Raw genomic sequence first — 56530 nt, 5'->3', positions numbered from 1 at the left:
AGGAGGAATAGGTGTTCAGCATGCCGGAGGTATAATCGTAACCCTCGACTTCGTCGGCAATCGATTGCGCGGTTTTTTCGGCAGATATCGTCAGGACGCCGTTTGCAACGTTGAACGGATTGACCTCCGACGTGCCGGCATAAGAGGGATTGATGTACCATTGCGCCTCGCCATTCGTCGTCAGCGAGCTTCCCTTTTCGGGTGCCCACCAATATTTGGCGTCCCAGGTGCCCTGATCGCCGTTGCGCAGGGACAGCGCGTCGAATTCATCGGCAAAGGTCTGGGTGAGAGACGATCGATCGAGGCTGAGTTCGAACTGGTCGGCCTGAAGATCGTCTATGGTTGTTCCCGCAAGAACGATGGCCTCGCCATTCGAAAAATTGAGCCACAGGTCGCTGCCCTGCTGCGTGGCGTTGCCGGCCAGCTGATCGAAGGATGTGATGCCGTAACCATTCAGCCGGATCGTGTCATTGGCGCTGAAATCCATGATGAGATCTGTGCCGTTGCCGCTCGTAAAAACGAAAGTGTCGGCCCCGCCGCCACCGATCAGCACGTCGTTGCCGGCCCCGCCATCGATCGTCTGGCTGCCTGATCCGCCGGTGATGATATTGTCGAGTGAATTGCCGAAGGCATAACGACCGTCACCCGTTACCCTGAGATTCTCGAAATTGTCGGGCAGGGTGTAGCTCATCCAGGTATCGATGGTGTCGATGCCCTCCCCGGCGTTTTCGACGGCGCGATTGATACCAGAATAGAGATAATAGATATCGTCGCCCGTGCCGCCCGCCATCGTCACGTTGACGGCGCTGTCACCCCACATGGAATCATTGCCGGCGGTGCCGGCGAGCTGCGGGCCGGAGCCCGTGGCGGAGAAAAATCCGGTGGAACTGCCGCTGTAATAGAGTGTGTCTCCAAGCGCATTCACTACTGTCCGGGCCATGAACCGTCTCCTGTCCGTTAGCGTTGGTATCCTCACTCCTCCTGCTGCACACCCTAACAGGGCAAAAAGCCTCCTGTTAGGCCGAAATATGAGGGGTATGTTCCCTTACGGTTGCATTCTGCTGTTGGCCGGGCGCGTTGTCATCGGCCGGTTCCGCCTGTTATATGTCGGGTTTTGAACCATCGGCGCGCTCTTGCTGCACCCCTGCGGGTGATGGCAAGATTGGGGCGGATTGCAGATGTCCGGGCGGCATCTGAGGAATGGAGTATCAGGATTGAGCGTAGCCTTTACCAAGGAAGACAGCGCGGAAACCGCAGCCGAAACCGTTCTGCCGGATCGGGTAATCTCGCCTCATCCCAATCTGGTAACGCAGTCCGGACTTAAGGCGCTGGAAGAGCAGTTGCGGCTGGCGCGGGAGGCCTGTGAGGCGGCCAATGCCATTGAAGACATCAATGAAAGACGGCGTATTTCCGCCAACCCGCTACGGGATCTGCGATATTTCTCCGAGCGGGTCCGCACCGCGCAACTGATGCCTGATCCGCCAGCGGACGGCGTCGTCGCCTTCGGCAGTCTGGTGACGTTCAGCCGCGATGACGGACGAACGCAACGGTTCCGGATCGTCGGCGAAGATGAGGCCGACCCGGCTGCCGGAACGATGTCCTATGTCTCCCCGGTTGCAAGGGTGCTGATGGGAAAAATGGCTGGTGATCTGGTCAGCTTGGCCGGCAGGGAGATCGAAATCATCGAAGTCGCCTGATACCCAGGCCGGACTGGGTAAACCAGGCCCTCAAAAATAAGAGCCTCTTTATTGCTATCAGCCGTTAGACAATAAGGAGTTCAGGCCCGGATTGCCGATGACGCGTCCTTCTTCTCGGTGGCGAGCGCCATCTGCGGTTCCAAGCATCCGCATCACTGTGTTCTTCAGGAAGAGCCTGAAGTCCAGATCTATGGCGGCGTAGGCGAGGGCAAGCCCCACATGGGCCATGAAGACAGGATTGAAATTCAGCTCTTCGAACTGATAGCCGATTATGATCCCGATCGCCGAATAGACGAAAAAGCCGATCTTGCGTTTTCGGAAAACTGCATAAAACAGCGCAAAGGCGCTCATCATGCAAAATCCCAGGCCGGAAGCGTAGGCAGTGGCCATAAAGCCGTTATGGGGCGTGCCGATCTTTGCGATACGCGCAAGCTCTTCGTATCGAGCGGTAAATCCGATGCCCAACGGATGCAGGAACATGACCTGAAAACCGCCGGTGATCGTCTCCCACCGCTCATGCAAGTTGTTGCTGCTATTGCTGTCTTCGAGAAAACGTTTTGAAAATACCTCCCCCGCAAAGTCGAAAGCGCCGAGCGGCAGAACCGCGGCAATGACAAGGGCGCATAAAGCAAAGCCGAAATAGGTGCTGAGCAGCATTTTGACCGAAAAATTCCGGACGTAGAAATAAAGCCCGATGGCGAGTACGGCAAACACACCCGAGCGGTTGAGTGTGAGCGTAAAGCTCGCCAGATATATCAGCAGAAACACGGCAAACAGCGCGGGCCGTCTTTGGCGTTCGGCGAGATAGGCAGCGGCGGCTCCGGCAAGCGCGAAGGCTGGTCCAGCCGTGTTTCCCACAGGCCAGATACCGCCTGCCTTCTCGACGCGCAAAAGCAGCGGCGTTATTTCACCTTTTGCCGCGAGTTCCAGAACGCCCGCTTCATCGAACATGAAGGACAATCCGACGGAGGCAAGCTGGTCATGAATGACGATGTCAAGGAAAAGCAGGATTGTCACGGCTATGAAGCCCGCAAACATGCCCCAGCAGAACAGCTCGAGAAGGTTCTCCTTGAACAGCATATAGGCAAAGAACAGAAAATAGACCGCATAAAAATAGGTCATCGCCGTCGTATAAAATTCGCCATCGCCACGCGCATCTGCAAACAGCGCCGTGAGGGCAAACAGGACCGTCAGCGGCAGGAGGTAAAACAGGACGATCGACGGCGTCAGACAGCGAATGTAAAGCAGCGCAATGACGGGCAGCGTCATCAGCACCAGCATGTCGGTAATGTTGAGGAAACGCAGGCCGATATTGCTGGTCACCACATTGCACTGAATGAAGAAACCGATGGAAAAAACGAATATCGCGAGAAAGACGCCGGGAATATTGATTGTTTTCGAGGGATAAAGCGGCATTGCCAAAACAAAACCCGGTAGAGCGGGCAGGCGCGATGCCGCATGATTTTTTCGTCTCTTCATTCGCGGCCTTTATCTTTTGTAGGCGGATTTCGATGGTCCCAAGGGGAGAGCGTTACCGCGCGGCAATAAATATAATATGGCGTGCATTAGTGGGCTCGATGACGCCGCCACGCAAGATAATTTTATATTAGACAAGATTGCCTTTCGGCAAATCCCCCTCGACCGCGATAATGCGCTGAATGTGAACTGGCTCATTCGAGGCGGGCGCGCTGGCGCCGAATGCGGGAAGGATGCGCAGATAAAAATTATATCCTGCCGGGCTGATATCTGGGTCTATGGCGATCCCGTTGGCGATCGCCCACATCCAGCCGCTGTTCCCGGAGATGTTGGCTCCTCCGAATTGCAATGCAGAGCAGGTGATTGTTCTGGTTGCGCCGCCGCTTTTAACAACCAAAGTGACGTAGGGGAGACGTTGCTTCTCGCTGTTTCTGTAAAGGACGGCGAATGAGATCGTCCTGCCGATCATCGCTGCGGCCTCCGCATTGCGGAAATAGCGTGAGAGCCCGCCGATCTGGCTGCCACTTGCATAGAGCGCGACGCTGCTCGCAAAGGACGGGGAGAAGATGATTTCGGTGGATTTGATGGCGGAACCCGGCGCAATCAGGCCCCAGCCCGTCGGAGCGGAGCCCGACCAGTCGGTAAAATCACCATTCCCTATGAGATTGGCGGCAGGCAGCTTCGGCCAGCAGGGTGTCTGAAAACCGCTGTCGGATGCCGAAGCGCGGTAGGAATCGAACAGGGTTCGGGCAATGAGCCGCGAACCCGCATCGTTCGGATGGATATTGTCCCGATAAAGGGCGGCATCCTTGCCCTTCGCCAGAAATGCCGCGTGCGTATCCACCAGTGTAAGGTTCGGATGTGCTCGGGCCAAATCGAGGATTGCCTGATAGACCTTGTCGTAACCCGTCCCATCACGCCACGGGTTCTGCGTGGTGATGAGCTGTGGTGCGCCCGGCCATTGCCATTCGGTCATGCCAAGGGGGCCGAGCAGGCTGGAGCGTCCGGAGCTCAAAATGCCGCCGGGCACCTCGAAGGTCTGCATATTATGGCCCTGGTGCAGGATGCAGATATCCGGACGGGGGATATCGAGCGCCGCGGAGCGTTGTTCCGCGAGCATGTAACCCGCCATGCCGCCCGGCAGCGTCGCGAGATAGAGCCTCAGCGTCGCTCTCTTGCCGGCACGTAGCGTGACTGGTTCCGCATAGGCTTTTGGGCCGGTGGCGGCGTTCGTTTCCCATTCCGCCCAGCGGTGTAACACCACCGTCGTGTTGTGCAGTTCGCCGAGCATCATCGCAAATTGCTGAAATGGTCCGGCTTCGGCATGAGCGGTGCTGTCGCCGTTCACGAACAGCGTGGCATTCTGACCCGCTGTCAGCCGGGCGCGCAGGACAGAGAACGCCGTCAAGGAAAGACCGATGGCGCCCATGGTGGGAGGATGGATGCCGAGCGTCACGCCGATCATGCTGCCACCTCTTCCGTTCGTGCCATATATATGCATATGTTGTATCCGAGCGCGGTCATCGTTCGTTCTCCTGGTCTGGCCTCATGATAATTCCGCCATGAGGCACGGGGAAAAATGCCGGGAGAGAAATGGCGATCAGCGCATAAAAACAAACGTCATGAATTTTTCTTGCATTTCGTTTGAAGTCTAAAAATAGAATATTTGTATTTTACTTTTGCTTTTTTTGAATTTTATTACGAATAAAGGTTCTGATGCTGGTATTTTTATCTAGCAACGTGCATTTCTCTGCAATCTCCAACGAAGATATCCCTGTCGCTATCTGGCAGGATGGTTCTTTTCGCAGGGGTGCTGTTCATGCCCGCAATCGAGGCCAGGCGCATCGTGGCTTCTCTCACCCGGCAGGGGGGACGCCATGACGTCCGCTCTTTTTGTCAGCCATACCGGAGAGAAGGGCGGCGCCGAACTTTTTCTGGCTGATCTCGTCAAGGCTGGGCCGCATTCCTGGCGCGCTTGTTTTCTCAGTGGTGGTGCGGCTGCAGATGATCTGGCTGACGCCGGGCGGCCTCCGGTCATGTTGTCCGCCGGAGAAAAAATGCTGTCGATCCGCCGCAACGCATCTTTCGGTGCCCTGTTGCGCGGAGCGGCTGATGTGGTGGCGGTCGCCTGGCAGTTGAGCCGGGAGGCGAGGCATTATGATGTGATCTGTGCCAACTCGCAAAAGGCGCTTTTTGTCTGTGCGCTGGCCGCGAAGCTCAGTCGTCGCCCGCTCGTCTGGATTTTGCACGATATCGTCACCGATCCGGCTTTCAGCGCCACCAACCGCCGGGCTTCGCTGGCATTTGCGCGCCTTTTCGCCAGGCTGGTGGCTGTCAATTCCGAAGAGACGGGCCGGGCTTTCATCGAGGCCGGCGGTGAGGCGGATAAGGTTCGTATCGTTTACAACGGCTTCGATCCCGTCAAGGCAAGGGTTTACGAACCGGGCGAGGCCGCGCGGCTGCGAGCGGAACTGGGCCTTGGTCCGCAACCGCTTGTCGGCCTTTTTGGCCGGCTGAGCGAATGGAAGGGACAACATGTATTCCTGGAGGCGATTGCCGCGATGGAGGGCGTGCAGGCGGTGATCGTTGGTGGCGCACTTTTCGGGCAGGAGGCTTATGAGGCCCGCATCCGCGAACAGGCGTCCCGTCTTGGTCTCGATGGCCGTGTCCGCTTCCTCGGTTTCCGCTCGGATGTGCCGGAACTGATGGCGGCGATGGATGCGGTTGCTCATACCTCGATTGTTGCCGAGCCCTTCGGCCGGGTGGTTGTCGAGGCCATGATGTGCGGCCGTCCGGTTGTCGCCACGCGCGGCGGCGGGGTTACCGAAATCATCAGGGACGGCGAAACGGGTCTTCTCGTGCCGCCGGGAGAGCCATCGGCGCTGGCCGCGGCGCTCGGCCGCATCCTGTCCGATCCGGCTCTGGCGGAAGGGCTGGCGCAAAAGGGGCGGGAGGATGTGAGCCAGCGTTTCTCGCTGGAAGAAACCTGCCGGTCCGTTTCCGCGCTGCTGACGGAGGCGGCGCGAGGTTTCGCCCGGTGATCGACAGGAAAAGGCAATGCCGGCAGGCGGAAGGGTCAGGATGCGCATTCTCGTAAACATGCCGAGCCAATATGGCGGCAAGGCTTCCGGTGTCGCCCGCGTCACCTTCAGCCTGCTGGAGCGGCTGCTGGAGCAGACAGGCGACGATTATATTCTGCGCTCTCCGTGGACGCGGGCGCAACTGCCGGAAAGCCTGCAGGGTAGCCGATTGCAGCTTATCGAGACTCCGCGGCCCCGCATCATGGTTTTTGACGTGGTGCGTCAGGCTACAATGCTGCCCGCGCTTTGCCGCCGGCATGGCATTGATGTGCTCTTTAATGCCGATCCTTTCGGAAGTCCCCTCGGCGGCAAACGGCGTCTCACCCTTGTTCACGATCTTTATTTTAAAACCATTCCCGAACAGATCGGCTGGCGCGCGACCCTGACGACCGATTTCATCTTCAAGCTGATGATGGCCGGTTCGGATCAGGTCATCTGCGTATCCGACGCGACGCGGAAGGATCTGGTGCGTTTTTATCCTGCCGCTGCCAATAAGAGCCTTACCATTCATTCCGACAGCACGCTGAATGTCGATCCCGAGACTTTTGGCGCAGTGTCGCCTGTTGACGGACGCTACATATTGGCGGTCGGAAACGCGACTTCCAATAAGAACTTTTCCCTCCTTGGCAAAGCCTTCGCCATACTCGGTAAAAAATGGCCGGATCTGCGTGTCGTGCATGTCGGCCACGACGAGGCGGAGGAAATCACCGGCGCGCTGGATGATCCGGAATTGAAAACCCGGCTGATCCGGCTTTCCGGGATAGATGACCGACAGCTGGCCGAACTTTACCGCCATGCCGCCTGCCTTTGTGTACCCTCTACCTATGAAGGGTTCTGCCTGCCGGTGCTGGAGGCGCAGCAGCTGGGATGCCCGGTCGTCTGCTCCAACCGTTCCGCAACGCCAGAGATCGCCGGCCGTGGCGCCCTGACTTTTGATCCGGCGGACACTCAAAGCCTTGTCGATGCGCTTGAGCGGCTTCTGGGGAATCCGGAACTGGCGGGCAGTCTTCGACAGGCAGGTTATGAAAACCGTAAATTATATTCATGGCAGAAGGCGGCGGAAAGCTACGCGCAGCTTTTTCAAGCGCGGCGTTGAAGCCGGGGGACGCATAAGCGCCTTGTTCCGACAGTGACGGTTCATGCATCGTCGGTTTTACGCACATCCGAATAGAGTTTTTCATAGGCCGCAACGACCCCTTCGGGCGCGACTCCTTGCCGAATTCGCTCCCGGGTTTCAGGGGTTTCCTCGAGCATGGCGGGATTGCGCATGGCCTCCGCCATGCGCGCGGCCAGTTCGGCGGCATTGCCCGGCGTAAACAGGCGTTCTGGCCTGTCCGCACCGATCTGCTCGCCAATGCCCGCAAGATTTGCGCCGATGACCGGCACGCCGCGCAGAATGGCTTCGGCGACGGTACGTCCGAATGCCTCCGGCCACAAAGGCGGGACGATGAGGCAGTCTATGCCGGCGAAGAAATGATCGGCCTCCACATAGCCCGGAAATTCAACTGGAAGGCCGGTTGCCTTTTGCCGGTAGGCCTCGATACCATCAGGCGCGCGGCCGGCGATAACCAGTCGCCAGCCTTGCGAAGGCAGGAGTCGCAGGGCTTCGATCAGCAGGTCCGCGCCCTTTGCCGCTTCGATACGACCAAGATAGCCGAAGACGAGCGGCTCTCCGGGCGCGCGGGGGAGGCGCGGTTGCGGCGAAGCCGGTGGTGAAATCGCATTCCAGATCACCGTGCGGCGGTTTTCGGGCACCTGGGTAAAAAAGCCTGCCCGCACATGGCGCTCGACGATATCGCGACCAACGCCGGCAACCGCATCAACCGCGCATTGGCAACGCCGATGGAGGTAAGAAAAGGCGCGGCATTTTTTGCTGCTGCCATCGCAGATATGCCCGTCATGAAACAGGGAGCCATTGGTGCAGATGCTCGTGAAATCATGCAGCGAATGAACGAGCGGAATGCCGCGTTTGCGGATCATCGGCCATATCAGCGGAGTCAGTTCCGAGAGCGAGTGGGTATTGACCACGTCCGGCCGGAAATCATCGATGACACGCGCAAGCCGGCGAACGAGGCGCGGATCCAGCTGCACGGCGATCTTGTAGTATTTCCGCTTCCATTCCGGTTGTTGCCCCCAGTCGCCGATGAAGAACGGCGTGGTGTGGCCGAGGCGGTGAATGGCAAAACCGTCGCGCTGTTCCGCTGCCTGCTCTTTACGGGAGATGGCGGCCACCGCGATCGTGTGTCCGTTATCGGCAAGTCCACGCGCGAGGTCCTCCACGAATATTTCCGCACCGCCCACCCGATCGGGGGCAAATAGCGAGGTTATCTGCAATATCCGCATGCTCAAATTCCTGCGCCCATGGTGTTAAGATCACGACAACTATTTTGCATCCGCGAGCCCAGGCCAAACTCCTGTCATGGCAGACGAAGCGGTGTTTGCGCCGTCTGGCTTGAATGGATCGTTGCGGGCGTTGCAGCTTCAGCTGGTGATTGCCTCTGCCTTTTGCGGCCGTCTCGTTCCATTCCGGGTGGGTTCAGGCAAAGCGTGACGACCGGGGCGAGGAAGACGGCATAGGCCATGGCGAAGCCGGGAATCTGCAGCGAAAAATCAAGCGTCGAATGCAGCAGGACAAGCAGCAGCGCGGCAAGGCCGAGATGAGAGGCGTAACGATAATTTCTGCGTTTGCGTGCCCCGCGAATAAAAATTACCAGCTGGATGAGCACAAAAAAAGCGAGGTAAAACGGGAAGGCCGCGCCGAGTGTCAGCAGCCCCTCGGCATAGACATTGTGGGCATGGGTGACGACGGCGTCCACCCCGCATCGCGCCGCATGATAGGGCGCATAGATTTCCGTAAAGCTTGCAAGGCCCGATCCCAGCGGCCAATTGTCGGCGATGGCGCGCGCGATGCCCGGCATGTAGCAGAAGCGCATGTCGTCTTCCAAACGTGTTTCCATACGAAGCGCCACCCGGTTGGCGAAAAGCGCAAACAAGGCGATGGCGACTGCAATCAGGAGCGCGGCGCGACGTCTCGTCCCCCGCCGCCTGCGCCGGCCGGAGACCCCGTTGCGGCCGGTTCTGGCGGGAGAATTGAACACGATCAGAAGGATCAGGAAAATCAGCGCTGCCAGGCTTGATCCGATCCCGGCACGCGATCCCGTCAGCATCAATGCGATGAAGCAAAAGCCCGAGAGTACCCCGAGAAAAGCGGCCTTGCGGATGAGTTTTTTCTGCTCAGTCGGCACGGTCAGGCGGTTTGCCACGAGCGCCTTTACCCTTTCCCAATCCGGAGCGAGGAGGCTTTTGTGTAATAATACGGCGAGCGTGAGAAGAATGAGACCGAAGAAGGTTGCGGCGGTATTGCGGTTGACAAAAACACCGGTGAGGCTGCCGAGATAAAAGCGCTTCTGGATGAAGCCGAGAACTTCTGGAAAAAGCACGAATTGCACGATTGAAAACAGCGCGAGCCAGCCCCCGGCGATTGCAAACCATCGCAGCGTCTTTGCCGCACGCTCGTCGGTATCGAAAATCACAAGGCCGGTCATGAAGACGCCGAAAGGCAGGGCGGCGCTCATGAGGCCGAGCCGGTCATCCGCAGGTGTGAGTGAGATCGTTGCGGCTGGTGCATTCTGCATGAACATGGCGGCGATGGACCAGGCCGGGTTGGCGCGCGCGATGCCGGGCAGGGGGGATGCCTGCAGCAGCATCTGCACGATAAGCGCTCCCAACAAAAGGCAGGCCGCCGCAAGTACCTTGCCTGCACCGGCCTTGGGAGGTCCGAACAGGAGGATTGATGGCACCAGCAGGAGATAGATGCCGGCCGTGACAACGATGCGGCTTTCGATTTCCGTTGCGCCCCGATTGAGAAGCGCCAGCAGGAAGATTGCCCAGAACGCGATTGCTACGACCGCCCGGACACGGTCCCGAACTGCTGCTGATGGGAGCTGCGGGGAGGAGAGCGGTTCTGATCGGGCTTCGGTAAGCGACATGTCTTTGGGCTTTGTCGGAATTGTTTGTGGTGGTTATGCCCGAATGACGGACAGGGTTTCGTTCTCTCGCCGTTTCAGATCATGGGTGGCGTGTTGCGCCTCCCGATGGTGGCTTTGGGCAGACTTCCGCCAGGGTCCATCGCAGGATTTCTCCCTGTCTGCCGCAGACGACGGCCGTGTCCGCCTCGCGGGCCGCCTCGGCCTCGGGCAAGGTGTTTTTCGGAAATTGTTGCCACATCACGAAACGACCACGGATCACATTGGCATCGGCGGGCCCGTAGAGCTGGGAGAAATTCATCAGCACGGCGACTTCCATGGGCGAGGCGTTGCGCAGTGAACGAACCATGGCAAGACGCAGCCAGACATCGCCATTTGCGGGAAAACAGGAGAGCGAGTGGCGAATAAAGGTCTCGGCAAAACCAAGACGCGCCGCGCCGGAAGCGGATGCCGGATCGGCGCCATTTGCATCGAGATCGGCCAGAACGAGCCTCATTCCGGCTTTGACGATATCCGAACGGCAGATTTTCTCGGCGACGACGGGGTGAAGTTCAGCGACGGTTTTTGCAAGCAATTCAGGTGCAAGACCGTTATTTTCATCGGCGATCCTCGCCAATGCGACAATATCGGAAAAACGCCGGCTTTGCGAAAATGCCTGCCCCGCGACAGACAGGACAAAGACGGAAATGACGAGGACCGGCACGACCGCGAGGATTTTCCGCAGGCGCATCACGCCGTCACGCCTAGTCATGGTAATATCGTGTATAGCGCGAATGATAATATTCGCTTGAACCATAGGCCCGATAAAGCTTCAGCTTTTCGGTGTCCACCTTGTTGAGGATGACGCCGAGGCACTTCTTGCGGATATGGACCTCATTTTCCACCGTGTTCCGCACCGCCCTGCGAGCGGTCTTGCCCCATTCCGTGACGAAGATGAAACCATCGATCCGTCCCGCCATGGCGCGTGCATCGACCACCGGCCCGAGCGGCGGCAGGTCGACGATGATGTAGTCGAAAGCGTTGCTGGCTTCAGCCAGCAGCTTGTGCATTTGCGCCGAGGTCAGCAACTCGGAGGAATGAGGGACACGCTGCTTGACCACCGTGGGCAGGAAAGCGAGCTTTGTCTTTTCGTCACGAAGCACCACATCCTGCACGCTGCGGCCTTCCAGCAAGACCTCCAGCAGACCTTCGCTGGCGTGGCGCGCCATGGCGCGCGTGGCGCCGGGATTGCGAATGTCGGCATCCAGCAGCAGGACCCGCGAACCCTGCCCGGCGAGCAGCTGCGCCAGATTGATGGAGATCGTGGATTTGCCTTCGCTCGGCAAGGCCGAGACAACGCCGACAATCCGCGCCCCGCTTTTGGCGGGAATGCCAAGATCAATGGCGAGCCTGGTGCTGCGCAGGGTTTCGGCGAAGGAGGAGAGCGGGTGGTCGACCGCGTAACGCGCAACACTGGTGGGAAGCGTCAGGCCGGGCTGGCCACTTTCCTGCGCCTCTGTCGCCGGCTTGTTCGGGATGAGCGGGGTATTGCCGAGGAATTCCAGCCCGAGAACATCGCGAACCTGTTCGCCGGTACGGAAAAACCGGTCGCGGAATTCGCGGAACATGGCAATACCGCCGCCGGCTGCCGCGCCCATGATCATGAACAGCGCCAGAATGATGGGCTTGTTCGGTTTGCTCGGAATCTTGGGCGGCATCGCCTTGGAAATCACGCGTGCTTCCGTCACGGGGAAGGACTGCTGCTGCATCGCTTCCTGATAACGCTGAAGGAACGTCTGATACATGTTCTTGTAGGTTTCGGCTTCGCGCTGCAATTCGCGCAGCTGAACCTGTGTTTCGCCGGCCGAGTTGCTGATGTCGGTTGCTTTGGCGACGCTTTCGGCAAGCGATTTTTCCTTCGCTTCCGAAACCTCCAGATCACTTTTGTAACTCTGTGCGATGCGGCTGATTTCCTGGAACATCAACCGCCGGTATTCCTGCATTTCATTGCGCAGACGCACGGCCTGAATATGGTTGCTGCCGAGGCGTCTGGTGATTTCCGCCTCGATCTTCGAGGACTCAAGATATTTCTTGCGCAGATCGTTTGCGACGGAGCTGTCGAGAATATCGGTGACGACCCCGTCAACATCGTCGGTGGCGAGAATGTGCTCGATGCGCTGCACGCGCGCCCGCGCCTTTGCCGTTTCCGATTGCGCCAGAATAAGGGCGCTGTTGGATTCGGCCAGCTGCTGATCGGAAAGCAGACTGTTATTGCCGGTCGAGATCAGATTATGTTCGGCCCGGAATTTCTGCACAGCAAGATCGGTATCGAGCGCGCGCTGGCGCAGTTCCGCAATACGGTCGGACAGCCAGTCGCTGGCCCGCCGCGTCGCTTCGTATTTGGAGTTCAGCTTGTCCAGCAGATAGGCCGAGGCCACGGCATTGACGATCTGCGCGGCGAGAACCGGCGATGTCGAATTATAGGTGAGTTCCAGCGCGTAGGTTCGGCCGATGCGCTTGACGCTGAGGCCGTTAAGCAGCTGGTCCGACAGCGATCTCTTCAGGGTTCCATCGTCAACAACAGACTCTTTTTTTGCCGGCGAGAACCATTGCGAAACGTTGACGAGCGAACGGATAGTGCCAAATATCGAGCTCAGAAGCGACGCGCGTGTTGCCCTGAATTCCTGATTCTCCGTCAGTTTGAGACTATCGACAACGGCAAGCCCGATGGTTTCCGATTGCAGGACCTCGACCTGGCTCAGAATGGAGGCCTCATCCTCTATGACGCCGCCGATCGTCGAAAGCTGTTCGACAATCTGGCTGTTGTTGCGGTCGATCAGCAGGGTCGCCGTGGCTGAATAGACCGGCACGGCCGTCGCGGCAAAGGCAAGGCCGATCGCCCCGGCAACCGCGATGGCGGCAAGGACGATGCGCCATTGCCGGCGGATTATCGCAAGAGCGGCATCGATATCGATAAACTCGGCCGTCAGCCCGCTTTTATCGTAATCGGCCATCGTCAGGGGATCGTGCCTTTGCAACAACTGTCAGCCTCGCTCTTTTCGGCGGGCGCAAGGCCGGCCAAGTCACGGTTGCATCACAGAACTGGCGGCAGCCTTCCCTTTTGGGAAGTCAGATAAGCCAAACTCAAACGGGACTTGTGCTGACAGGCGTGGTGGTGCTGCCGGTCGAGAAGAAGTTATTGATCGTGGTGAAGAATGACGTGCCCGTGCCGCCTGTTGTTCCGCCGCCACTGCTGCTACCACCGCTGCCACCACCGCCGACGGGTGCGCTCCCGCCGCCTGCCTGTGCGGTGCCGCCTGCGGCGCCTGCGGTTCCCGAGCCGCCGATGCTGTTGGCGCTGGCCGGCGAGGAGCCGGCGCCGCCGATCGGCGATGCAGCCGCTGCGGCAGCCGCAGGAGCAGCCGGGCCGGCAGCCGTTCCCTCGATATTCTCGCTAAAGGCAATGAGAAGATCGGCGGGCACGTTGGCGCCTTTTGTCTGCAACTGGATGGCGGCCGCGAGTATCGTATTGCCGTTGCGCATCGCGGTGGCGTGGGCAAGTGCCAGGCCTTCGCCGACAACTTCGGAAAAATCCTTGTTGCCGACCTTCTGGGCCAGTGCGACGATGGTTGGCAATTGGCCGGAGTCGCTCAGGATCAGGGCGGAAAGCTGTTCGGAGAACTGTGCCGCGCTGGTGGAAACCGCGATGATCGGAAAGCCGCTCGTCACTTTTACGATCACGTCGGCCGTTGCCGCATCCGTGCTGGAAGCGATGGTGACCAGATCCTTGATCATTCCCTGCGTCGGTGACTGCTTGAACAGTTCAGCCGCGGTAATGGAAACCGTGTCCGGATTGGTGGTGTTGACGCGGGCGAGAAATGCAGCGGTGGTTTCATCGGCGGCCTTGACGGGCGCGCCTGTTGCTGCGCTTTCGACCGAAGGCGTCTGCTGCGGGGCGGCCGGCGGCACGGTATCCAGGTTCTGTGCGTTGGCGACAGTGGAAAAGAGACCCATGCTGGCAACAAACATCGCACCAACGAGCATCGAGCCGTTACGAATGCGGGGCATCCAACTCTCCAAATCTTTAAAATACGACTTTAAATACATCCAACGTTGGGGATTATTACCCAACATCTAAAATTTCTTCTTAAATCGCACAGCACAAGCAAAGGATCAAGCGCTAAAATAAATCCGCGGCGGAAACCCTCAGCTATTGTTAACGGCCGCGCTTGCCTTTCTCCGGGTTGTTCAGGACACGGCAACTTTCCGGGGGGATGTTATCAGCCGGTCACGCAGCCAGATATTGGCCGGTGTTTCGACAAAGACGTGGAAGGCGTGGGCGATGGCGACGGTGCTGACGACGATGACGATATAAACGACGTTGCTCCACTCCGGCGGGTAAGTGACGCCGCCGAGCGCGATCTTGAAGCCCCGGAAGATAAAGGGGTGCAGCAGATAAAGCGCATAGGATGAATCGCCGAGTTTTGCCAGCGGCTGCGCGAAACGGGGCAGGGAGATGTTTCTGGTCAGGGTCGCCGCTGCCATCAGCAGAATTGCGCCGCCGCCGAAAACGAACAGCCGCGAAAACGAGTAACAGCCCGGATCGCACTGGAACCCGATCCTGCTCAGATCGGTCAGCATCCAGATCGCCAGCCCGCACAGCGCCGTTGCAAGCCCGAGCAGGGGCGGCAGGCGGAAGCCGCGCATGAAAAGGACCGCAATGAACATGCCTGCGACGAATTCGAGAATGATCGGCTGAAACCAGAAGTTGAACGGCAGGCCGAGATTGAAGGCGGAGCCGATCATGACCGCGGTAAACAGCACGGCGGCTGTCGTGAATACCGCGCGCTGCAGCGGGAGGAAGATGAACGCCGCAAAAACGATGTAAAAGAACATCTCGTAATTCAGCGTCCAGCCGAGATCGATCAGCGGAAACGGATAGGCGTCGCCATAACCCATGCTGTCATAGGGAATAAACAGATAGGAGGTCAGGATCGACTGTAGCGGCGGAAAGGCCTTGGCGCTGATAAGGGTCACGCTGGCGGCCATGGCAAGCCGCAGGGTCAGCACAAACCAGTAAAGCGGAACGATGCGGAGAAACCGGCGCAGCAGAAAGGCGGAACGGCCGCCTGGCGCTGCAAAATAGGGCCGCGACGCGTAAACGATGACGAAGCCGGAAATGACGAAAAACAGGTCGACCCCACCCCCCAGCCTCAGCAGGTAGAGTGGGAAAAGCGTGAATTGCCAGTTCACATCAGCGTGCAGCGCAACAATCATGGTCGCCGCGACAGCACGCATTACCTGAAGAATATCGAGACGCTGCGCCCCCGCAGCAGGCGCTTCTTTAAAGTTTTTCATCATCGTCAATCTATAAAAATAAAGATATATTTAGTAATATATTGCGCCCGCCGCTGCGGGGTCAGAAGTCCATTATTCAAGCAGGCTAGCATGCAATAACACGACGCGATACACACAATTTTGCGATGCGGCATTTCCTCCGCGCCACTCAGAAAACTTCCAGAACGGTAAGCTGGTCGCTGACCGAAAGCCGGTATTGCTCGCTTTCCTGCGTGATTGTCTGCTGGCTGACGGAGCCGTCATCGCGGAAACGGTGTGCGACAACGTGACTATGCCCGCCCGCCACCGTAAATGTCGCGACCCGTTCCGCGGGCGGATTTTCGATCCGGGCAGGCCATTGCCAGCCGGAAATTCCAAGCCAGACAGGTACGAGCAAAGCACCGTCCGGTCTTGCGAGATGCAGGGACAACCTTTGCGAATCGGCCGTGAGGAAGTCGATCTGCCGTTCCTCCTGCCCGGTTTGCCGTTCTGCCTTGCAGAGGGAAAGAAGGGCGCGAACAGCCTCGTAAGCCGGGGTGCGGCTCAGATCGTGGCGCAGGAGGCCGAAGGAAGATTCCGGGTTTGTCTCATCGGCAGCAAAGCTTGAAACCATTTCATAGATATAGGACCGGCGAATACCGCTGATGAAACACCAGAGCAGCATACGCGGCATATAGCGTGCCTTGATGCCATCGGTGACGGGGAAATGAAAGGTCTTGGTTTGCAGCGAGGTGTGGTAGCCCATTTCCGTGGCGAGCACCGGCCGGCCCGCTGCTATATGCGCCGAAGCGGCGACGGATTTTGAGAGCGCCCCCGGACCGGTCGTTTCGGGGTGCTCCATGCCCGCGTAAGGGTGGATATTGCCGTAGTCGCAGACATCCTTCAGGTCAAATGCCAGCGCCCTGTTCTCAAGGACATAGCTTGGCGCCGCGACGCGCACCGCGCTCAGTCGCGGAATCGAGCGGACGGCGGCGTGCAGGGCAGCCTGATGCTCCGCCGAAATGCGCGGGGCGTTCTGCGGATCTTTCGTCAGGTTCGGCTCATTGCTGCCTTCGAAAATATCGATACCAGCGTCGGACCAGTCGTAGAAATCCTTGAGCCTGTCGAGCGGCGTGAAAACATAAGGGTTGAGATTGTCGTAACATATGATGGTAAGGCGAAAGCCCGCCGCCACGATCTGGCGCAGCCGCTGAAAGACGGGGCTGTTTCTGGCGGCGATGAGCCCCTCATCGCGCAGATGCCGCACGCCCAGCGCTTCCATCTCGGGCATGATCCGGTCGAACTGTTCCGGATAGACGCCCGTGGTGCGGGTGAAGTGGCCACACACGCCTACACTGTCCATAAAGGCTTCGGTACTGGCGGAAGCAGCCGTCTGTGCCCGTGCGGGAATGGCCTGCAAACCGGAGGCGGCGACCAATGCAAGGGGTGCGGCCGAAAGCAGGTTGCGGCGCGTCAGGCCACTCATGGCGATCGGCTGTTTTCCATTCATCTGCGCCTCCTGATACGTCCGGAGAGAATATAAGCAAGACGCCATCCGATCGATGTCGCCGTTTAAATGACGATTACGGCTGTCCGCATATCGAGATCAGAATGTCCTGGAAGTTTTTGGCATGTACGGCCGTTCAAAAATCCATGTCTCTGAAATAAAACAGATATTATCAAATTTAATATAGTTATCAGCCGCAACGGAACCGATTGCTCCCGCTCGCCTGCACTTTAAAGTGGCCAAACCGTAACACGAGAGCGGTTCTTTTCGCAACACCGCATGGCTTTTGCCGCGCCGCGAAAAAAATCACTTGAAATGCCGCCAATTCCCGTGCTTTTTGAAAAGTAGATTTTCGTAATTCATATTTTCAAACATTAGTTCCGCTCCGGCTCTTTATATTTTGCAGATGTCTCACTGGTCTCCGGGAATTTACGGAGACGACCGAGCCCGGGATGGACGCCATAGATTTTCGATGAAGGAAAATAGAGCGTATCCGCATGAGAATTCTCCATCTTAGCAGCCTTTATCCGCCGCATATCGTTGGTGGATGCGAACGCTCGGTCGAACATCTCGCCGAGGAACTCGTCTCCATGGGACATACTGTCGGCGCCGCCTGCATAGAGCGGCAGGCCGAACCGAAAATGGTGCGCAACGGCGTCTCCGTTTACCGCATGTTCCACAACAACGATTTCTGGCTTGAGGACTGGCCGCAATATTCGCCGCAGCAGCGGCGTATGCAGAAGCTCAAGCAGCAGTGGAATTTCGATGTCGAAAAGCAGTTCGAGGCCGTTCTCGACGATTTCAAACCCGATGTTCTCAACACCCACTCGCTGCTGGATGTGACGACGCTGGTGTGGCGGGCGGCGCATAAGCGCGGCATTCCGATCGTTCACACGATCTGCGAATATGATCTCCTGTGCGGCAACGCCGCCATGTTCAAGGGCGGCAAGCCCTGCGAGCACATTCATCTCGGCTGTCAGGTGGTGAATTTCACCAAGAAGTTCACGCAGCGTTATATCGGCGCTGTCGCAAGCGTCGGCACCGAAATCCTCAAGACGCACGTCAATCACGGGCTTTTCCACCACATTCCGGAGAGCCTGCGCCGCGTCATCTTTTATTCCTGCACGGTTCCCGAGGGCGATCCCGTCGCCCGCCGGCGAATTGACCGCACTGGCCGGCCGCTGACCTTCGGTTATATCGGCCGTATCAATACGGAAAAAGGCGTCGGCAACATGGTCGATGCCTTCAAGGAGATCGGTCACGGCAACTGGCGCTGTCTGGTCGCCGGTCACGCGATGGATGATTCCATCGAGCGTTTCACGGCCCAGGCAGGCGATCTGCCGATCGAGTTCGTCGGCTGGGCAAGGCCGAAGGAGTTTTTCGAAGAGATCGATGTGCTCATCGTTCCGTCCTTCTGGGCGGAACCTTCGCCACGCACGATCTACGAGGCTTACGCCATGGGCGTGCCTGTCATCGGCGCAGCCTCCGGCGGCATTCCGGAGCTGATTGGCGAGACCAACCACGACTGGCTGTTCGAACCGGGCAACGCCAAGGATCTTGCCGCCCGTATTCGTCGCGTGCTGACGCTGTCGCGCGAAGAATTGCCGACGGAGGCCGATTTCGGAAATATCGTCGAGGAATCCACCTCACGCCGGGTCGGCGAAAACTATGTGAAACTTTATGAGGACGTCCTGACGAGCCACCGGCAAAGCCGAACCCTGCGTGCATCTTAGACCGGCAACGGACCCCGTCCGTTGCAGCGGTTTTCTTTGAAGGAGAGAGCATATGGTGGGAAGCAATAACGGCAGCCTCCGCCTTCCTGGCATGGGCGTCGACTGTTTTGCGGTCGCTGCGCCTGACGCGTTGATGCGGCCGGTTTTGCAGGTGGTGGATTGATGTCCGAGGCAACGTCAATAGGCAATGCGGCCCTGAAAGGCGTGTTCTGGTCCATCGTCCAGAATTGGGGCGGCAAGCTTTTCACCTCCATTCTCTTCATCGTCCTCGCCCGTTTCCTCAGCCCCACCGATTACGGCATGGTCGCCACCGCCGGGCTGGTGCTGATGCTGATCCAGATGCTGTCGGAATTCGGATTCGCGGATGCAATCGTGCAGAAACGCGATCTGGAACCCAGCGACGTCAATCTGCCGTTTTATGCCTCGGTTGCGGTGGCGACATTACTGGCCATTGCCGTCTGCGTGTTCTCTCCGGAACTGGAGCGCTGGTTCGAGGTCGAAGGGCTGGCGCCGGTCATCGTGGCGATCTGCATATTGCTGCCGCTGAACACGGCATCGATGTTTCAGGAGGTGAATTATCGCCGCGCGCTGGCTTTCAAGCCGCTGGCGATCAGAACCTTCATATCGAACATCATCGGTGGCGGCGTGGCGATTGTTTTCGCAATCATGGGCCTCGGTGTCTGGAGCCTCGTCGTTCAGACCTATGTCGCCACCATCGTCACGCTGATCTGGCTCTGGCGAAAGCCGCACTGGCTGCCGGGCGCCACTCTCAACCCCGGCACCTTCGTTGAACTGCTTCGCTTCGGTTCGTCGGCGCTTGGCCTTCGTATTGTCGATTTCGCGGCCACACGCCTGATCGATTTCATGATCCTCGGACATTACGGGGTCGCGCTCTTCGGCCTCTACACTGTTGGCAGCAGGCTCTATCAACTTCTGATGCAATTGCTTCAGGCGGCGCTTTATGACGTTTCACTGACGGTGCTTTCGCGCATATCGCATGAACGGGAACGCATGGCGGCGCTCTACAAGCAGTCGATCACCATGTCGGCGATCTTCTCGACACCGGTCTTCGTGCTGGCCGCGGCATTGGCGCCGGAAATCTGCAACGTGCTCTTTGGGGTGCGCTGGCAGGGCGCCGACGGGGTGGCGCAACCGCTGCTTCTGCTGGGCGCGCTGCAATGTGTTCAGTTTCAAAACGCGCCTTTCCTCTCCGCGCGCGGCAAACCGAACAAGGTGCTTATTGCCGGAAGCATCAAGGCGGTTTCGACGATCCTGCTGATCCTGCTGGTTCCAACTGATAGCATCAGGGAGATCGTCATCGTTTATGCCGTCGGGCAGCTGACCTCCACGCCCTTCACATTTTTCTTCATCGCCCGCGAGCTTGGCATCGGGCTGTGGCGAATATTTCTCCTGCTTCTGCCGAGCTTCGCCTCCAGCGGTTTCTGCTTCCTGCTCGTTCAATGGATGCGTCCCGAGGTCAAGCTGCTGGGCGCCGGCGATTTCATCTCCGGCATCCTGCTCGGCTCCATTTTCGGCGCGGCCTATCTTCTGCTTCTGGTGCTGACCGCGCGGAACGAGGCCCGGTCCGCCATCGCGCTCGTCATGGGCAAAATCATTTCCCGAAAGGAAAGCAAATGCGCAAGCTGATAAAAAAAATACTGCCAGCACCGCTGCGCCAGAGAGCCGTGAAGTATATCGAGCGGCGAAGAAGGGATATCGCGTTTCGGCAACTCTTTGACGATCTGCAGGAATTGAAGGCAGGCATGAAACCCGCCGCTACCGGCGACCGGTTAAGCCGGCTTTTGATCGTGGCCGGCGACCCCATCACCCTTTTCGGCTCGTTGGGCGATGATGCGATGATCACCGCGACGCTGCAACATGCCCGTGCGAGCAACCCCGATGTCGAGATAGACATTCTTGTTGACGGGATGGACTATGCCGATTCCGCTTACCAGAGGGGTTTTGTCCCCGTCGATATCTTTGGCAAGCCCGACTTCATAAAAGCCCTGGCACAGCAATACGCGACAAGAAAATACGACAGTGTCGTCGTTGTCGGCGCCGATGTCATGGATGGGTACTACCACCCCCTGGTCAGCGCAAAACTTCTTGCGAGTGCGGATCTCGCCGCCGCTGCCGGAATAAGGAACGTCATTCTCGGCTTCAGCTTCAATGAAACGCCGCATGCCCCCCTGGCGATGTTCTATCGTTCCCTTCATCCGGAATGCTCGCTCAAGGTGCGTGACACTATCTCGCTCGAGCGCCTGCAAACCTTCGCGAAGACCAATGCGGCGCTCGTTTCCGATTCCGCGTTCAGTCTCGTTCCATCGGAACCTGATGAGGGGACGCGTTCATGGATCGCGCGAAAGCGAGCCGAGGGATACCGGGTCATGGGTTTCAACCTGCATCCGATGCTGTTCAAAAACGCCGACCGCGCGCAGACCGAGGCGGTCATCAGGCACGCGGCGGAAGCGTTGCAATTTGCCGTCGATGCCCGGCCGGTGTGCTGGCTGCTCATCCCGCATGACTATCGCGACAATGTGGGCGATCAGGCCTATCTCAAGGCTATCGCCGAGCGTGTGCCTGCGTCCAGAACCGACAGGGTCCGTTATCTCGACGGAAAATGGTCAGCGCCCGTCTTGAAAGGCGTCGCCGGCCAGCTGGACGGCCTCGTCAGCGGGCGCATGCATCTCGCCATTGCCGCGCTCGGCAAAGGCGTTCCAGCGATATGCATCGCCTATCAGGGGAAGTTCGAAGGGCTCTATCAGCATTTTGGTCTGTCCGCTGCCGATCTGCTTTCTCCGTCTTCCTTCCTTACGCAGGATGGTATCAAGAGCGCTTTGATCGAATTTATCGACCAATCCGACGAAATCCGTGAAAACGTCGGGAAAAAACTGCCGGAAATTCTGGCGATGTCGAAGAGGAATTTTCAGCTGTTCGAGACTTTCCCGGCGCGTGCTTCAGTCCTTTCATGAAAGTCGCTTTCGTCTCGGCATTTCCGGTCGTTCCCGCCAATGAAGGCGCGCGGAGCAGGATTCTCCAGCTGACGCGCGCCGTGCGCAGCCTCGGGCACGAGGTGCATTTCATCTATGTCGACGGCACGATCGCCACCGATTTCGATGCGGCGGGTCATGAGGCTGAATTCGGGCCGCATCACCTGCACCGTGTTTCTCGGCAGGGGGGTAGCCTCAGCACCCGACTTCGCGGCGATTTTGGTTTCGAGGTTGGCTTGACGTCGTTTCGGGCCCTTCGCAAGCTCCACCGGCTGCTTGGCCGCGAGCGTGGTTTTTATAACCAGATGGATGAATTCTATTATCCGGAAATGGGCCGGCAGCTTCGCGATATTCAGCAGCGGCTGGGGATCGATGCCGTCATTGTGGAATATGCGTTTCACTCAAGGGCGTTTCTGGGGTTGCCGAAGGGCGTGTTGTGTATTCTTGATACCCATGATTCCTTTGCCGACCGGCACAAGGCGTTCATCCATACCGCCAACAAATATGGATACTGGTTTTCGGTGCCGCCGGCAGTGGAATGCCGGGCATTGCGCCGTGCGGATGTGGTTGTCGCCATTCAGGAGGAAGAGGAACATGCGTTCCGGCAGCGGCTGGGGGAAGAGCCGCCGGTTCTCGCAACCGTCAGCCATATTCTCGATCTCAATGGAAAAGTGGAAGATTTTACGCCGAGCGACTTTTTGTTTCTCGGTTCCGCTAATGACGCCAACATCATTTCCCTGAAGGGGTTTCTGCGGAACATCATGCCGCTGGTAAGGGCTGCCCGGCCGGATGTTCGTCTGGTGCTGGCGGGCGGAATATGTGGCAAGATTGAAGATGAAGAGGGTATTCTCAAGCTCGGCCGCGTGGATGATGTGAAGGACGCCTTTATGCGTGCGCCGCTTTCCATCAACCCCATCACGCTTGGAACAGGCATCAATATAAAATTGCTCGATGCCCTGGCTGCCGGTGTTCCCACAATCAGCACCCGCACGGGCGCGAGGGGGCTTTCGGAACGATACCGGCGCGGCGTGGTCATTGTGGACGATGATGACCACAGGGGTTTCGCCGACGCTGTCCTGCAGCTCACTTCCAGCCACGATCAGCGGCGGGAACTGGGAAACAGGGCGTTTGAGGACGCCATTGAATGGAATCGCCAGCAAATGACGACCCTTGATAATATTCTGAGCGGCAGGCGAATTGGTTGAAACCGCTAGTCTTGAGGTCGCGGCAACGCGCTTAACCAATCAGATGTAAGCCCGCATCCGAAAGTCTGAGAACGGTAAGCCTGCCCGTCGTGAATGCACCCGTGTCGATGCCGATCCGCTGTGGGCCGGTTTCCGGCTCGGTTACCGGGGTGTGGCCGTGGATGACGACGAGGTCCAGCCCTGCCCCTTGTGACAGGAACGGCTCCCTGATCCAGAGCATGTCCTCATCGGTCTGCGCCTCCAGCGGCAATCCCGGTCTCAAGCCTGCATGCACGAAGATATAAGACCCTATCCGGGCGTAGATCGGCAGGCTGGATAAAAGCTGGCGGTGGGTCTGCGGAATTGCGCCGAGCAGGGCATCCCTGAACGGCTGCAGTCTGAGGCGACCCTTTTGCAGGAAATAGTCGACGTCGACCCCGTAGGACAGAAGCGTCTGGCGGCCGCCAAAGTCCAGCCAGTGCATGTTCTCCTGCGGATTTTCGAGAAAATCATGGAAGAGCTGCTCATGGTTGCCGCAAAGCGCAATACGGCGCAACGGCGCTGGCGGCGGCTGCAGCAAATGGTCTAGAACGCCACGGGAATCGCGCCCGCGATCGACATAATCGCCGAGGAGAACGACCAGCGCGGGAGAGGGGTCGGGTCCGAGATCGGCAAGGATTTTCCGCTCCGCCTGCAAAAGCAGGTCGAGGCTGCCATGCACGTCGCCAATGGCATAGATCGGAAAGGAGGCTGGCTTGTCGCCAAGGTCGATTCTGCGTCGCCTCCGGTCGTCGCGGGAGGCTGGTTGTTTACGACCGCGAATCCAGTTGAGCACCTTGGGCATAGCTGCCGATACTGTCTCTCCTGCACAAGGTCAAGAGTGTTGAAAGCGGCTGCCGTATCACCCGCCAAAGCTGCGTTGACGCAATGCTGGGTCAGCCGCCAAAACCCGCCGGACGAAGCAGCGAGAGGCGGCTTTTGTAAAGCGGGACGCGTCAATTCTGCGAGGAGAGAATACCCTCTTTGATGACCGAAAGATACGTTGCCTTAACCGGCGGTCGAATGCCTGTCGTCCGAAAGAGCGGTTTCAGCCTAAAGACATGTTCTAGAGTTTCAGCCAGACACGCGGGTCCTCGTGCGACTGGATCTTGATCCATTTCAGATCCACCGCTTTCCATGGCTTGACGACGTTGGTGCGGTTATCCAGCACCAGATCGCCCTGGCTGGTGCTGACGACCAGAACCGCGTGACCTATGCCGTCCGTTGTGCGGGCAGTGGCAATGCGCAAGGCGCCCGAAGGCCAGCCGGCGCGCAGGAGGCGTTGCCGCTTGGTCACCGCATAATCGTCACAGTCGCCGCTTGCCGGGTTCAGTTTCCAGTCGTCTTCGCCGTCCCCTTCACTGGCATAGATTATCGAGGTGTTGATCTCGGCGTTGATGCGCTGGAGTTCCGCACGCTTCTGCTTGCTCAGTTCCACCGTATCGCGGTCGCCAATCCGGATGCACTGGTCGGCGGCGCTTTCGCAGAATTTCGCAAAGGCAATGGGTGCGATGGTCGGACGGCTCGTGGTCATGAAGAGGCCGGGCCGCGATGCGCCGGGCTTTTGGGCAAGGCCACCAAGCTGCACGGCCGATGCGGTGGTCGCAATGCTCGCCGCCATGCCGGCAGCGACGGCAAAAAACGTTGCCAGACGGATTGTTCTCTTCGCCATGTCCTTGCCCCTGCACAGTTGCCTTCTCTTGTGCTGGCACCATAGCGACCCATTCTTGCGGGCCGTTTAAGTCGATAGATTGCATTTTAATGAAATCTAATTTTGTTACAGCGCTGAAAAATGGGGTTCGCGCTCACTTGCAGCGGGTTCGACCCTCCGTATCGACAATACAGGTCTCTTGCGGGACGGCTCGTCGGAGTTCCCGCCGTGTATCGGGTGAGGCTCTGCTTGCCGGCGGCCGGTCGTAATTCCGGTAAACTTCGAAATTGCGTCCGCCGATCGTTCCCTGCGCCCCGCCGCGACCGTCCGGCGTCACTTCGAAATTCTGATATTGCTGCGCATGGGCGCTCGCTGAGAAGCCGATTACGACGGTGAGAACGCCGACCGCCAAGCTTCCCCACAACGGCGCCGCCCGCCATCTGCCTAACATCATGGCCGTTCCTCCATGGATGAAATAATGGATGACGCCGCCGCACATTTGCCATGCCCGGCGCGCATTGATTTTCCAGCGTCCGTCGGGGGTAATCATATCACCGATATTGCATCCGGTGTGAGAAGGATTTGTGTCTGGCAAGGGCCGAATCGCCTCCCTGCCGCATCAGCCAGTGGTGTCACGTCGCCAAGAGGCGTCACCGTGCCGCTTGATCGTCAGGAGTGCGAAAAACGCCATTCCGGGGCTCAAAAATTAAGCTCTTCGCCGCTGCATTTATAGGCTTCACAATCCTGTAACAACGGACCTAATATACAAGTGCAGATGCCGAATCGCTCAGGAGAAGCCCTTGACGATTGCAGTTTCACCACAGGCCCTGCCGGCGCTCGTTCTGAACGCAGACTACAGGCCACTGAGTTATTATCCCTTGTCGTTATGGTCCTGGCAGGACGCGATCAAGGCTGTTTTTCTAGACCGTGTGAACATCATTGCAGAATATGATCACGCGGTGTCGTCCCCCAGCTTTTCCATGCGGCTGCCGAGCGTCGTCAGCCTCAAGACTTACGTGCAGCCCACCCGCAACCCCGCCTTTACACGCTTCAACGTTTTCCTTCGGGACAAGTTCGAATGCCAGTATTGCGGCACGCGGGATGAATTGACCTTCGACCATGTGATTCCCCGCGCGCATGGCGGTGAAACCACCTGGCACAATGTCGTTGCGGCGTGCTCTCCCTGCAACCTTAAAAAAGGCAGCAAGCTTCCCAAGCAGGCGGGCATGTTCCCGGCGCAGAAGCCATTCCAGCCAACGGTTCAGGATCTGCACAATAACGGGCGGCTGTTCCCGCCCAATTATCTGCACGAAAGCTGGATGGACTATCTTTACTGGGATACCGAACTGCAGCCCTGATCTATCAGGACTGCAATGCGGTTTTTCCGCTTACCGGCTTTTACGGCTCGCGCCAAAAAAGGCGACTGCCGCAAGTGCAACGCTTGCGATGACATTCCAGCCCGCGAAGGAAAGGCCGAGCACCCGCAAGGCAGCGTCGTTGCAGGAGGGCGCCTTGATGGCATTCAGATTACCCAGGAGATCGCCGGCATTGGTGGTGATGGACGGCGCGCCGGTGGCGCAGGTAATCGGCCCTGCCCAGAAACCCCATTCCACGCCGGCGTGATAAACGCCAAGCCCGGCGCCGATCAGCATCGCCACGCCGATAAAGGCAAGAAGCACCCGTGTGATCTGAACGGGCAATTTGAAAATGCTGGTCGCAACGGCCAATATGCCCAGCGGAATGGCGTAATAATAGGGATCGCGCTGCAGCAGGCACAGCGCGCAGGGCGTATAACCGCCAATATGCTGGAAACCGAGGGCGGAGCCGACGGTGAAGATCATTCCCGCCGTGACGCCGAGAGCGGCGAGCGTGCGGCTATTGTCGGCGGTGGTCGCATTGGCCATGTTGTTTTCCTCAAACTTCGCGAAGAAGCAGATATCCCGGACGGGCTTTCAAAAAGGCGGGCGTGATGGCGAAATTAAGTCGCCGGTCCTCACGGGGTGTAACGGGATTCGTCTAATCCAGTCCGCCGCATCTGGCAAATGAAAGCCTGGCAATATTCGGGGGGGTGCGCAAGCAAAGTTTCGTGAGCTTGCCGGCCGGCGTGAGACCGTTAAAGGGTTCACTTGGAGGCGCTGGACAAAGTGAAGGAAATCAATGCGGTTTTGGAAATGGTACCCCAAGCCGGGCCGCTGATTTTGAACGAAATCAGCGGCTTGTCTTATCGTTGGACCTGCGTTGTTTCCGCCCAAACGTTAGGTTTTTTAGAAAAGTGTCCAATAGAACAAAACTGTCTAATTCAACTCACAGGTTGCATTCTTCGATTTTTCTCGGAATAGTAAAATCGTAGTCACTTAAGGGGTAGAGGACATGGAAGTTAATTTGAGACGGCTGAGTGGAATATGGGACGATGGTTACGCCCTTGATAAACACATGAAAAGCAGCACTTTTGTTGGATATGATCCTAGTAATGGGCATCCCCGCTTCGACAATATCCGTACTGCTGCGGGGGAAGCGGTTTATCAGCTAAAGTATCAACAGAACTGGGGCGAAGCGAAGAAACTAGCGGAAGCAGTTTTCGGGGAAATCGTCCCAAAGCTTCCAAAAATCGGCTTGATAATTCCAATGCCTGCGTCAACGAGTCGGCAACGCCAACCAGTTGACGAAGTTGCGTCCGAACTTGCGCCCCTCATGGCAGTGAGTTCATTCGACAACATAATTGTTAAGGCTGCATCTACGAGCGGGGTAACGCTTAAAAACCTTTCAACGAAGGCAGAAAAAGAAGCCGAACTTGAAGGTAGGTTTTCGATCAATGATCCGATAAGTCAACAAGGGAAGTGGAATGTGCTACTGTTAGATGACCTATACGACAGTGGTGCGTCCATGGAGGCCGCAACGAAAGCTCTTCGGACTTATCCCAAGATCGACAAAATTTATATCGCAGCACTAACTTGGAAGTAACATGGACAAGGTATTCATCGCGGGTTCAATCACGATAAAGAGTTTACCGACGGCTTTTGTCGAGAGGCTGAATTCACTTATCGAAACCGGTTTGGATATTTTGATCGGTGATGCTAATGGCGTCGATTCAGCTGTCCAACACGCACTTTACCAGCGGGTTGTACCTTCCGTAACAGTCTACTGCTCTGGCCCCCACGTTAGAAATAACGTGGGGAACTGGACTGTTAGGCATATCGAAACGCGGGCTGAGCCCGGAACGAAGGCGTTTTTCACAGCCAAGGATGTGGCGATGGCTGTCGATTGCACATTGGGCTTCATGCTTTGGGATAGTAAAAGCACGGGTACCCTCACGAACATAATTGAGCTTGTTCAACGTAAGAAAAAGTGTGTCGTATACGTCAACAAAGTGGGTGTTTTTAAGGTTGTCAAGGATGCCGCTACTTTGCGGGCACTCACCGAATTTATGTCTCTCGCCGCGTTAGAAGCTGCTGATAAAAAAATGGGCCTTTTGACAAAAGTGCGGGGTTTGGAAAATAATACTATGAGCCTGCCTTTCTAGCGAAATAGCTAGAGAAGCTCAATGTGCCTTAACGATCTGAATTCCTTATGAGTAATCTCTTTCTTTCACGTGGGAAATCTATCAATGTTTGCATTAGCGCTGTAACATTTTTTTAGGCGCGAAAACGTGGCGGGCAGTTCGGCATTCGGCAGCAGGCTGCCCAAGGGGGCGAAGGCCTCTTGTTCTAACGGCGCTCGAGCGAGCCGAGCTTAATTCAGAACAATACGTGGGCCTCAATATCTTATTCTCCAATAGCTCGTTTCGCCGATCACACTGTCGAGTGTAAATCGTTTGCTAGGAGGGGTGTCTGCTTGTAGAAGCTGGAAGATATCGTTCAGGACGGTTCTACTTGCTGCGAAGTATCCGTGAGCGTAGTCACCCAGGTCTTTGTCATTCACTAGAATGGTGTCCATCCCTTCTAGTACAAAGGTCGGTGGAGAGAAGCCAACCCGCGGATTGCCGTGGAGCCAACTGGATACCTTTAAAGCCTTATCGAGATCAGAAACGTATGAAGTAGCGCGCCGACATTGTTTCAGAAAGCGCCGGCCTTGACGCGGCATAATCACAGCATCGACGTCCGCCCCTGCTAAAATAATCTGATGGACCTTTTCCACCGCCGGGCTTCTAGTGACCGCGAGGTGTTCGAGCGCACCGACCAGAACACGGCAACCCATACTATGAGCAATGAAATTCACGCATTGTCCGGGGGTTCTCTCTATAAAGTCGTGGATGAAATCTGCCAATAAGTACTTACTGGCCTCAGCGGCCGCCTCGTCGGCTGGATAATTCAGAACACCACCCTTTGACGGCCAACTGAACAGACCGATGCCTTGACCCAATCCGAGATCGTGACCCAGTTGGGCTGCACGCAAGACGGCGGATTCAAAATCGGTATTGAAGCCATGAACGAAGATCGTAGGCGTTTCCTTAACGGCCATTTTCTCGGCTGTGTCCGCGATGAACTTCCAAAACAGTTCGTCGGTCAAAGCAATAAGATGTTCAAGGCGGAGGCGATCATCCTTCCGGTTCCAAATCCTTTTCCACAGCGGGGACCCCAACGAACCGACTCTATGACTGTCTGGGACTATAACCTCACACACACCATAGCTTAGACGAAGTGCGTCCGTAGTGCCGAAGGTCCTCAATTCGCCCCTTTCAGCAACCGGTGTTCGATTAGTGGCGAAATATACGTCGTATCTATTTTTTCTGGTTTTATCATCAGGACCATCAAGGCGGCTCCTCATTGCTAAATGGGTATCCAGTTCTCTTGATTCCCGGTAGGCCACAACGGACTGGAAAACGACGGCGCTCTTTGCCTGAAGAATCCGAGCCTGCTCGCGGTCAATCTTGGCCTCCACAAATATTGCTTGTCCAACGTCCGCGCTTTCTAACTGCACTCCTTGAAGATTAGCATGCTCGAAATTTGCGCGCCGGAAACGGGCGTTTTCCACTCTAGCTTCAGCGAGATTTGCGCGGCGAAACCGTGCGCCCGTAAAGTTTGATAGAGATAAATCTGCTCCGATGAGATTCGTACCAGCGAAGTTCGCGCGCGCAAAATTCAAGTGCGAGAGATCGGCACCTTGTAGATTCGCGTTCGAGAGGTCAATTTTCTCGAAGTACCGAGATGTTTTCGGAGAATCTCTAAAGTCAGGCGGCAGAAAATCGAACAATTTTAGCCCTGCCAGATTTGGGGAAAATCTAACCTTTTTCCGTCTCCTATTCCACGCTGAGACACCCTCTCTCAGCCATTCGGCATGCTGAACGTTGAACATGATACCGCCCATAAACTCTAGATAGTGCGGCAAGGTTAGGACTCAGCAATTAAAAAGTAGCAAATCTCCGAGTTTGCGGCTGGTTTAGGTCGCTCCTGACGCAAAACCAATTTCCCGTCACGATCAATGGAGACAAGCAAAAAAGATAAGTCGCGTCAGCCAATGGGACTTTTTGTAGGGTCGCCGTCTGCACTTAACGATATCCGGCCAAAGTCATCAACTTTCAACGTGTGATGGTTTCCGATTCCAAAGGTCACAGGTTTGAATCCTGTCGGGTGCGCCATATTCCTCAGGGTTTTACGACTCTGGCCTCTCCAGCTAAAAAAATTTTACAGGAAGCATATAGGAAGCGCTGAGTGTTTACGCTTCGATTATTACGTAGGCTAAGCGTCCCCCGCAAACAAAACCCAAGGCCAAGCGGCTTGTTCGCCCAACTTGGACAACAACGCAGATTTCGCGAGTCGTTACAGGCAGTAAGGAGTGATGAATCTAAGAATTTCATGAGCGGGGATTGCGGAACTAGCCTTTTCGATACCGCCGTCGTGCTTTGTTTCTAGCGAATTGACGACCGCGCCTAGGCAGAGACCGGCTTCATCCAAAACCGGCCCACCACTATTGCCAGGGGACACTAAGTTAGAAATGATCAATCTTTTTTCACCAAAATATGTATCAACAACCGCATTTAGCTCACCTCCGTGAGCGAGAAGATAAGTGTCGGCAGTAGTCGCGATGCGCGGATAACCTAAAGTGATTGTCCGCTGAAGCACCGAAGGAAGGCCGACTGCGAAGAGTGGGATCGCAGTGTGACTAAACGTCACCTCGAGAAGTGCTAGATCAAGAGTGTTATGCAAAATCCACTTACCGCTCGTTGGCTTGTAAGTGTTCCCTTCAGGCTGACTGAGACTGCGAAATTCGATGCCGTCACCCGGGTCAACGTTGTGCTTCGCACTTACAATCACGTGCTTATTTCCACCTACTATTGTAGATAAAAAGCCGGTTCCGGTGTAGTCGTCTTCACCCTTTCGGACATAGATAGCTGGAATACTCCCCCGATACTTGTTTGCAACATACGCAGATGAAAACAGGATATTATCAATAACATTCAACATCATTAGGTGCGCTATCCTTTGCTTGTTCCAAGAATAAGAAACATAAGCTTGCGATCCGAAAATACTTTGATCTGTAACAATGCCCCACTCTACGAGTTTCCTCAAAATCGGCATTATGGCGTACACGCTAGTTCCGCCGCCATCTCCACAAGCATGTATAAGCGCAAGGAAATCTTGCTCTCTGAAAAACCCGTCATATAGCAACGTTTTTCGGGCCTGAAATTCTAAGAGACCGCTGGCGTGTTTATTCAAAAAATCACGATAAAGATCATCACGGACCGCCGTATGTAGAAGCTTCATCAGCGAGAAGATTTCCTTGGGTGGATTTAGTGCCATTTCGTCAAGAAGCTTGGCGACCATATAATTCCCTCTAAACGTTTAAACATTCCAGAACTAAACCAATAGTACACAAATTGGCTTCTTGGGAGCCATTGAAGAACCTAAATGAAAGGAAAGACGAGAAACGCCGCCTCCTTTTTTTGCTAGCGATCTTCAGCTTGGGAAGCTCGATCTATCGTAAAGATTCCAGCGCTTTACCGGTAAAACTTTGCCTCTCCCGTCTAAATTCTCCCAATGTTTTCAATAGCGCTGTAAAACCCTGCCGGTTCTGAAACACGGCGGAGGCCTCCATATTGACTCTTTCTCAATATGAGAACATTTATAGAACAAACGAGAGGGCAAGAGACATGTCTGACGCGGAAAAGATCATTGTAGTGCAGTTCAAAAAAGGGCGCGGCGGCATAGTGCCGGGCGATATGCGGCCCGCCACCAGCGCAGTATCCGCCGAAAAAATGGCGAGCGCCATGGCACCGCGCCACATTGGCGTAGCGGCTTATGCCGTCACCGTGGACGAGGAAAGCGGCAGCATGGCTAATCCTCGTCTGCTGGTTCAGCACGGGCAAATTGCCGACCTTATGCCAGACTGATTTACCGGCGGGGGGGCGCGCGCCTTTTCATGACAGGGAAAACTTTGCGGCTCTGAAACAGGAGATTGGAAACGTGCGCCCGAACGCAATCAAACCGCCGGACGATATCGCAGCCTATGTTATCCAGTGTCATGACGGCGATGCTGTTGCCGCCGTGGAAACACTGCTGGACGAAATCCACCATCTGCAAAATCAGCTATCCATTGCCGCCACAGCCATGGGCCGGGGATACACACGGGGATGGAAGCCAAGCGCCGAGCGGGAATGACATGCGCCATCGCCGCGGCATCGATCTGACCGGCGGCAACAACGACAATATGCCGCCGAAACCGACAGGTATTTATGTGCCGCAGCGGGATCATTCGGCGACGTTGGTCGATCTACCGCAATGGTATGTCGTCTGCGCCCAATGCTGGCGTTGCAAGCGCGTGGGCATGCTGGACAGGTGGGCGCTACAGCGTCGTTATGGAAAATTCCGACCAATCATATCCATGGAGCCGCTTTTGCGTTGCCTTGGGTGCGGCAATCGCGAGCAAAACAGCTTTGTTCTGGCGCGCGCAAAAAGGGATTGGCCATGAGCTATGAAGCGATGCCCGGCACCTACGGTTATTTGTGAGCAGTGCTGAAGTCAAAAAATATACAGGTGAAAGTCCTCTGGATGGCAATTTCGGCACGACTACTTTCGGAATTTGTTGATCCGGATAACACCTGTCGAAATTGATACGCTATACGAGGAAATTACTTTCCGCGCTTTAAGCCAAGACGCAAACTGCATATTGGTGTCCGTCAGTTCTATTTTTGGAATTTTTTCGGATGTCACTACGTCGCAATATGGAGACGGCAATTCCTCGAGAATGCTGCGGACTTCTTCCAGGGATAGACTTTCCTCGAATTTGTTGAACAGAGATATTTGAGGTTCACCTTTCCGAGAATTTACAATGACAGCTCGTATGAAATCAGGATGGTAAGGCTTTCGCGGAATAGGCTGTCCATTCAAGACGGGCGCTACCAATGCAGCGACCTCAGGATGACCGATTATGAAATTCGGATCAATTTCAGAAATGACGAGCATTTTTTGCGCGTCTGATATGCGTTCTTGCAAAAGCTCCCCGCGTAAACTGTCGTCCATCTCGAACTCATCGCGGTCGCTCCAGAAGCTGTTGAAATTCGTTGCGATAAAGAAGGGTTTTATGCCTTCGTCCATCGCTTCGAAGTTCTCACTTGAGAGCGAGATTTTGCGTGCCTTAATAAGGATTCTGAGTTTTTCAGAGCCGACGCTCGGCAGCTTAGTGAATTGGTTCGGAAGATTGCTAATGTATGAACGGTATATTTCATCGTCAAACGCTTCGTTGTTGACCAGAAACTGTCGAAGTTTACGCCACTGCTCTCCATCTGCTACTGGAGTTTCGGAAAGCACCTCAGCCGCATTCCCGCGCTGCAAATAGGAGGTAAGCACTTCATCGTCATAGATGTCGCTGTTGATGTATGTCAGGCAGTTTTCCCACGTACTCTCGACTTTCTCAGTGAGAAGGAGCACTTCGTAAAATCCCTCCGGAACGTCGCTTAGCGAATGAATGCGGGCGGATTGCATCTCGAGGAACTGGGCTCGGCTATCAAAGTCCACCTCCTCATGGTTCAGCACTTCAACGACGGCCGTTGCATCCTCAAACGTGTTTTCCTTTAAGCTCAGCAACACGTCCGTGAGATAGGCATCAAAATTCGCATCAATGTGGGCACGAAGTCCGCTATCGTTAGCCCTGCAAACCGCGGTATAATTTCGCGTCTCAAGATCATTGAGGTTAGAATATCCGATGGAATACGCCATAATGTGCCTGATGTTCTCGATCGAAATTCTATAAAGCTTTTCAGCTATAATGAACTCGGAAGCATCGCTGTATTCAGAAATGCTTATCAGACTTGTGACAACAACATTACACACCTTAAGGCGTTTGAATTCGAAGTCCACATTCTGGTCGAGAACTAGGCTCAAATTTTCAGAAAGAAATTTAGATAGCGCAGCGCGGCCTTTGCTTTCTGAAGCGAAGAGCTCCTCAGGAGCAAATGCAAGAATACGCGCCGCATGAGCCACAGCTTGCGAGCCTTCTAGAGCGACCACGGGAAAGTCAGACCAATTGGCCAAAAGCATTGAGATGAGCCGATCGGTGAACTTTCCAGTCGCATAGTGACCTGTGAAAAACTCTTCACATTCATCAAAATTCTCCTTCACAAATGCGATTGCCCGATCAATACGGGCGGCATTTTCGCCGCAATTCTCCAGCATATACTCGAATATATTCAAATTTAGGACGTACTCACGGCCGAAGTCGTCTTCCCTCATCGACGCTAATAATTCAGGAATATTGTTCAATTGGAAATTTGGACGGGGGTTTTTGTAGGCGCGAATCTGAAGAAGAAACTGATGATCATGGGGGGAAAGGCGCTCGCCGTGAAATAGCGAAATGTACTGGTGATATGAGTCATCAAGATATCCTTCTAAGATAAGATATCTTAGAAGATCTCGATTTCCGCTCGCCTCCCCAAATGTCTCGTCGATTAAACCGGAGCCTGTCCTAAGAATCTCGTGGAATTTCTTCATGCGCAAGAGCGGAATCTCGCGTTTCAGTTGCTCTAACTTTTCAGAAATCCTCGCTCTAGAATCGGCCGCCTGACTCTCAATGGCATTCTTTCGTTCAGCGTACGTCATGCTGGAGTTTATTGCTTTTTCGACGCTCGATAACTGGACTGAGTTCGGCTGACCATAATGGTTGGTAATTGATATTGTGTTCCCTGCGAGGATTTTTTCAAAATCGGGATGATCAGGAAGCTTTCCGATGCCGATTTGTCCAGTATCTGTGGCGATGGTGGCTGTATGTGGTGGAAGTTGTGAAATGATTCCTATAGCAAAAACTCTACGAAGGTCTCTGATGTCACCCAGTGTGTGATTTTCAACTCTATCAATCTCTCCTTGTATTTCATCAATTTGGAGTCGTATTTTGCTCTCTTCTTTAGCGATTATATCCTCGTATAGGCGCAATGCTTTAATTAATAGACCGTCCTGTTTGTGGAGGGAAGCAAAGTCCTTTGGCATTACATTCTTATAAATAAGTATGGCGAGCAGCCGATTGGCATCGATTACCCCTTCATTCTGTTGCGCAGTCAAGTTGCTGTAGTATATGATGTATTCATTGAATATGTTGGCAATTAGCCTCATGTCATCCAGGTATCGCGAGACATCGCGCAAGAATCGGGGGTCAAGCTGCCCCGCAAGTCCAATTCGATTCACATGTGCCAAAACCTTATCTATTGAATTAGAATGATTGATTACAGGTATTATTGGAATAATAAATTCGAAGAACTTAGTCCGATCTGTTGTATCAAAAATTTCGTCACGTAGAGCATATATAAAACGGATGCGGCGGCGTATACCTGAGTTCTGGTTCACCAACGCATTAATCTCGCGTAAAGTCACAAAGATATGAGGCTCATCGAACCGGTCCAAGTCTTCTATGACAACTAGATCGTAGTCCGTTGACTGAAAAAAATATATTATCTCGTCAAGATGCCTGTTGAGAATTGATTCTTGATCAAGTGCTTTGGGAGCGATCTGTATGTCTTTAAGCGAAACGCTTTTAAGAGAGACGTCAAAGCTTTTGACATATATTCCATAAGCAAGCCACCATATGCAGGCAATCCCGCTGACAAAAGCCACATAATTAAACCAGTTCGAAATTCTCCATGGCGTAAAATATTTGCCGTTAGTTATGATCGATACATTGTTGAAAAGATACCAAGCACAGAATAAGCCGACACAAAGCGCCAGTGCGCTTAGAATCGATAGTCTGTGTGGCGTCTGAATCCGTTTGAAGCGTGAATGTGGTAGATTGTTTGCATTTGCTCCGTATAACAATTGCTGCAGAATACTTCGCTCAATTTCTTGTTTGCTTAACTTCGTTTTTCCTTCTGTTTCCGCCTCAGGTATGAAGGAAGCCAGTGATAAGGCTAGTGCTTTTCCTCCGTAGGACTTAAGAAACGTCTTTATCACGCTGCTTTTACCAGACCCGTAAGGCCCAGTGAGCGCGATGTTGAATACGTTCTCCCTGCCGATGGCGGCGTTGAGCGCGGACGAGTAAACGCCAGTCCGATCAGCATCGTCGGTAGGAGCCAAATCGACAAATCGGTTATCCAACTCGACTCTAGGTTTGGCCTTGAAGAATTCCCGCCATAGGTTTTTGAAAGAGTTCAAAGGATCACCTGTTTGATTAACGACGTTACCACCAATCGAACTGGCGGATTATTGAACACCTCAAGAAATACACGCTGATTCACCGGAAGCCACAACCCTACGTTCGTCTTATGAGCAAAAAGATTCTCTAACTGAGGCCAAATCAATTTCCAGAGGCCGTTGTCACAGTTTGACCGGTGAGGAAGCTACCAAGATAAGCAAGCGAGGAAGGGAACTGCGAGATAGATGTTCGCCTCTTTTTTTGGAGACAACGGCGCCAAAATGCCGTCCGGATTTAACCGAACGGCATGCGTCAAGCAGCCCGCTTGTGGCTGATCCATTTCTGCAAGAGAACCTCGGTGCCACGGGGCCCGAGGTAGGCCAAGACTGCAATCAGGCCCGTTGACGCTGGCTGAGGAACCACGAAATACGAGGCGACACCCTCACCTATAAACGCCATGCCGAAGGCCACCGGGATTTCCCAGATCAGCTCCGGGCCGAAGAACCTGCGTCGACCCTTGCGCGCCTCGTTGCCGTGCCACATGGCTCGGCCGAGGAAGGCGACGAACAGCGTGGCGAATGCCCCGCCGAACCATGTGCTTAAAACCTCATAAAGAGAGGTGTATTTTTCCGGCATGTCACTTTCCGTTCCCGTGTTTTGCGCATTCCGCGCGTGTCCAGATGCCGTCAACGGCGCAGATGCCGACCACGGTTAAATCGATCTTCCGTTGATCTTGAGGTGTCGCGCCGCGCGCGCCGATAAGGTCAGTGCCGACCACCCGGCGCAGGCCGGACACATTTGCGGGTTCCGTAGTGCCACACGCCGCCCCCATCGAGACAATCGCTAAAGCCGCTGCGGTCGCGATCCGATAAATCACCCGACGCATTGTTTTGCCTTTCGATGCTGGCCCGCACGCGATCCACGGCGTTACGGTCCACGATTAAAATAAAGGCGGCGATGAAACCCACCGCCGCCGCAACAAGAGCGAGATAAGGACCAAGGCGGGCAATCATGTCGTCTTGCTCCGGTTGATCGTGATGCGGCCGGAACCGATCAGCCAGAACAGCACGCCGGCCGCCACGATGATGAAAACCAGACTGCCGAACGACCAAGGGTTGGAGATCGCGCCGACCAGCGTTGCGCCGCTATCGACAAAGCCTTTCGCGTCACCCACCGCGCCAAGGCCTATAGCGCCGAAGAAGCTGCCGATGATCGTCCAGAGCGAACGACTTTGCGCCACCGGCACGTTATCCGGCTGGGCATCGAGCGCAGCAACATCGGCCGGCTGGCCTTTGAAACGGGCGAGGGCGGCCGCCTCCAATGCATCAAGGAAGGACTTGTAATAGCCGGCGATAAGCTTCGCCTTGTCGGTCCCATTCACGACTGCCCGAGCGCCGATAGGATCATCGTTCTTGAGGTTGAAAAACTCGGTGAGCTTCCGGCCGGTAAACAGGCCTTCCAGCATGCCAACAATCGTAATCTCGGCACTTATATCAAGATCTAGAGCGAGGGCTGGATTGCCGACCAGATCAGCGCCGATCCGCTTGCCCAGCTTCTCGTAGTTTTCCTCGTGGGTAATCTGAATACCGCCACGGCCGAAATAAGCTTTGCCGTACTTACCCTTCCGCCAGTATGGGGTCTTAACCTGTCCGAGGTTGCCGGCCTTGAAAGCCTTGTCCAGCGCGGTGATTGCGCCGGCGTCGGTTGATGCAAGCGTCTCGCGCACCGGCAGCATGCGACCGCCCGTCTCGTGAAACACCGATGCCAGGATGTACGCGAGGAGGCGGTTAGTATCCGAGCCGGGAATCTTGTGGGAACGCCAGCACCGGAAAAGAGCATTCATGCCGTCAATCTGGCCCTGCGAAAGACGACCGCCAAAAGGCGCGCGCCTCGTATATGCGAAGAATGTTGTCGCATCCATAAAGATAACTCCGATTTTGATGAGGTCAGCCCGAAGGCATGGGGCGGAAGTGAACCTTGTGGTTCAAGCGCTCGGCGAGGCCGGGCATTGCCAAGTCACACTATGCGACCAGACAGGAAAGGCCGACGCGTTGCGCCGCCGATTAGTTATTTAGGGGTCGGTTCAGGCTGAGAGCGAAATTGGCGCTTTGTCGAGTTGCAGGGTCGTCATATCTTGATCGAAGGAGCCCGCGTACGGATCGACGAGTAGTAATCTGGCCTTGGCATCCACTGGCGCGAGTTTTTCAACAGTATCCGCCCAAACCGGTCATTAACAGGCGACTGCGAGGGAGCATCTTTGCGCAGTCTTTGCCGTACGGCATAGCCAAACCGAGCCCCCCCGATAACCCACATGGGTCGATCGGGCGGGGCGGTACGTTTGTGCCAGCGGCGGACATCAGCGATAACACGGTCCAGTACCTCGGGGTCGCCCTAGAGGATGCGTTGGAACTCCCGAAGCATAAAAAGATCATAGAAGCTGTGGCCTCCCGCCGAGTGGGGCAGCAGACCGAGCCTCGGCAGAAAGCGGCCAACGCCTTCATCTCAGCTATTCATCCTTGTTCAGCGTGACCCGAACCTGCCTGCTGCCGACCATGATCGCAGCCCCCTAATGACGCCGCTTCGGCACCATCCCTACGTTGCTGGCCAGGTGCTCGCGAGTGCCTAGCCTGTGGTCACTTCGTAACAAGCAGGCCGGACTTCTCCACATGCGCCTGTCCGGTCGGCAATATTTGGACAGTGGCCGCTTTCTCGTCAAAATGGATCAACGCCTTCTTGTGCAGATCCTTCAGCACTTTGCGTTTGAAATCGGTTCCGTTCTTATACTCGACCCAAGCCTGCAGCTGCGCCGCCGAAACGGGTTTGCTTTCAGCATAGAGAAGGATCAGTACCTTCTGACCCGACGTTTTTGCTGGTTCGAGCACGCGCCGAATATTGCCACTCGACCAAACGATGTGAAAAGTTCTAGCAGTGACCGCTTCGACAACAGCGTGTGAATCTCCCAGCGGGAGCTGCGAATAATTGCGAACCAGTTCGCCCATCACCCACTTCATACCGCGCAGGAAAAACTCTGCGTCCATGTGGTTGGGGCTAATCTCGGCAGAGACATGGCCAATCGCTCTGTTATTCCGAAGCTCATACAGCGCTGCTAATGCCTTCGGCACCTGCATGCAAAGCGAGCGCCCTTTTGCAGCGTTGTACTGTTCTAAATCGCGGCATGCCTGCGGGAAATTGCCCGGCTTCGACGGGCTTGTGGCATAGGTTCCGGTCGCATGACCTGCACATATACAATACGCGACCTCGCAGAATTTTCCTGCTTTAAGGCCAACCTTCTCCCAATCTGCTGCGCGGTATTCGTCGAGGGCTTGCTCGAACTCCTCGATCAATGGATCGCTCAATCCAACAGGAATGGTGCTGAGGGCAGCTTTGAGGCTAGGGAGGGTCAAATGTCACCCACGATCCCAAAAATACTGCCAAGGTCCTTTTCCAACCTTTGTCCGCTGGATGGTGCCCTTACCGAACATTTGACTCGTGGCAGCCCCGACTTGATTTAGGTTGTGCGTCCAACCTTTGGCCTTCAGAGCTTCTACGATATCTGCTGGAGAGCGATGTTCCCTGAAGAATCCTTCTTCTTTCAGAACTTGGATTCGAGCTGGACACGATTGACCAGCAGGAGGCTGCTTAACCGACTTTCGGACGCGCTTCTTAGATGTCTCTGTCGCATCGGTTGATACCTCATCATCGACATCGCTTGCCGGTTCAGCGATTGGATCAGTGCCGACCGCGCTTTTTGGACGACTTCCGAACCCCACTTCCTCAATCAGAGGGAATAGTTTTCCGAGAAGGCCCTCAACGAAATCCTTCTCACCTTCGATCTCGACTACGCCGGCAGGCGCGTCGATATGAATCCTGTTCGTCATGATACCCCCACAATCCCAAGCGGCATAGTTGCGTGACTATTTCGAACGGTCAAGGGGGTCAATATATGTTCCATCTTCCTGTGATCCGGCAAATCGTCAACCCGCAAGTATCTCGGCGAACGACCGCATTTCCAATTCCGCTGATCGAAATCCGCCAGTCTGCAGACGGCCCCATCACAGCCGTCGACTTCGAAACAGTTCATGTCTCCTTTGGCGCAACGATACTAAATGCGACCTGTAACAAATGAACTAAAACCTGTTTGCGACGGCAATCAGCTCATGAGACCAAGGCTTTCCGGCACCAAAATTCAAAAGGATTCAATTGGGACAGCGGAGCGGCGGCTTACGGTGTCATTTCGCCCTCAGCCTAAACCGATTCCATTTAGTTTTCGTCTGTGCGCCCCAGCCGAGGCGTCAGAAAGCGTGCCGGCGTTGCGGGTGTACCAGGTGCGCTGTTCGGCGCGACCTTGCCGCCGTCTTCCGCCCCGCCCTTCGAGCCGCGTAAGGAACCGCCGCCCTCGTCATCATCACCTTCCGTCGATGATTTGCCATCGTAGAGCTTGCCGGAAATATCGGTGGTGAAAGTGCCTTTGGCGACGTATTTGTGCGTGGCCGTGTCGATGATGTAGGGTACGCCATCGAGGCCTGGCCGGATGCCGGCGTAAAGCAGCGGCGCACCCGCGCAGATCAAGGTGTCACCGATCACAGTGACCGATGTGCTGCCCTCGCCACGCTTCAGGCTTTTGGCTTTCGCCTGTGCTGCCTTGTCCGCTTCATCCGGCGATGAAAACGGCTCAGGAATGCGGTAGACGCTTTCGCCGTCCGCATCCGCGTCTGCTTCGATTTCGACGCGCTGCGCCTTGTCGCTGTCCTGATAGTAGGCAACGACCTTGCTGTATTTGGTGCGGTCGCCGATATCGAATTTCAGACTACCGAGCTGCACCATTTCAGGGGTGACAATGACACTACCGATATTGTTGCCGCTCGCCGATCTGCCCGAACCCAGCTTCGAGAACAGCAACCTGCCCTGCTTGATCGAGAACAGCCCGTTATGGCGCTGGGCGAGCCGTCGCAGGAAATGCAGATTGCTTTCGTCCTGCTGGCCGATCCAGTCGTAAACGAACTTCGCCAGATCGGAATCAACAGCCGGCGTCAGACCGCTTTCGCCGGCGATCTGTGAGACGATATCGCCAAGAGACTTCTTGTCCCACGCCCGCTCTTGCCGTTCCTTCAGCTTGCCACTTCGGAAATCCACGGCTTTTCCGGAAATCGACAGGCCATAGGGCAGGCAAGAACCGTTGATCTTGTCGGCCGTGAAGGTGCCGAGCGAGCCAAGGTTCTGGCCGTAACCCATCCGGACCGCAATGATGGCACCCTTGCGGGGCAGGGCCAGAAAATCGGGCGAGCCATCGTTCAGTTCGATATCGACCGTATCGGATTTCAAACCCTCTTTATCGGTCACTGTGATGGACTTCAGGCGCTCATAGAAGGTGCCGGCCACGGGCTGGCCGTCAATGGTGACTTCGACGCGTGGATGCATGGCTCAATCCCAAAGGCTGACAAGAGGCGGTTGCGTCGTGGTGGACGGCATGGCTGGCATGATGATCGTGGTGCCGATCGGCAGCACTACGCCAAGCGCCGCGAGGCCGGGATTTGCTTCAAGAACGGCCTCGACGACTTTTTCTGTTCGGCCGTAGTGCGCAAGGCAAGCGAGATCGACGGTTTCACCCTGCCGCGTGATGTATGTGTTCGACATGGCAAATCACCGGAAGAGATTGGAAAGAAAGCTTGTGGCGCGATCCATAATGGAGCCACCGGACAGGGGCGTTGTGTCCGCCTGGCGCTTGAGCTTGATGGTGTAGGCGTTGCGCGCGGCCACGCCGCGCGCGTTGTGAAGCGACTTGTCTTCCTCAATACCCTGCACCGTGAAGACACCTTGGATGACGCCCTCGACGGCATCACCCGTCACCAGCATCATGGGCACGCCGGCGAGCGCTTCAGCGGCGATCCCATCGAGCTGCGATTGTCCGCCGAATTCTTCGGTGAAGATCACGCCGGCGATGGTGATTTCGTCTGACGTTGGGCCGGTCCATTGCTGGGGATTGAGGGTTTGCCCCACCGCCACTTCAGTCCATTGGGTATTCAGGGAGCGTTTGACACCTTGATAGCCGAAGCCCAGCGCCTCGAAAGCAAAGTCGCCGAGCATCATTGACGTGTAACCGGACATATTTTACCTCTGCGACGCATGATGAATAAGAGGGGGAACAGCGGTGAAGCCAACGCTGATACTTGCACCGCTGCTGATTTTCGGGACCGTCGCGCTTGCCGCACCCAAAAAGGATTCGAGCGACATTGCACTTCAGCTCGGAACGGTTTTGGCCGCCGAAGACTTTTGCGGCCTAACCTATGATCAAGAGATGATCGCTGCTTACATCGAGAAGAATGTGTCGGCCGACGACATGGGCTTTGCTTCTCTGTTGCAGTTGATGACGGCCGGAAAACAATCAGCCCAAAAGGGCATGACAGCATCTGCCAAAGCAGCCCATTGCACACAGATACGCAGGACCGCCAAGGCAAACGCTTTCATCCGCTAGTCGCTGAAGGCGCTTTCAACATTCTGCCGCACCTTTTCGCCAATTTGCGAGGCGGCAGCATTGCCGGCAGTCTGCGGATCGGAAACACCCGTGATGCTGAACTGGTTGTGGACGGTCACCGTGACAGGCTCACGGTTTGTAACCCTGACATCCTGCGTGCCGCTAGGCTTGACCATTTCGGCAATCGAGCCAGCGTCAATGCGAGCCAAAACCGGCTGACCGGAGGCGCTTGCCGCCGCTGTTGCGTTGCCCGCCGATCCACCCACGCTGGAAATTCCCGCGTGTTCCCGAAAGTTGAAATCCGGTTTGGCAGCATCGCCGAACCAGAAGCTGTCCCAGCCAGAAACACCAGAAGCATCCTTGTTGAGGCCGAAAAGCTTTTGAAGGGCTTCCTTGTATTTTTGCTGGTTGTTGACTTGGTCCTGAAACGTATCGCCGGGGGTGTCGCCCAAACTCTGAACGGACAGGCCAAAGCCGAGCTGCGACCCGAAACCCTTCAGCCACTGGCCTGCCTGGCTATACCAGGGCAGAACTTCAGGCACATTGCCGCCGCCTTTCGGGGTTTTCCCGCCCGGCTTTCCAACGTCGCCGCCCAGCCCCGGAAACTCGCTCAAAGTCCCTATCGTCTTCAGGATCGAAAGCGCAGTGCTCGCACCTGAAAGAAGCATCAAAGCCCCAGCCAGCTTGCGAACTGTGCCGGCCAGCATCGCAATGCCCGAGGCATACAAAAAGAGCTGAAAGCCGTAGCCGGACATTTCCGCAAGGAATTTGGCAAGCGGGTTATCCTTGATTGCGTCATTTAATTCCCGGATGGAAGCTCCCCATTCCTTGGCCTGCACAAAGATGCTGCCGATCCGATCTGCCGCGTTTGGATCGATTTTTCCGAAGAGCAAATCGCCCAAGTCTTCCGTCAGTTCGCGCACCCCACCTTCGTAGCCAAGGCCCTGCATGAAGCCCCGCATTGAAGCCTCCAACTTATCAAAGATGGTTACACGGCTTCCAAGGGTATCAATTACATAGCCAATGGCTTCAGCACCTTCGCGGATCGCTGGCAACATATTGTCGCCCATTTCCGCGAACTTGTTCGAAATCTTGTTGCCCAAGAGATCGAGAACGTTGCGCGTGGTGTTTGCGCGCTGAACGTACTCTGCGAAAGCCGATCCGGAATATTTGGTCCGGTCGGCCACGGATGCGAGCGCCTTGTCCAGCAACTGGATATTGCCGACCAGCGGCATGAAGGCGCTGGCTTCATCACCGAAGAATTCGGACAGGAGCGAAGTCTGTTGATGCTTAGGAGCCTTGGCAATGGCCGTCAGAACCTTGCGCATGGTGCCCTTGGCATCTTTCTGCATGTCCTTTGCGATGGTGGGCAAATGCAGGCCGAGGGCTTTTGCCGCGTCACGCTGCGACTTCTTTGCAAAGTCGCCCCGTGCCAGAGCGCGGATAACGTTCTTCATCGCCGTGCCGGCCGTGCTGGCATCAGAGCCGGCCGCGATCATGGCGCTACCCATGGCCGCGACGTCTTCCTTCACGAAGCCGCTCATCTCACCGATGGCGCCAACGCGCAGCATGAATTCGGTGACGTCCTTGGCCTTGGACGCCATGTTGTTTGACAGATGGTTGATGGCGTCGGCCATATCGCCCGTTTCGGCGACGTTCAAACCGAGCTGGGTTTTGAGCTTGGCGAGGCTTTCGCCGGCGTCGGCCGCCGTCATGTCGAAGGCAACGCCGACACGGGCGGCCATTTCGGCGAAACTCTGTAGATCCTCAGTCGCCACGCCAGACTCGCCGGCCGCCGCAAACAGGGCTGCAATGTCGGTTGCGGCCAGAGGGATTTCGCCAGACATGCGCCGGATGCTGCGGCGCATGTTTTCAAACTGTTCGTCGGTCGCCTCGACAACCTTTTTCACGTCAGCGAAAGCGGTTTCGAATTCGATGGCAGCGCCGGCCGTCGCCGACATTCCTTCGGTCGCGCCGAGGTAGCCGGCACCCAGCGCGACGGCCTGCCCGATCAGCCCCCGCATCGGCGCGAACGCTTTCATCTGCTGGCCTTGCAGCCGGTCGAGAGTGCGGAAGATAGGCGCAGATTTTGCGACGACATCTTCCAGAAGGGAGATGCGCAGGGTGCTTTGCACGACAGACATTTATTGCCTCATGATCTTGGAAAGCTCACAGGACTTTTCGAAGTAGGCCAGCAGCTTTTTAGGAGACCATCGCTCGATTGCTTCAAGCGATGTGGAGTGACGTTCGGAGACGAAGACGGCGATTAGCCGCCAGTCGTGTCCTTCTTCTTGTCGTTTCCCAAGAGGCCGGCCGTCGCGGTGACGATCTTGGAAAAGTCATTCGCGCTGATCTTCTTGAACGCCGGCAGGGGCGTGTCAGAGATCGAGGCGAGGATTGCGGTCATCTTGGAAAGTTGCCCGGTCATCTGGTCGCCGATGATCAGATCACCCACTGTCGGCTCGCGGAAGGTCAGTTCGGAAATTGTGGTGTCGCCATTGGTGACGGGCTTTGCGAGGGCAACGGTTACAGTCTCGGTCATGGTAGAACCTCAAAGAAATGGCCCGCACGAAGCGGGCCGAATGAAAGGAGAAATTCGGGAGGGGAGTGACGCGCCCTTAGAGCAAGAGCGCGGTACGAATGTCGGCGTTTTGCGAGACGCCACCGACTTTGAATTCGAAATCATCCATTTCGTAGATTTCCTCGCCGTCGATTTCGAGCTTGTAGTAATTCACGTCCACGGCGTAGTCGTTTGCAGCCAGATCGCCACCCTTCCAGGTGCCCGGATCGGGCTTGTAGAGCTTGCCGCGAATGGACATGACGGCGCTGTGCGTGGTGCCATCTTCATCGACGTGCGCGCCGGTAACGAGGAAAGGCGTGTCAGCGCCGGGCTTCAGGCCGAAGAGCTTCAAGATTTGCGGGTCAAGGCCCGGCATCTTGAAGCTGAATTCCAGCGCATTGTAACCAAGGTGCACGTTGCGTTCCTTGATCATGCCGGCGTTGCGCATCCCCTCGCGCTTGGCTTCCGGCACGGGCGGCGTGATTTCGCCGATCTGGCCGAGCTGGCTTTCGCGGTCTGCCCACAGCATGCAGTCGCGAAGGATGTAACGGGGAAGGGTTTTTTCTGCCATGTCTGGCTACTCCTTATGCGGCAACCGCAAGCGGGCCGGTTTCGATAAGCCCATTCACTTCATCCAGCAGGAGCCGGTAGTAGAGAATGTTGCGGTGAGTGGTGATGTGGATTTGCTCCATGATGGCAACAGGCTCGAACTCGACATCGAGGAAGAGCTTGCCGTTTGCCATCAAGGTCGGATCGTTCTGCGTCGAGAACCAGCAACGGAAACCGAGGATGTCTCCGTTGTTTATGAAAGCGCGGCCAGCAGCATTACCGTCCTCGATCATCATCTTCATGTTGGCTTTCGAGAACTTGCGATCCACGTACAGGAAGTAGATATCTTCCAACGCTTCGTTGACCATGTCGGCCGTGGCGCGGACGCTGTCGAACTGCCAAAGAGGATCATCCGTCGCGAGACGGCTACCCCAGGTGCGGAAGCCGCCACGTTCGTTGATGATGGTCGCCACCTGATTTTCGTTCAGGTAGTTGGCATCATCCGGATACGTAATCGTACGGGCAACGCCATCAATGGTGCGGATGATCTTGTTCGAAACGGAACCCGACACCCCCTCATCACCAGCAACAACGCGGGCGCGCACGCCAGCAAAGACCGCTGCGACCGGCTTTGTCACCGGAACGCCGTTCACGTTCTTGATGACCTTTGGATCGATAACCAGAATGCGACCGCCGTTGATGGTGCGACGGAAACGCAAGGCTTCGGTACTGGTCGTGTTCGGGCCGCTGATATAGGCACGAGCGCGAATTTTCGGGGTGATGGTGTTCAGCGCCGAAACGAATGGGTTCGCAACGTCACCGACATTGGCCGTCGCCTCCGGTAGTACCTTGGCGGCATCAACGCCACCGCCTTCGAAGGTGATGACGGGTGGCTCCGAAAGCTTCTTGCCGGGCAGGACGACGCGGACGGCCACAACCTTATCCGAGTTGGTGCCTTCACCCATGACCGCTTCGAGCGTCGGCAGTTCTTTGCCCTGATCATTACCGCCGCCCGTCGCTGTGACGATTGGCGGCTCGGTCAGCTTGGAGCCTTCAGCAACAACCGAAATCGACACGACGCCGGCTTCCACCCAAGCGCCGGTATTGCCGGCCGTGATGATGACGCGCGGCTGATAGCCCGTCAGACCCTTGGCCCGCAGAGCTGCATAAAGGCCGGTACGGGCGACCGGATCGCCGATGAGGTTCGCTTGCAGCTCTGCGGGATCGGCACTGTGCTCGACGCGGTTGATGATGCACCACGATCCGCCCTCGCCGAAAACCGTTGTTACGTCTTCGAGCAAGGTGCCGTCAGCACCGAGGCCAGCCGCTTGCGTCAGGGAGGTGACGAGCGTCGGATAGTTCAGCGGGAACGCAGCCGGATCAGCATCAGGTGCAGTGCCGTTGACGAACGTAATGCCTTGGCGCTGAACACGAAGAAGCGACGGCGTCACCGCGCTTTCAACCAAGGTCACGCCATGCGCATAGGCCAGGTCAGCCATTTATAGACTCCTTTAAAAGTTTCAGACTGTGAGGAAGGGTTCCAGCTCAATGCCAGACAGGAGGAAGCGCCCCGCCACGCATGGCGAGACGAAGCGTCAAAATGTGAGAGGCATCACGGCCAGTAGGCCGGATTGGTGGTGAAATCCGCAGGGATCGGGGACATATCTTTCAGCGCGCGCGCCGCGAAGATATGGGCCTGTTTGTGGTTCAAGGCCGCGTAGCCGAACCGCATAGCGGTCTGAGCGTCCATTGCATGCGTCGAGTTGTCCGCTGCAATCCAGTGGAACTCCGGTGGCGCATTTGGATCAAGAAGGCGTTGCCAAGCAAGGTTGCCGGACTGCGCGCCGTAGATCGTGATTGCGTCGGTCGCCGCCGCTTTCGCGCCAGCAATGTTCTCGCGGTCTTCCGGGCGTGACTGATAATGCACGCCATCGAAAACGAAACCCGCATCAATGCGGCGGTCACGCTCGACATCGACCGCGTAGGGATTTGGCTGGCGAAACGTTGCCAGAACTTCGGCGTAGACTGTTTCATAGCCGTCGATTTCTTCGGGCGTCGGTCGAGCGGCGTCCAAATTCCATTCTGCTATGAAAGCCTGCCCGGCTTGCTGGCCCGTGGATGCGTCAACAGGCATGGCGACAAAGAAGTCCACCATGTGTTTCGCATCCGGATGCTGCTGCTTGATGCAGAGCGTCAGTTCATCGTGAGAAAGCATGTTTCACCTGTTTCTAAGGGCAACGCAGCGGAGGTAGGAAGCATTGCCTTGCCCTACGTTTCCACGCCTCAGACCAATCACAACGTAGGGGTTTGACGCCTGCCCGATGCTGTCCGTGATGCCAGTATCGAAACCGCTGAATTCCACGACGCCGGAGTTGTGCTGGCACTCCGCACCCGATTGAGCAAATCTGTCGTGAAGCCACCCGTAACCGAACGACCACACGGCCCCGCCCTCACTTAGATACAACCCCCAACTATTGTCCGGCTTCAGGAACCCGATGTTGCCGGCATTGTGGTGCAGTGCGCGCGAGACCGGGCCGTCACTGTCAATGAGGTTCACCGTTGGCGCGCCACTTCTTATCGATAGCGTTCCATCGATGATGCCGCCGACAAACTTCAGATATCGACTATCGAAAAGCGTTGTCAGCAGCGTCTTGATGTTCCCCCAAGTCGTTCTGAACATGGTGGATGTGCCGGACTTCACACCCGCGAAGGTGTCACCATCATCGGGTGTTGCGAGGCCATTTGCCCCCGCGACAGCCGCGCCGACGGTGGCGGTCGTTGTCATCGTCGGCAGGTTTTCAAGCGGCACCTTGCTATCCAGCCCAAGCGGCGCAACCCCTTCCGGCGCGTTTCGCTGGTCTTTGAGCAGATAGTTCGCAAGGCTCGCTTGGACATCCTGCAAGCCTTGCGCGGTCGCGTAGTAGGCTGGCAGTTGCCCGCCAAATTTGAGGGTGTCGGGCGCTTTACCGCCGATGATGATCTGGTCAATCTGGTCCTGCGCCAGCGAAATCGATTGCTGCAGGCTTGCCAATGCGGGGGCAACGGTGACCTGAATGTAATCGAGCGACGCCTGAATGCCTTGCGACATCAGACTTTCGAACGACGCCTCAAGTTCTTCGCGGGCAAGTAGCCGCAAGTGAAGATCGGCCATCGTGCTGTTCCACAAGGGCCGATCAATCAGGGTTTTGGGATAGGATGGAAGCTGATAGCCGTCAGACCTCTCTGGCATAGTCCAGCACCTCATCACCTTCCTGCTCGATGATATCGGCAACGACCTTGCCAAGCATTTCGATTTCATTGAGCGGCTTGTATGTGAACGCCCCGAGTTTAACGGGGCGCGCGAGTTTCACCTGATAGGATTTTTCAGCGTTGATCTGGAAAGCCATGAGAACCCCTTAGAGTGCGGCAATGAAGGCGTCCTGCACGAACGGCACGGAGGCAACATTGTTGGTGGTGGCGGCTGGGCGCATGCGAGCGGCATTGGCCGCTGCGCCGAGCGTGTAGGTGGAAAGATAGGTCCGTCGCGAAGGCCGCTGCGGATCGACCGTGATTTCAGTCGTGTTCGGATTGACCACCGTGTTTCCAACCATGATGGCCGGGGTGAAGGTGTGGCGGTCGGGATCGAAGCTATCCAGCGTGTATTGCGTCTGGATGCTTGTGGTCGAAAAGCCGAATGGAAAACTCTTCGTCACCGCTCGCATAGTGTTGCGATTGCGGGCAACGCGGGAAATCGCCTTTTGATCAAGCTGGATCATCGGCTGCAAATCGGCCGTGCCCATCATGACCATGCGCAATTCCACCGACGCTGGAAGCCCGACAAGCGGATTTGTTGCCGGGTCGCCGTCATCCAGCTCAGTCCAGACGTTCGAGCCGGAAGGCCGGATTTCCCAACCGAGCGTACAACCGCCCGGAACCCAACCTGCAAACAGCATGTCGATTTGCGTCATGCCGTCCGCAAGGTTCAGAGCCTGCATGGGAATGACCGTGCGAGGGCTGCGATAGCGGGCGGCATTCAGCCGGAAGCAGATATCCGTTTCTGTCGATCCCTGCGCAAACGCGCCGTCTGTCGTCAGGAACTGCGTTCCGCCTGTGTACTTGTTCGCGGCGGAGACATGCAACGCATGCGCGCCGGTCGTCACCGTGACGAAGGCATAACGCTTGCCGCTTTCCAGCAGCGTGATGGGCAATTCGACCCGGTTCCAGCCGACTACAAGATTGGCATGGTCCAGTTTTCCCTGCGCCAGCACCGCATCGAAACGTGGCATGCCGCCGGGCGTGGTTTCCACGATGAAGACATGGACATCACCATCAGCACCGACGCGGGCAAACGACAGGTCAAGGCTGGTCACCTGCATGGGCTGCGCAACAAGGAACGACTGGCCATAGATGGAGCCGTTAAGCCCCACCTCTTCCGTCACATATTCCCAATAGGGTTCGCTGTACGCTTCATATCGAACCTGCCGGACGCCGTAAGTCTGGTGGCCGGGACCATTGTTGACGCCAACATAGACGACTTCGAAAAGCTCGCCGTTGACGCTCAACATCTGCCCCACCCTGGCATCCCCGCCGAGACCCGACCAGCCCGCCGCATTCTCGCATGCGCCCATCGTTGGACCGTAGGTAACGCGAACCCGCGATGCCTCTTTGCGGATAGCCGTCACTTCCGTATGCACCAACTGCGAAATGTTCAGCGTGCCATCCAGCGACGTGTTTGCAATGCGCGTCACCTCGTCAAAGGCCGGCACCATGCGGCGACCACGAAAAGCAATCTTCGGATCGTCTTCGGCCTGCACTTCGAGACGGGCTTGCGCTTCGGCAGCAAAGCCGAACCGGACGCCCTCTTCAATGCGCGCCAGCCAGTCAACATGCGTCATGTCCCAGCGGTCAGGGATAAGGCCGTCATCGAAGACATAGGCGCGCGCCTCGTCTGGAAGATCGACCTTCAGCCGGGCAGCACCAATATCGCGCTGCATCTGCCGGATGACCTCGCGACGTGGGATTTCGGTAAGCTTGCCCTGAATATTGACGATCTGCGTTTCAATCGTCTCGGTCCGCATGAACAGGCCATCGAGATCGACCTCCAGCGCCGTCACGCGGCCCTCAACTTCATAGAGGGTTTTGACGCGGTCACTGTTGCCCGGCTCGATGGCGTCGATGCCAGAAGACGTCAACAGGACGAGCGCGATGCAGGCATCCGTGGAATCCACCACCGGCTTGACCGGAACCGGGTTTGCTTCGCCCGGCTGCACGATCAGGTCAACCATACGCCTGATAGTCTTCGGCGTGGTGCGGTTGACGATGACACTGGTTTCGGGATCATCGGACGTTTCGAAAGGTCGCGTGGCGGTTTCCGTGATTTCCCTGCCGCGAAGCAGAACGGCAACCCAGCGCTGGTCAGAGGCGGCGACCGGAATATGAAGCTGCAAGTTCACATCGGCCGGCGCTTCGTGCGCGTAAACGATCTTGCCAGCAACATACCGGCCGGCAGAGACCGTAATTTCCTGCGCCGATTTGCGCGCGACCGTGAAGGCGGCCCAATGGGCGGGATAGCCGATGGCATCCTGCCAGAGTTCGTCCATCGCGTTCTGCGCCTGCTGACCGATAGCGTCAAAGTCCGCATAATCTGCGATTTCGGCGTCTGCAAAGGAAGTGCGTTGCATGTCTCTTTTTCCTTAATCCAGCCGCTTGCGATCCATGTAACCGCCGATGGCATGGCTTCCGTCGATGAAGATGTTGTCGTTAAAGGTGATGCCGCGCCGCCATGCGAAGGAAACCGAGTAAAGTGTTTCCGGCGTCTTGGCGGTCGTCATGGCGCGCTTGGCGCGGCGGATGGGTTCAAGGTCAACCGTGGTCATAGCGGCGCGACCGAAGGCGCTGCGGCCGATCTGAAAACGGTTCTTCGGAGCCGTCAGCGTGACACGCACCAGGTAGTGCGCGACGAATGGCTGATGCGCGATTGGCGTTCGGCCAATGACCGCCCGCCCGAAGGTGAACCGGTTTGGATGTGCGATACGATCCACGATGACCGCATCGACAAAAGCAAGATAGCGCTTCAACCCGGCAAGGGTGCCCTTCAGCGCCGCCAAAGGTGACGCCGGGAAGAGCGTGGACACGCCGGCGCATTGCGCGATCATTTCCCGCTTTCGCTCTTCGGTCCAATCGTCAAACCAGAGATCGACTGAATGATGCACGGCAAGCCAAGGCAGGAACCGCGCCGGCGTCCGGTATGGGTCCATCAGCACGGTGTAGGGGATCGGCAAGTCATCCGACATTGCGGCGGCAAGCGCCTTTTCGAATTCCTCTGACGATGGCGGAAGCAAGACGCCTACATCGCTCATACCCGCACCTCGATTTGAACATCAAGGCTGGTCATGACCGGCACCTTGTACGGGTCCGGTTCGATGATGACCGGAGCGAGATCGCGCACCCGGATCACGCCATCACCGAAGGCAGCACCCGAAAGCAGGGCTGGCGGGATTTCCCCGCCAATAAGGATGCGGGAGGTTGCCGCCGCGATGATGCGCTTTTCCGCTTCGGCCTTGATGATGCCGGCGCTGGCGCGAGCGGCCACGATTTCCAGCGAAAGCGAAACCGCATATTCGGTGCGGCCGGCCGCCATGACCGAAATAGCGACGGCTTCCGGCGCGCGGTGCGGATGTGTGACAGCAGCCCGGACAACGGCCAGCTCGGCATCTGTCGGAAGCCTGCCCATCGGACCGGCTATGACAACATCCGTATCACCGCGCCGGCCGTGGACGGCCCGACCATTCACCCGCGCATCCCAAAGCCCCAGCGACCTGTCCGCAGATTGCGGCCACGCCGTCCATGCATCGAAGAGATAGCGGCCAGCCGAACCAGCAGCCGGCAAATCGAAAGACAGAAGATAGCGGCGAAGCAAGGCGTCGTCGCCTTCCATGATGGCGGCCGAGCTGGGCGTGGCAGGCGCGACAACCAAGCGGACGATGTTGCGGCCGGCCGCGATGGCCTCAAGATTGCTGCCCTTGGCATAGGCGGCCAGCAGCGACCGGAAAGCATCGTTGACGCGCTGGCGATCCATCAGGCGCAGATAGGACCACGCTTCGCCGACAATGCCGGCAGGATCGGTTTCAAGGCTCTGCACGTCATAAACCGGCAAGGCCGGGTTGATGGCGCGCATCTGGTTCCAGAATTCCAGAAACCGGACCTTGAAGGCCGAATAGAGCGTTTCGAAATCCAGCGCCTCGATGGCATCCGGAGCCGGCAGGCGCGAAACGTCGATGGCGGCTGGCGCGTAAACAGCAAGTGTCATGATGATCTGCCCGCTATGACGACCCGCACGCTTTCATCTTCCGCAATGGAATAATCGCCGCGATGGCCGAGAGGATAATAGACGCCGAAGATTTCCAGCGAGATTGCGCCGCCGGCGTCGGCGCGGCTGACTTTTCCGAACCGCATCCGGAAACGCGGCTCCCATTTCTGGATTGCTGTTGCGGCCGAGGAATAGAGCGCCAGCACGTTGCGGCGCGTCATCTTGGCATCGACCAGGTTCGGCAGCTCTGAGCCGAAATCGCGCCGCATGACGCGTGCGCCGATTGGCGTGTTGAGGATTTTGGCGATTGACTGCCGGGTATGATCCCAATCAGTCAGGGGTGCGCCGGTTACGGCGTTGACGCCGGTTGAGCTTGGCATCCTCTTTCCCCTTTTCATCGATTAGCGAAACGACATCGCCGAAGGGCGGCGCAAGCTCGCGTGCCTGATCGGCAGACAGTTGGATGGGTTCGCCGGCATCACGCCAGCGCCCGGCAATCTCGCAGCCGGTACGAACCGTGTAATTTTTCATGGGGGTTCCTCAGTCTATCGCGAAGACTTTTTCCGAGCCTTCGACAATGGGCCACATGCCGGCAGACGAACCGCTTGCGACGTGGACCTTGTCGCCGATCCGCGCGACCTGCTTGCCGCCGTCGCCGCCGAGCTGCACGTTATCGGATTGCACGATGACCTTGGCGGCGGTGACTTTCACAAGCCCACCTGTCGCCTCGATGACGGTGTCGCCGATCTTGATGTGAAACGGCGTGTCGCTGTTTTCGCGCGCGTTCTCGTCGCTATAGGTCGAGAAATCGATCTGCGCGTCTGCGAGATCGCCGCTTTCTGACACCACGTCCACTTGCTCGCCGATGCTGTAAAGCACATCGACCTTGACGCCACCGCCAGCCAGCGTGCGCGCCTTGATCCATGGCGTCAGGTAGGGTTCCTCACCCTGCCGGGACAGCTCGACGCGATACTTGCTTTTGTCGTCGCTGATTTCGGCAATCTTGCCCTTGCGGCGACGGTTGCGCTCGCGGCGCTCGATATCGGCAATCCGATAATTCAGTTCCTCGATATGGTGGACTAGCCAGTCATCACCTTTCATGGCGCACCCCCATCCGGAAGCGTCAACAGCATCGCGTCGGCTTCGCTGTGTGTCATGCCATAGCGCCGCATCGCCGCCGCCAGCTCTTCATCATTGCCGGCGATCTGCGCTTTCATGAGCGCGATCTTTTTTTCCATGTCCGGCTCGCGGTGCACCAGGTCGCTTTCGCATTTGGCGAAGAATGCGGCCATCGGCGTTCCCGGCTTCAGGGGCTGGCCTGCGACCGGCTCAGCAATGGCGGCGACAGTCATTTTCATCTGATGGGCCGCCAAGCGAACGCCGTTCGTGTCGCCGCTGATACGCGCGCGCTGGCATTTCTCAACCCTCAAAATCAGGCTGTTGAAGATCGCAGCCCATTCATTGTCCGGATCAGCCAGCGCATCCGCAATCTGGCGAAGCGTCATATCGAGATAAAATTCGAAGTTGGCGTCGGCCGCAGGAAGGCCATTCATGATGACCTTCTCATCCGTAAGCGGATCGGTCATCAGGTGCGGCGAAGCAACGCCGGCTTCAAAAACGAGATCGATTTCGCCGCTGGCGATCAGGGAGCGCAATTGAAGGCCGCTCACCTGTTTGCTGTCGTCGGTATAGACCGAAACGAATTGCTTTTCCTGCGGGGTTTTCAGTTCGCCGGCAGAGCTGGTTTCCAAAGCCCCAATCTCGCTATCGAGAACATTGTCGCCAACGAGAGTGCGGCCCTTGAAAGCTTGAACGGCGCAGATGCGGAGGGCAATACGGACAAGGGACATGGGACCTACCAGCGTCAGGCTTGATTAAGCCCGGCAATCAACCGGGTGTGATTTCGGTCATCGACCGTGGAAACTTCAAAGACGGGTTCGCCGGGGCGCTCCAAGGCGCGCAGCTTGTCTTTCTTGCGAAGGACGATATCGGGGTATTCGGTGCGGTCGATGTAGAGAGCCGCCTTTCCCACCGCGATCCGCGAGTGCAGGGAGCGGCCGCCGCTGACATCGAGAGGCCCGGCCGTTTCGTCGCCAGTCCGCAGAACCGCCATAATGACGACTTGCGGCCGGTCCGGATCGGCTTTCTCGTTTTTCATGGGCGACAGACGAATGCGCTCCGCAAACCTTTGGTCGACTCCGGACACAACCGCGTCACGCGCGGCCTGAAAAGAAGAAGCAATCGGCATGACGGTCCCCATAGAATGCGCCCGGCCGCCGAGCTGGCGACCGGGCTTTTGCTGATAATTAGTTGGTCTTGAGCTGCACCAGGCAGTCAGGCTGCTTGCAGATGGCAAGCATGTTGGACTGCGATTTCATTTCGAGGCCGGTTCCGTGATCGAGAACCTTTGTCGAGATGAATATCGAGCCGTCTTCTTCTTCCGTTGGCGCCTGGTTGACGCGGTCGATGTGATAGGCCGGGCCGTCATAGGTGCGGAACATGGACTGCGTACCGGTCGGGTAGGCCGTACCGCTGTTGTCGTCCACATTCTTGAGCGTCGAAATAGCGCCGTCATTCGACTTGACCGGCAGACCGCCCTTGTACTCGCGGAACAGAATGTCGCCGAATTCGAAGACGCGGCCCCAATTGCCGCCGAGGCGCTGACGTTCAAGGTTCGTCTGCGCGGATGCGTTCTGCGCCTGAAGCCAGAACTTTTCGACCTTGGAGTGCGAAATCAGCTTCGAGAAGAACTTCGTATCGACCACGGCTTCCACCGCGCCGACCGTTTCGCCCTTGGCATTGCTGATGATGTGGTCGCTGGCCTCTTCGCACTTGGAGCGAACATCCGTAGCGGCCGTGCCAAGCGCGAAATCGACTTCCTTCTTTTCGACGCCGAACGTGTCGTAAAGATTGTAGAGCGTGCGAAGCTTGCCGTCCTTGATCTCGCCGCGGAGCATGCCTAGCCGCAGAAACTCGCGGGTAATCGCGTGGTTCTTGCGGATGATGACAAGCTTGCGTTCAAGTTCGGCGTCGAGCGAGCGCTCGGTAATCTCGCCGTTGACGACTTCGAGCATGCCGTCGATATCGCCGACAAGGATGTTTTCAAAGTGGGTGAAATGAGGGATCGCAATGATGATGCCGTTCTGGTCATCATCGCCGGCAACCTCACCAGGTGCACCCGGTTCCTGATGAGAAAGAACCACGATCTGGCCTTCGCGGAAGTCGATGCGAACCATGCGCGAACGCTTCGGCTCGCTTGGCGCGATGTTGAGGGCGTTCAGGAGGCCGAAGGTATTCGGCAGTTTGTTGACCTCGTCAGTGAGTTCAACGTTGGAGTAAGGCAGCAAGATTTCAGGCATTGCCGATTGTTCCTTGTGAAGAAAAAAGCGCAGGACATCGCGTCCCGCGCGCGCAGGTTGAAAGGCCGGCTATTGTTGGAAAGGGTGGATCAGGCGCGCAGGATCAGGCCGAGG

At 56.6% G+C, this 56530-nt stretch carries 57 protein-coding genes (2 of these 57 only partly in view); 14 read left to right on the top strand and 43 right to left on the bottom strand.

Annotated elements, in window-relative coordinates; translation table 11 throughout:
• A protein-coding gene (locus WDZ78_RS02320) for a family 16 glycosylhydrolase (protein ID WP_425672220.1) crosses the window boundary here: on the bottom strand, positions 1-940 show its 5' portion. Its footprint begins 458 nt before the window's first position; the window shows 940 of its 1398 coding nt (coding positions 1-940); it begins with the start codon at positions 938-940; its stop codon lies beyond the left edge, outside the window.
• Positions 941-1214: 274 nt separating this feature from the next.
• Between WDZ78_RS02320 and greA the strand changes: the two genes are divergently transcribed.
• Positions 1215-1697 carry a transcription elongation factor GreA gene (greA, locus tag WDZ78_RS02315; RefSeq protein WP_020012115.1) on the top strand — a complete coding sequence of 161 codons (483 nt, stop codon included), beginning with the start codon at positions 1215-1217 and terminating at the stop codon, positions 1695-1697.
• A 57-nt stretch (positions 1698-1754) separates the two neighbouring features.
• Here greA and WDZ78_RS02310 read toward each other — a convergent pair whose 3' ends face one another.
• Both WDZ78_RS02310 and WDZ78_RS02305 read right to left on the bottom strand, forming a co-directional pair.
• Positions 1755-3176 (bottom strand): hypothetical protein, encoded by a 1422-nt coding sequence (locus tag WDZ78_RS02310; protein ID WP_026364022.1) that lies wholly within the window; start codon positions 3174-3176, stop codon positions 1755-1757.
• A 127-nt stretch (positions 3177-3303) separates the two neighbouring features.
• Positions 3304-4638, bottom strand: coding sequence for an SGNH/GDSL hydrolase family protein (locus WDZ78_RS02305; protein ID WP_020012113.1), 1335 nt, complete (start codon positions 4636-4638; stop codon positions 3304-3306).
• Between the two features lie 412 nt (positions 4639-5050).
• Between WDZ78_RS02305 and WDZ78_RS02300 the strand changes: the two genes are divergently transcribed.
• The gene (locus tag WDZ78_RS02300) at positions 5051-6214 is read left to right on the top strand and encodes a glycosyltransferase family 4 protein (RefSeq protein ID WP_020012112.1); all 1164 of its coding nucleotides are present in this window, start codon (positions 5051-5053) and stop codon (positions 6212-6214) included.
• A gap of 40 nt (positions 6215-6254) precedes the next feature.
• Complete coding sequence (locus WDZ78_RS02295) at positions 6255-7349, top strand: glycosyltransferase family 4 protein (RefSeq protein WP_026364021.1); 1095 nt, start codon at positions 6255-6257, stop codon at positions 7347-7349.
• A 41-nt stretch (positions 7350-7390) separates the two neighbouring features.
• On the opposite strand, the gene WDZ78_RS02290 is transcribed toward WDZ78_RS02295, so the two are convergent.
• The 7 genes from WDZ78_RS02290 to WDZ78_RS02260 form a co-directional block, all read right to left on the bottom strand.
• Positions 7391-8596 (bottom strand): glycosyltransferase family 4 protein, encoded by a 1206-nt coding sequence (locus WDZ78_RS02290; protein ID WP_425672219.1) that lies wholly within the window; start codon positions 8594-8596, stop codon positions 7391-7393.
• 74 nt (positions 8597-8670) lie between these two features.
• Positions 8671-10242: an O-antigen ligase family protein gene (locus tag WDZ78_RS02285; protein WP_425672218.1), complete on the bottom strand. Its 1572-nt coding sequence runs from the start codon at positions 10240-10242 to the stop codon at positions 8671-8673.
• A 79-nt stretch (positions 10243-10321) separates the two neighbouring features.
• Positions 10322-10990 carry a hypothetical protein gene (locus WDZ78_RS02280; RefSeq protein ID WP_425672217.1) on the bottom strand — a complete coding sequence of 223 codons (669 nt, stop codon included), beginning with the start codon at positions 10988-10990 and terminating at the stop codon, positions 10322-10324.
• Positions 10983-13232 carry a polysaccharide biosynthesis tyrosine autokinase gene (locus tag WDZ78_RS02275; protein ID WP_425672216.1) on the bottom strand — a complete coding sequence of 750 codons (2250 nt, stop codon included), beginning with the start codon at positions 13230-13232 and terminating at the stop codon, positions 10983-10985. Before WDZ78_RS02275 ends, WDZ78_RS02280 begins: the two co-directional genes overlap by 8 nt.
• Positions 13233-13362: 130 nt before the next feature.
• A complete protein-coding gene (locus WDZ78_RS02270) occupies positions 13363-14286 on the bottom strand; it encodes a hypothetical protein (RefSeq protein ID WP_425672215.1) in 924 nt (307 codons plus the stop codon).
• A gap of 180 nt (positions 14287-14466) precedes the next feature.
• On the bottom strand, positions 14467-15579 hold the full coding sequence (locus tag WDZ78_RS02265) for an acyltransferase family protein (RefSeq protein ID WP_425672214.1): 1113 nt from the start codon (positions 15577-15579) through the stop codon (positions 14467-14469).
• A gap of 145 nt (positions 15580-15724) precedes the next feature.
• Entirely contained in the window at positions 15725-17044 is a 1320-nt protein-coding gene (locus WDZ78_RS02260) for a hypothetical protein (protein ID WP_425672213.1), read from the bottom strand.
• A 494-nt stretch (positions 17045-17538) separates the two neighbouring features.
• On the opposite strand from WDZ78_RS02260, the gene WDZ78_RS02255 reads away from it, so the two are divergent.
• The 4 genes from WDZ78_RS02255 to WDZ78_RS02240 all read left to right on the top strand — a co-directional run bounded on the left by WDZ78_RS02255 (position 17539) and on the right by WDZ78_RS02240 (position 22969).
• A complete protein-coding gene (locus WDZ78_RS02255) occupies positions 17539-18774 on the top strand; it encodes a glycosyltransferase family 4 protein (protein WP_425672212.1) in 1236 nt (411 codons plus the stop codon).
• Positions 18775-18936: 162 nt separating this feature from the next.
• The gene (locus WDZ78_RS02250) at positions 18937-20421 is read left to right on the top strand and encodes a lipopolysaccharide biosynthesis protein (protein ID WP_425672211.1); all 1485 of its coding nucleotides are present in this window, start codon (positions 18937-18939) and stop codon (positions 20419-20421) included.
• Positions 20409-21746 (top strand): polysaccharide pyruvyl transferase family protein, encoded by a 1338-nt coding sequence (locus WDZ78_RS02245; protein ID WP_020012100.1) that lies wholly within the window; start codon positions 20409-20411, stop codon positions 21744-21746. Before WDZ78_RS02250 ends, WDZ78_RS02245 begins: the two co-directional genes overlap by 13 nt.
• Positions 21743-22969: a glycosyltransferase family 4 protein gene (locus tag WDZ78_RS02240; RefSeq protein ID WP_425672210.1), complete on the top strand. Its 1227-nt coding sequence runs from the start codon at positions 21743-21745 to the stop codon at positions 22967-22969. Before WDZ78_RS02245 ends, WDZ78_RS02240 begins: the two co-directional genes overlap by 4 nt.
• A 31-nt stretch (positions 22970-23000) precedes the next feature.
• Here WDZ78_RS02240 and WDZ78_RS02235 read toward each other — a convergent pair whose 3' ends face one another.
• The 3 genes from WDZ78_RS02235 to WDZ78_RS02225 all read right to left on the bottom strand — a co-directional run bounded on the left by WDZ78_RS02235 (position 23001) and on the right by WDZ78_RS02225 (position 25092).
• Positions 23001-23792, bottom strand: coding sequence for a metallophosphoesterase family protein (locus WDZ78_RS02235; RefSeq protein ID WP_425672209.1), 792 nt, complete (start codon positions 23790-23792; stop codon positions 23001-23003).
• Positions 23793-24053: 261 nt separating this feature from the next.
• Positions 24054-24659, bottom strand: coding sequence for a transglutaminase-like cysteine peptidase (locus WDZ78_RS02230; RefSeq protein ID WP_020012097.1), 606 nt, complete (start codon positions 24657-24659; stop codon positions 24054-24056).
• Positions 24660-24792: 133 nt separating this feature from the next.
• Positions 24793-25092: a hypothetical protein gene (locus WDZ78_RS02225; protein WP_425672208.1), complete on the bottom strand. Its 300-nt coding sequence runs from the start codon at positions 25090-25092 to the stop codon at positions 24793-24795.
• A 346-nt stretch (positions 25093-25438) separates the two neighbouring features.
• Here WDZ78_RS02225 and WDZ78_RS02220 point away from each other — a divergent pair, with 346 nt between their 5' ends.
• Positions 25439-25996 (top strand): HNH endonuclease, encoded by a 558-nt coding sequence (locus WDZ78_RS02220; RefSeq protein ID WP_003585610.1) that lies wholly within the window; start codon positions 25439-25441, stop codon positions 25994-25996.
• Positions 25997-26026: 30 nt separating this feature from the next.
• On the opposite strand, the gene WDZ78_RS02215 is transcribed toward WDZ78_RS02220, so the two are convergent.
• The gene (locus WDZ78_RS02215) at positions 26027-26542 is read right to left on the bottom strand and encodes a disulfide bond formation protein B (protein ID WP_425672207.1); all 516 of its coding nucleotides are present in this window, start codon (positions 26540-26542) and stop codon (positions 26027-26029) included.
• A 466-nt stretch (positions 26543-27008) separates the two neighbouring features.
• Between WDZ78_RS02215 and WDZ78_RS02210 the strand changes: the two genes are divergently transcribed.
• Positions 27009-27599, top strand: a complete 591-nt coding sequence (locus tag WDZ78_RS02210) for a ComF family protein (RefSeq protein WP_112356843.1) — start codon at positions 27009-27011, stop codon at positions 27597-27599.
• 1 nt (position 27600) lies between these two features.
• Entirely contained in the window at positions 27601-28158 is a 558-nt protein-coding gene (locus WDZ78_RS02205) for a hypothetical protein (protein WP_425672206.1), read from the top strand.
• Positions 28159-28391: 233 nt separating this feature from the next.
• Here the strand turns inward: WDZ78_RS02205 and WDZ78_RS02200 are convergent, their stop codons facing one another.
• Positions 28392-29930: an alpha/beta hydrolase gene (locus tag WDZ78_RS02200; RefSeq protein WP_425672205.1), complete on the bottom strand. Its 1539-nt coding sequence runs from the start codon at positions 29928-29930 to the stop codon at positions 28392-28394.
• 464 nt (positions 29931-30394) lie between these two features.
• Positions 30395-31399, bottom strand: a complete 1005-nt coding sequence (locus WDZ78_RS02195; protein ID WP_112356840.1) for a S1 family peptidase — start codon at positions 31397-31399, stop codon at positions 30395-30397.
• A 326-nt stretch (positions 31400-31725) separates the two neighbouring features.
• Here WDZ78_RS02195 and WDZ78_RS02190 point away from each other — a divergent pair, with 326 nt between their 5' ends.
• The 3 genes from WDZ78_RS02190 to WDZ78_RS02180 all read left to right on the top strand — a co-directional run bounded on the left by WDZ78_RS02190 (position 31726) and on the right by WDZ78_RS02180 (position 32543).
• Entirely contained in the window at positions 31726-31965 is a 240-nt protein-coding gene (locus tag WDZ78_RS02190) for a hypothetical protein (protein WP_112356839.1), read from the top strand.
• Between the two features lie 73 nt (positions 31966-32038).
• Positions 32039-32233 carry a hypothetical protein gene (locus WDZ78_RS02185; protein ID WP_425672204.1) on the top strand — a complete coding sequence of 65 codons (195 nt, stop codon included), beginning with the start codon at positions 32039-32041 and terminating at the stop codon, positions 32231-32233.
• A 1-nt stretch (position 32234) separates the two neighbouring features.
• Positions 32235-32543 (top strand): hypothetical protein, encoded by a 309-nt coding sequence (locus tag WDZ78_RS02180; protein WP_112356838.1) that lies wholly within the window; start codon positions 32235-32237, stop codon positions 32541-32543.
• A gap of 98 nt (positions 32544-32641) precedes the next feature.
• Here the strand turns inward: WDZ78_RS02180 and WDZ78_RS02175 are convergent, their stop codons facing one another.
• From WDZ78_RS02175 to WDZ78_RS02130, 10 genes are all read right to left on the bottom strand, one after another.
• Entirely contained in the window at positions 32642-36208 is a 3567-nt protein-coding gene (locus WDZ78_RS02175) for an ATP-binding protein (RefSeq protein WP_425672203.1), read from the bottom strand.
• 292 nt (positions 36209-36500) lie between these two features.
• A complete protein-coding gene (locus WDZ78_RS02170) occupies positions 36501-36824 on the bottom strand; it encodes a phage holin family protein (RefSeq protein WP_112356836.1) in 324 nt (107 codons plus the stop codon).
• Between the two features lies 1 nt (position 36825).
• Positions 36826-37020, bottom strand: coding sequence for a hypothetical protein (locus WDZ78_RS02165; RefSeq protein WP_112356871.1), 195 nt, complete (start codon positions 37018-37020; stop codon positions 36826-36828).
• Positions 36953-37201, bottom strand: coding sequence for a hypothetical protein (locus WDZ78_RS02160; protein WP_162697132.1), 249 nt, complete (start codon positions 37199-37201; stop codon positions 36953-36955). The genes WDZ78_RS02165 and WDZ78_RS02160 overlap by 68 nt, the downstream gene beginning before the upstream one ends.
• Positions 37198-38031 carry a glycoside hydrolase family 19 protein gene (locus WDZ78_RS02155; RefSeq protein WP_425672202.1) on the bottom strand — a complete coding sequence of 278 codons (834 nt, stop codon included), beginning with the start codon at positions 38029-38031 and terminating at the stop codon, positions 37198-37200. The genes WDZ78_RS02160 and WDZ78_RS02155 overlap by 4 nt, the downstream gene beginning before the upstream one ends.
• A gap of 790 nt (positions 38032-38821) precedes the next feature.
• Positions 38822-39592 carry a hypothetical protein gene (locus WDZ78_RS02150; RefSeq protein WP_162697131.1) on the bottom strand — a complete coding sequence of 257 codons (771 nt, stop codon included), beginning with the start codon at positions 39590-39592 and terminating at the stop codon, positions 38822-38824.
• Between the two features lie 3 nt (positions 39593-39595).
• Positions 39596-40066, bottom strand: a complete 471-nt coding sequence (locus tag WDZ78_RS02145; RefSeq protein ID WP_112356832.1) for a hypothetical protein — start codon at positions 40064-40066, stop codon at positions 39596-39598.
• Positions 40067-40448: 382 nt separating this feature from the next.
• On the bottom strand, positions 40449-41606 hold the full coding sequence (locus WDZ78_RS02140) for a phage late control D family protein (protein ID WP_112356831.1): 1158 nt from the start codon (positions 41604-41606) through the stop codon (positions 40449-40451).
• Between the two features lie 3 nt (positions 41607-41609).
• A complete protein-coding gene (locus WDZ78_RS02135; protein ID WP_425672201.1) occupies positions 41610-41822 on the bottom strand; it encodes a tail protein X in 213 nt (70 codons plus the stop codon).
• A gap of 6 nt (positions 41823-41828) precedes the next feature.
• Positions 41829-42293 (bottom strand): phage tail protein, encoded by a 465-nt coding sequence (locus tag WDZ78_RS02130; protein ID WP_425672200.1) that lies wholly within the window; start codon positions 42291-42293, stop codon positions 41829-41831.
• Between the two features lie 43 nt (positions 42294-42336).
• Between WDZ78_RS02130 and WDZ78_RS02125 the strand changes: the two genes are divergently transcribed.
• Entirely contained in the window at positions 42337-42660 is a 324-nt protein-coding gene (locus WDZ78_RS02125; RefSeq protein ID WP_313594170.1) for a signal recognition particle, read from the top strand.
• On the opposite strand, the gene WDZ78_RS02120 is transcribed toward WDZ78_RS02125, so the two are convergent.
• From WDZ78_RS02120 to WDZ78_RS02040, 17 genes are all read right to left on the bottom strand, one after another.
• A complete protein-coding gene (locus WDZ78_RS02120) occupies positions 42657-44804 on the bottom strand; it encodes a phage tail tape measure protein (protein WP_425672199.1) in 2148 nt (715 codons plus the stop codon). The two genes, WDZ78_RS02125 and WDZ78_RS02120, sit on opposite strands and share 4 nt — an antisense overlap.
• A gap of 122 nt (positions 44805-44926) precedes the next feature.
• Positions 44927-45202: a phage tail assembly protein gene (locus WDZ78_RS02115; RefSeq protein WP_425672198.1), complete on the bottom strand. Its 276-nt coding sequence runs from the start codon at positions 45200-45202 to the stop codon at positions 44927-44929.
• A gap of 76 nt (positions 45203-45278) precedes the next feature.
• Positions 45279-45791, bottom strand: a complete 513-nt coding sequence (locus tag WDZ78_RS02110) for a phage major tail tube protein (protein ID WP_072495471.1) — start codon at positions 45789-45791, stop codon at positions 45279-45281.
• 13 nt (positions 45792-45804) lie between these two features.
• Positions 45805-47268, bottom strand: coding sequence for a phage tail sheath C-terminal domain-containing protein (locus tag WDZ78_RS02105; RefSeq protein WP_425672197.1), 1464 nt, complete (start codon positions 47266-47268; stop codon positions 45805-45807).
• Positions 47269-47381: 113 nt separating this feature from the next.
• Positions 47382-47984 (bottom strand): hypothetical protein, encoded by a 603-nt coding sequence (locus WDZ78_RS02100; protein WP_425672196.1) that lies wholly within the window; start codon positions 47982-47984, stop codon positions 47382-47384.
• 3 nt (positions 47985-47987) lie between these two features.
• Positions 47988-48920: a hypothetical protein gene (locus WDZ78_RS02095; protein WP_425672195.1), complete on the bottom strand. Its 933-nt coding sequence runs from the start codon at positions 48918-48920 to the stop codon at positions 47988-47990.
• A gap of 61 nt (positions 48921-48981) precedes the next feature.
• Entirely contained in the window at positions 48982-49155 is a 174-nt protein-coding gene (locus tag WDZ78_RS02090) for a hypothetical protein (RefSeq protein ID WP_170985408.1), read from the bottom strand.
• Between the two features lie 9 nt (positions 49156-49164).
• Positions 49165-51429: a hypothetical protein gene (locus tag WDZ78_RS02085; RefSeq protein ID WP_425672194.1), complete on the bottom strand. Its 2265-nt coding sequence runs from the start codon at positions 51427-51429 to the stop codon at positions 49165-49167.
• 12 nt (positions 51430-51441) lie between these two features.
• Entirely contained in the window at positions 51442-52107 is a 666-nt protein-coding gene (locus WDZ78_RS02080; RefSeq protein ID WP_425672193.1) for a phage tail protein I, read from the bottom strand.
• Positions 52104-53057, bottom strand: a complete 954-nt coding sequence (locus WDZ78_RS02075) for a baseplate J/gp47 family protein (protein ID WP_425672192.1) — start codon at positions 53055-53057, stop codon at positions 52104-52106. Before WDZ78_RS02075 ends, WDZ78_RS02080 begins: the two co-directional genes overlap by 4 nt.
• Positions 53054-53437 carry a GPW/gp25 family protein gene (locus tag WDZ78_RS02070; RefSeq protein WP_425672191.1) on the bottom strand — a complete coding sequence of 128 codons (384 nt, stop codon included), beginning with the start codon at positions 53435-53437 and terminating at the stop codon, positions 53054-53056. The genes WDZ78_RS02075 and WDZ78_RS02070 overlap by 4 nt, the downstream gene beginning before the upstream one ends.
• Positions 53388-53588 (bottom strand): hypothetical protein, encoded by a 201-nt coding sequence (locus WDZ78_RS02065; protein ID WP_425672190.1) that lies wholly within the window; start codon positions 53586-53588, stop codon positions 53388-53390. Before WDZ78_RS02065 ends, WDZ78_RS02070 begins: the two co-directional genes overlap by 50 nt.
• 9 nt (positions 53589-53597) lie before the next feature.
• Positions 53598-54158: a phage baseplate assembly protein V gene (locus tag WDZ78_RS02060; RefSeq protein ID WP_425672189.1), complete on the bottom strand. Its 561-nt coding sequence runs from the start codon at positions 54156-54158 to the stop codon at positions 53598-53600.
• The gene (locus WDZ78_RS02055; RefSeq protein ID WP_425672188.1) at positions 54155-54907 is read right to left on the bottom strand and encodes a hypothetical protein; all 753 of its coding nucleotides are present in this window, start codon (positions 54905-54907) and stop codon (positions 54155-54157) included. Before WDZ78_RS02055 ends, WDZ78_RS02060 begins: the two co-directional genes overlap by 4 nt.
• Before the next feature lie 14 nt (positions 54908-54921).
• Positions 54922-55305 carry a hypothetical protein gene (locus WDZ78_RS02050; RefSeq protein ID WP_425672187.1) on the bottom strand — a complete coding sequence of 128 codons (384 nt, stop codon included), beginning with the start codon at positions 55303-55305 and terminating at the stop codon, positions 54922-54924.
• 58 nt (positions 55306-55363) lie between these two features.
• Complete coding sequence (locus WDZ78_RS02045; protein WP_425672186.1) at positions 55364-56416, bottom strand: major capsid protein; 1053 nt, start codon at positions 56414-56416, stop codon at positions 55364-55366.
• 89 nt (positions 56417-56505) lie between these two features.
• A protein-coding gene (locus WDZ78_RS02040) for a head decoration protein (protein ID WP_425672185.1) crosses the window boundary here: on the bottom strand, positions 56506-56530 show its final stretch. The gene runs 413 nt beyond the window's last position; 25 of the gene's 438 nt are visible here — the last part of the coding sequence; its start codon lies off the right edge, out of view; it ends in the stop codon at positions 56506-56508.

Origin of the sequence: Agrobacterium sp. M50-1 (assembly GCF_049843495.1) — a bacterium.
GTDB classification, from domain to species: domain Bacteria; phylum Pseudomonadota; class Alphaproteobacteria; order Rhizobiales; family Rhizobiaceae; genus Agrobacterium; species Agrobacterium radiobacter.
This window is presented reverse-complemented; position numbering and strand designations above follow the sequence as displayed.

Coding starts and splice junctions, on each gene's coding strand:
- WDZ78_RS02310 (WP_026364022.1), bottom strand. CDS start 3,176: ATGAAGAGACGAAAAAATCATGCGGCATCGCGCCTGCCCGCTCTACCG.
- WDZ78_RS02305 (WP_020012113.1), bottom strand. CDS start 4,638: ATGATCGGCGTGACGCTCGGCATCCATCCTCCCACCATGGGCGCCATC.
- WDZ78_RS02300 (WP_020012112.1), top strand. CDS start 5,051: ATGACGTCCGCTCTTTTTGTCAGCCATACCGGAGAGAAGGGCGGCGCC.
- WDZ78_RS02295 (WP_026364021.1), top strand. CDS start 6,255: ATGCGCATTCTCGTAAACATGCCGAGCCAATATGGCGGCAAGGCTTCC.
- WDZ78_RS02290 (WP_425672219.1), bottom strand. CDS start 8,596: ATGCGGATATTGCAGATAACCTCGCTATTTGCCCCCGATCGGGTGGGC.
- WDZ78_RS02285 (WP_425672218.1), bottom strand. CDS start 10,242: ATGTCGCTTACCGAAGCCCGATCAGAACCGCTCTCCTCCCCGCAGCTC.
- WDZ78_RS02280 (WP_425672217.1), bottom strand. CDS start 10,990: ATGACTAGGCGTGACGGCGTGATGCGCCTGCGGAAAATCCTCGCGGTC.
- WDZ78_RS02275 (WP_425672216.1), bottom strand. CDS start 13,232: ATGGCCGATTACGATAAAAGCGGGCTGACGGCCGAGTTTATCGATATC.
- WDZ78_RS02270 (WP_425672215.1), bottom strand. CDS start 14,286: ATGCCCCGCATTCGTAACGGCTCGATGCTCGTTGGTGCGATGTTTGTT.
- WDZ78_RS02265 (WP_425672214.1), bottom strand. CDS start 15,579: ATGATGAAAAACTTTAAAGAAGCGCCTGCTGCGGGGGCGCAGCGTCTC.
- WDZ78_RS02260 (WP_425672213.1), bottom strand. CDS start 17,044: ATGAATGGAAAACAGCCGATCGCCATGAGTGGCCTGACGCGCCGCAAC.
- WDZ78_RS02255 (WP_425672212.1), top strand. CDS start 17,539: ATGAGAATTCTCCATCTTAGCAGCCTTTATCCGCCGCATATCGTTGGT.
- WDZ78_RS02250 (WP_425672211.1), top strand. CDS start 18,937: ATGTCCGAGGCAACGTCAATAGGCAATGCGGCCCTGAAAGGCGTGTTC.
- WDZ78_RS02245 (WP_020012100.1), top strand. CDS start 20,409: ATGCGCAAGCTGATAAAAAAAATACTGCCAGCACCGCTGCGCCAGAGA.
- WDZ78_RS02240 (WP_425672210.1), top strand. CDS start 21,743: ATGAAAGTCGCTTTCGTCTCGGCATTTCCGGTCGTTCCCGCCAATGAA.
- WDZ78_RS02235 (WP_425672209.1), bottom strand. CDS start 23,792: ATGCCCAAGGTGCTCAACTGGATTCGCGGTCGTAAACAACCAGCCTCC.
- WDZ78_RS02230 (WP_020012097.1), bottom strand. CDS start 24,659: ATGGCGAAGAGAACAATCCGTCTGGCAACGTTTTTTGCCGTCGCTGCC.
- WDZ78_RS02225 (WP_425672208.1), bottom strand. CDS start 25,092: ATGATGTTAGGCAGATGGCGGGCGGCGCCGTTGTGGGGAAGCTTGGCG.
- WDZ78_RS02215 (WP_425672207.1), bottom strand. CDS start 26,542: ATGGCCAATGCGACCACCGCCGACAATAGCCGCACGCTCGCCGCTCTC.
- WDZ78_RS02210 (WP_112356843.1), top strand. CDS start 27,009: ATGGAAGTTAATTTGAGACGGCTGAGTGGAATATGGGACGATGGTTAC.
- WDZ78_RS02205 (WP_425672206.1), top strand. CDS start 27,601: ATGGACAAGGTATTCATCGCGGGTTCAATCACGATAAAGAGTTTACCG.
- WDZ78_RS02200 (WP_425672205.1), bottom strand. CDS start 29,930: ATGTTCAACGTTCAGCATGCCGAATGGCTGAGAGAGGGTGTCTCAGCG.
- WDZ78_RS02195 (WP_112356840.1), bottom strand. CDS start 31,399: ATGGTCGCCAAGCTTCTTGACGAAATGGCACTAAATCCACCCAAGGAA.
- WDZ78_RS02190 (WP_112356839.1), top strand. CDS start 31,726: ATGTCTGACGCGGAAAAGATCATTGTAGTGCAGTTCAAAAAAGGGCGC.
- WDZ78_RS02180 (WP_112356838.1), top strand. CDS start 32,235: ATGCGCCATCGCCGCGGCATCGATCTGACCGGCGGCAACAACGACAAT.
- WDZ78_RS02170 (WP_112356836.1), bottom strand. CDS start 36,824: ATGCCGGAAAAATACACCTCTCTTTATGAGGTTTTAAGCACATGGTTC.
- WDZ78_RS02165 (WP_112356871.1), bottom strand. CDS start 37,020: ATGGGGGCGGCGTGTGGCACTACGGAACCCGCAAATGTGTCCGGCCTG.
- WDZ78_RS02160 (WP_162697132.1), bottom strand. CDS start 37,201: ATGATTGCCCGCCTTGGTCCTTATCTCGCTCTTGTTGCGGCGGCGGTG.
- WDZ78_RS02155 (WP_425672202.1), bottom strand. CDS start 38,031: ATGAATGCTCTTTTCCGGTGCTGGCGTTCCCACAAGATTCCCGGCTCG.
- WDZ78_RS02145 (WP_112356832.1), bottom strand. CDS start 40,066: ATGACGAACAGGATTCATATCGACGCGCCTGCCGGCGTAGTCGAGATC.
- WDZ78_RS02140 (WP_112356831.1), bottom strand. CDS start 41,606: ATGCATCCACGCGTCGAAGTCACCATTGACGGCCAGCCCGTGGCCGGC.
- WDZ78_RS02135 (WP_425672201.1), bottom strand. CDS start 41,822: ATGTCGAACACATACATCACGCGGCAGGGTGAAACCGTCGATCTCGCT.
- WDZ78_RS02130 (WP_425672200.1), bottom strand. CDS start 42,293: ATGTCCGGTTACACGTCAATGATGCTCGGCGACTTTGCTTTCGAGGCG.
- WDZ78_RS02120 (WP_425672199.1), bottom strand. CDS start 44,804: ATGTCTGTCGTGCAAAGCACCCTGCGCATCTCCCTTCTGGAAGATGTC.
- WDZ78_RS02115 (WP_425672198.1), bottom strand. CDS start 45,202: ATGACCGAGACTGTAACCGTTGCCCTCGCAAAGCCCGTCACCAATGGC.
- WDZ78_RS02110 (WP_072495471.1), bottom strand. CDS start 45,791: ATGGCAGAAAAAACCCTTCCCCGTTACATCCTTCGCGACTGCATGCTG.
- WDZ78_RS02105 (WP_425672197.1), bottom strand. CDS start 47,268: ATGGCTGACCTGGCCTATGCGCATGGCGTGACCTTGGTTGAAAGCGCG.
- WDZ78_RS02100 (WP_425672196.1), bottom strand. CDS start 47,984: ATGCTTTCTCACGATGAACTGACGCTCTGCATCAAGCAGCAGCATCCG.
- WDZ78_RS02095 (WP_425672195.1), bottom strand. CDS start 48,920: ATGGCCGATCTTCACTTGCGGCTACTTGCCCGCGAAGAACTTGAGGCG.
- WDZ78_RS02090 (WP_170985408.1), bottom strand. CDS start 49,155: ATGGCTTTCCAGATCAACGCTGAAAAATCCTATCAGGTGAAACTCGCG.
- WDZ78_RS02085 (WP_425672194.1), bottom strand. CDS start 51,429: ATGCAACGCACTTCCTTTGCAGACGCCGAAATCGCAGATTATGCGGAC.
- WDZ78_RS02080 (WP_425672193.1), bottom strand. CDS start 52,107: ATGAGCGATGTAGGCGTCTTGCTTCCGCCATCGTCAGAGGAATTCGAA.
- WDZ78_RS02075 (WP_425672192.1), bottom strand. CDS start 53,057: ATGACACTTGCTGTTTACGCGCCAGCCGCCATCGACGTTTCGCGCCTG.
- WDZ78_RS02070 (WP_425672191.1), bottom strand. CDS start 53,437: ATGCCAAGCTCAACCGGCGTCAACGCCGTAACCGGCGCACCCCTGACT.
- WDZ78_RS02065 (WP_425672190.1), bottom strand. CDS start 53,588: ATGAAAAATTACACGGTTCGTACCGGCTGCGAGATTGCCGGGCGCTGG.
- WDZ78_RS02060 (WP_425672189.1), bottom strand. CDS start 54,158: ATGAAAGGTGATGACTGGCTAGTCCACCATATCGAGGAACTGAATTAT.
- WDZ78_RS02055 (WP_425672188.1), bottom strand. CDS start 54,907: ATGTCCCTTGTCCGTATTGCCCTCCGCATCTGCGCCGTTCAAGCTTTC.
- WDZ78_RS02050 (WP_425672187.1), bottom strand. CDS start 55,305: ATGCCGATTGCTTCTTCTTTTCAGGCCGCGCGTGACGCGGTTGTGTCC.
- WDZ78_RS02045 (WP_425672186.1), bottom strand. CDS start 56,416: ATGCCTGAAATCTTGCTGCCTTACTCCAACGTTGAACTCACTGACGAG.